The following is a 54,049-nucleotide window of genomic DNA, read 5'->3' as shown; positions in this document are numbered from 1 at the left end:
CCAGTGCGCCGATCACCTTGGACAGCACCCCGCCGCGCTTACGCCGCGGGCGGCGCACCGGAACGACCGGTCGGCGAGCATCCGAATACCGCTGATACTTGGGGCGTTTCGCCGGAGCAGGGAAGACACGGCGCCCGTAGCCGACCGGGTAGCGCTGCTGCGGAACCCCCGGACGGGACTGCACTTCCCGAGGACGCGACCCCGGACCCACCGTTCCCGGCTTCGATGGAGCCGAACGCGGCAGCACAAGCGCGCGTAGCCCGCGCGCGGCCGCCCCGACCTGCTGCGCGACCGAACTCGGCTGCGGTGCAACCGAACCCGGCCGTAGCGGATGATGGTCCGCCGGGTAGCCAGCCGGTACATCCCGCCGTGCCACTACGGGATATTCACGCGCGCCTTCTCGATACTGCGCTCCGGCCGGATATGACCGCGGCGGAAGATAACTCGCAGGCGACACCTCGAGCCGAGTCGCCACCCGAGTGGGCGTCGGCCCAGGTTCTGGCAAAACCTTCGTCGGCGCAAGCGGTTTCGCCGCACGAGGCGCGGCGACCGGCTGATCGCCCAGGATCGGCGTCGCGCCGGATCGCGGGACACCCCACGCAGACCCGACCGGCTGCGCAAAGCCCTCTCGACCGGCCGCTACGCGGGTGGCCGTTGGCCCCGATTGCGCCGAGCCCTGCCCGGCCCCGACCGGCTGCGCGGAACCCGTCCGGGCGGGGGCCTGCGGCACGCCCCACATAGGCCCTGGCCGCACGGGTTCCGCCCGACGGGTCTCGACGCGAGTGGGCGTGGGACCGGATTGCGGCAAAACCTTGGTAGACGCAGGCGATTTCGGCGGACGTACCAGCGAATCGGGCGGGCGGGTGCCGATCGCAGCGTGCGCGGCAGCGGCGAATTCGCCTGCGGTGGGATAGCGCTCGTCGGGCTTCTTCGCCATGCCGCGGGTGATGACGGCGTCCAACGCGGCAGGAACGGCGGCGTTGCGGGATGCGGCGCGCGGCGGATCGGTCATCAGGTGCGCGTGCATCTGCTGAGCAGGGTCGGTATCGCCGTAAGGCCTTGCGGCGGTAAGGCATTCGTAGAGGACACAGGCAAGCGAGTACACATCGGAGCGGGCATCGGCCGTACCGGTGAACCGTTCCGGCGCCATGTACGCCAACGTGCCGATCGCCAATCCGGTTGTGGTTACCGCAGTTTGGCCGATGCCGTGCGCGATGCCGAAGTCGATCAGATAGGCGAAGCCGCCGGAATGCACAACGATGTTGGACGGCTTGACATCTCGATGCACCAGCCCGGCCCGATGCGCCACATCCAGCGCAAGCGCCACCTGCCCGACGATCCCGACGGCTGTGGCAGGCGCCAACTTTCCGGCGGCGACCTTGCTCGCCAGATCCTGCCCCTCGACGAATTCCATGTCGATGAACAGCCGGCCGTCGATCTCGCCGAACCGATGGATCCGCGGAATGTGCGGATCGCACAGCCTGGCCACCACCTCGGCCTCGCGCTCGAATCGCTTGCGATACCCCGCATCCGCCGCGAGCTCGGTCGGTAGCAGCTTCAACGCCACCCAGCGCGCGCCCGCGTCGTCATACGCCAGCCAGACCTGCCCCATCCCACCCCGGCCGAGCAACCGCTCCAGCCGGTAACCCCCGAATCGCACCTCCCCCATCGCGAACCTCCAGTCACCGTCGACTTGTCCAGGCCCGGCCCGCCGGTCTCCGATCGACCACGGCGCCGCTGAAAAACACCAGCTCACGCCGCGAACACCAAAGAACCCAACCTCCTTCGGAGCCTAACCCCGCCCCGCCCGACCGGCCAGTGTGTCGTCAACAACACCCGCCCGCGCCGTGCGTGGCACCGCCGCTACTTGTCGTTGCCGTGCTTGCCGTGCCCATTGCCATTGCCGTTGTTTTCGCCGCCCGGCTTGTCGCGACCTGGCTTCGGAGTGTTCGCGGGCGGCTCGGCACCGGGCGCCGCGGGCATCCAGCTCGCGAGCCGACCGCCAAGGCCAACGCACTGCAGTGGGGTGCCGTCCCCGGCGAGGCCGCGCCCGTCGACGGCCGGATCGCACGGCTGCCATAGGACCGGATCAGTGGCGACCGGCAGGGTTTCCGGGACCGGAAGCGTCGCCGCGGAAACCGGAGCCTGCGCCGTCGGGATGGGCGCGGACGTCACCGAGGGCGGTGCCAGCCGAGGCTCGAAGGGGCCGGCGTGCGTGGTCGGCGGCCCGAATATCGAGTCAGCCGAGTCCTTCCCATGATCTCCGGGACGACCGAGCCACACCGCCATCCCTACCGCAACGAGCAGCGCGACCAGAGCCGCGACCGCGACTCGCGGTCTCGTCACCTGCCGCGAGCCACCACCGAACGAGTTCGGACGCGTCAGTTGTTGCGAAACCGCGCTGCCGACACCCGGCGGCGTGCTGCCGGTGCCACCGTGACCTGGGCCACCCGCCAGCGTCGAAGACGATCGAAACGGTTGGGGCAGCACGGCCGTCGTCGGCAATACCGCGGCGGCGGTCTCGACCGTAGGCACGTCGAGGCCGGTGATCGCGGCATAGGCGGCCGACGCGAATTCGCCCGCGCTGGCGCAGCGCTGCTCCGGAGCCTTGGCCATCCCGCGGGCGATGACGGCATCCAGCGCGGCGGGCACCGCGGGGTTGACGTACGCGGCGAGCGGCGGCTCGGTCATCAGGTGCGCGACCATCGACTGCGCCGCATCGGCATTACCGAAAGGCCTTCGCGCGGTAAGGCATTCATACAGCACACAGGCCAGCGAGTACTGGTCGGAGCGGGCGTCGCCCGAACTGGCGAAGCGTTCCGGCGCCATATACGCCAGGGTGCCGACCACATTGCTGCTCGTCGTGATCGCGGGCTGATCGACCCGATACGCGGTACCGAAGTCGATCAGCTGCACGTGTCCGCCCGGATCGACCATGATGTTGGCCGGCTTGACGTCGCGATGCACCAGGCCCGCCCGGTGCGCGGCGTCGAGCGCCGTCGCGACCTGCACCACCACCCGCACCGCCCGTGCCGGCGACATCGGGCCCTCCAGCCGGAGCACGGTGGCCAGATCGGTCCCCTCGATGTACTCCATCGCGAGGTAGAGCATGTCATCGAATTCGCCGAACGCGTGGATCGCCGCGAGGTGTGGCCCGCGCACCTGGGCCGCGAGCCGCGCCTCCCTGGTGAACCGCTGACGGTACTTCGGGTCGGCCGCCACCGTGGCGGACAACACCTTCAACGCGACGACACGATCGGCGATGCTGTCGTGCGCGAGCCACACCTGTCCGGTGCCACCGCTGCCGAGCAATCGATCGAGGCGATAGTGGCCGAACCACGTCTCACCCATGGTGTTGCACCTCCCGCTAGCCTTTTCCTCATGGAGGATCTACCCGATATCCGTATCGGCACCGCGGAGCGTGAAGCGGCGATGCAACGACTGTCCGATCATTTCGCAGCCGGGCGGCTCAGCGTCGCGGAATTCGACGAGCGCAGCGCGGTGATCGCGGCCGCCGTCACGCGCGGCGACATTACGCCGGTGTTCGCCGATCTGCCGGACCCGCTGGTCAAGGCCGCGGCGGTGCCCGCGAAGCCGGAGTCCGGTTTCCTCTCGGAGTGGCCGGAGCGGGTGATGGCGGTGATCCCGATCATCGCGGTCATCCTGTTCTTCACCACCGGCAGCTGGCTGTGGTTCCTGGCCATCCCGTTGATGGGCGCCCTGCTGTTCGGCAGCAGGCACAACCATGACGATCGCGGTCGCGATCTCCTCGGGGGCCGCGGCCGCGATCGCCGCCGGGACCGCAGGGACCGCGGCCGGGACGCCATCGACTGATCGGGAACAGCGCGCGGACCATCGACATCATCGCCGAGCCGCTCGTCGTCACCCGCGAGCGGCTCACCGATAGCACCACGCCGCGCGGTGTCGGCGCGGTACTTGCGGGACGGTCGCATCGGGTTCGGCGACAGCCGCTAGCCTCGGGGCATGCAGCAACAGACGTCGGCGCCGCGGCGGCAGCATCGCGCCGAGTGCGGCCACTGATGGAACCGATCGAGATCAACGCGGGGACTTGGTATCTGCGCGCACTCCGCGCCGATGACCGCATCGATGACCGCCCCGCGCTGGCCGAGGGCGGCATCACCGACCCCGGCTACGTCGCGTTACGCACCGCCGGATGGGCGGAGGAATCCCACTTCTCCTGGGCGGTATGCGAACCGACAACGGCCGAGCTGGTCGCCGAAGTAGGCGCGCGCCCCACCGGCGACGGCGCGGCCGAACTCACCGGCTGGGCCCGCGGCGGTTATGAACCTGCCCTCGAAGCAGGCCTGATCACCGTCCGGCGATTCGTCGAAGGCGCCCTGGGCCTGCGCGTGTAATTGCCTGCAATTCCGTCGGCAGCACGACAAAACACATGCGGCAGAACGCAGCCGAGCAGCTGATCAGTGGCACTAACGCGCGGTCTGCCGGACGACGTTCCGTCCGGCAGACCGCGCGAAGCTAACCACCCAAGCGGCCGCGGCCTTGCCTACTCGAAGCCTGCGAGCACCCGATCCAGCGCGTCGACCGCGGCATCCAGCTCGGCGGCGGACACGGTCAGCGGCGGCCGGAAGCGGATGCTCCGCTCGCCGGTGCCGAGGATCAGCACGTGCTCACGCTCGCGCAGCGCGGTAAGCACCTCGTCGCGCAGCTGTGCCGACGCCACGGTGACCGCGCACATCAGTCCGCGTCCGCGCGGTTCGGTGATGCTCGGATGCTGCGCCGCCAGCGTTTCCAGCCGATCGAGCAGGTGCGCGCCGAGTGCCCGGGACCGTTCGATCAGCGAATCCTGTTCCAGCACCTCGAGAATGCGCCGCACGCGCACCATGTCGGTGAGGTTGCCGCCCCAGGTCGAGTTGATCCGGGAGTTGACCACGAACACATTGTCGGGCACCTCGTCGACGCGCCCGCCGGCCATCACGCCGCACACCTGGGTCTTCTTGCCGAACGCGATGATGTCCGGCTGCACGCCGAGCTGCTGGTAGGCCCAGGTGGTTCCGGTCATGCCGACACCGGTTTGCACCTCGTCGAGTACGAACAGCGCGTCGTTCTCGTGGCACAGCCGCTGCATCGCCTGCAGGAATTCCGGCCGCAGATGCCGGTCGCCGCCCTCGCCCTGGATCGGCTCGGCGATGAAACACGCGATGTCGTGCGGGTTTTCGGCGAACGCGCGCCGCGCCTGGTCCAGCGCGCGGGCTTCGGCCGCATCGATGTCGTGGTCGTCGGTCAGGAACGGCGCGTCGATGCGCGGCCAGTCGAACTTGGGGAACCGGGCGGTCTTCACCGGGTCGGTGTTGGTCAGCGACATCGTGTAACCGGTGCGGCCGTGGAAGGCGCCGGTCAGATGCAGCACCTTGGTGCCGAGTTCCGGTGCGCGGCCGCGGCTCTCGTTGTGCCTGCTCTTCCAGTCGAACGCGATCTTCAGCGCGTTTTCCACGGCGAGCCCGCCGCCGTCGATGAAGAACAGGTGCGGCAGCTTGGGATCGCCAAGTACCCGCACGAACGTCTCGACGAAGCGCGCCATTTCTACGGTGTAGATATCGGAGTTGCTCGGCTTGTTCAATGCGGCGGTCACCAGCTCCTCGCGGAACTCGGCGTCGTCGGCCAGCGCGGGGTGGTTCATCCCCAGCGCGTTGGACGCGAAGAAGCCGAACATGTCCAGATAGGAGCTACCGTCGCGTTCGTCTACGAGCTTGCAGCCGCGGGACTGTTGTAAGTCCAGCACTAAATCGAAGCCATCAGCGAGGATGCTGGCCGACAGAATCTCGTGCACCCGGGCGGCGGGGGTGACCGCCGGGCGGGTGCGTTCCAGTTCGATGGTCACGCCATCGAGGATACGAAAATTTACGGTTTCTGTACAGGAAAGCGGATTAATTACACGTAACGGCTACCTGTCATAGAATGTCTGCAAGATGATGGTGCTTCGGGTCCTGACGTTGGCGGTCGCTCTGATCTCCTGCAGCAGCTGCTCGAGGTGCCGTGGCGAGGCCACCCGGACCAGCAGCATGTAGCTCTCGTCACCTGCTACCGAGTGGCACGCCTCGATCCCGGGGATGTGCTGCAACACCGCCGGGGCGTCATCGGGCTGCGAAGGGTCGAGAGGAGTGATCGCGACGAATGCCGACAACAGCTGGCCGAGTGCCTCCGGGTCGACGTGCGCCGTGTAGCCGCGGATCACCCCGCGCGCTTCCAGCCTGCGCACCCGCGATTGCACGGCGGACACCGACAGGCTCGCCTTCTCGGCCAGGTTCGACAACGTGGCGCGCCCATCGGCCATCAGTTCCCGGATCAGCAGGCGATCGATATCGTCGAGTGCAGGTCGTGCAGGTGTATCCGCCATCAGCGGAGACTAACCCAGGCAGCCCTCCTCGTGGCAGAAACATCACCCCGATCCTCCCAAGACATGGGACAGAGATGCCGCAATGCGGCCGAAAGGTACGGCGGAGCAACAGATGACGGATGTACTCGGCGACCAGACCACCCGGGAACTGGCAGACCGCGCGGCGGCGGTGCTGCGCGGACTCGGCGTTGAACCCCCCGAATCGGGCGATCTGCCCGCTCGCAGCCCAATCACCGGCACCCAGTTGATGACCCTGCGATCCAGCACAACGGCCGAGGTCGATGCCGCAATCGACCGCGCGGCCACCGCATTCGGCGCCTGGCGCACGGTGCCCGCGCCGATCCGCGCCGCGATGGTGCGCAGGCTGGCCGAGCTGCTCACCACGCACAAGAGTGAACTCGCCGAGCTGGTGACGCTCGAGGCGGGCAAGATCGGCGCCGAGGCCGCGGGCGAGGTGCAGGAGATGATCGACGTCTGCGAGTTCGCGATCGGCCTGTCGCGGCAGCTGTACGGGCAGACGATGCCGTCGGAGCGGCCGGGGCACCGGCTGATGGAGACCTGGCATCCGCTCGGTGTCGTCGGGGTCATCTCCGCGTTCAACTTCCCGGTGGCGGTGTGGGCGTGGAACACCGCGATCGCGCTCGTCTGTGGCGACACGGTGGTGTGGAAGCCGTCGGAGACCACGCCGCTGACCGCACTGGCCTGCCACACCCTGCTGCGCCGCGCGGCGACCGACGTCGGCGCGGATCCCGAAGTGCACCAACTGATTCAGGGCGCGGCCGAGGTCGGTGCGCGGCTGGTCGACGACGAGCGGGTCGCGCTGGTCAGCGCGACGGGTTCGGTACGGATGGGCCGGATCGTGGCACCTCGGGTTGCCGAAAGGTTCGGGCGCTGCCTGCTGGAGCTGGGCGGCAACAATGGCGCGATCGTCACGCCCTCAGCCGATCTGGAGCTCGCGGCGCGCGGCATCGTGTTCGCGGCGGCGGGCACGGCCGGGCAGCGGTGTACCACGCTGCGGCGGTTGATCGTGCACGCCGACGTGGTCGGCCCGCTCATCGAGCGGATCGAGAGCGCGTATCAGCAACTGCGCGTTGGCAATCCGCTGGAAGACGGGGTGCTGGTCGGTCCGCTGATCGACGGCAGGGCCTACGCGGGCATGCGCGCCGCGCTGGACAAGGCGCTCGCCGACGGCGGCGAATTGATTTGCGGCGGTGAACGAGTCGACGGTTTCGGCGACGACGCGTACTACGTGCGGCCCGCGATCGTGCGGATGCCCGCGCAGACCGCGGTGGTGCGCGAGGAGACCTTCGCACCGATCCTGTACGTGCTGACCTATCACGACTTCGACAGCGCGATCGCCATGCACAACGAAGTGCCGCAGGGCCTTTCGTCGGCGGTCTTCACCTCCGACCAGCGCGAGGCCGAACGCTTCCTGGCCGCCGACGGCTCCGACTGCGGCATCGCCAACGTCAACATCGGCACCTCCGGCGCCGAGATCGGCGGCGCGTTCGGCGGCGAGAAGCAGACCGGCGGCGGCCGCGAATCCGGTTCGGACTCGTGGAAGGCGTACATGCGCCGGGCCACCAACACCATCAACTACTCCGCCGAACTGCCATTGGCACAGGGCATCAAGTTCGGCTGAGCCGACACGATCCGGGCCCAGGTCACTCTCGACCTGGGCCCGGCTCGTTCAGTCGAGCACGGTCGGCAGCGTCTGCAGACCGCGCAGGAAGGTGCTCGGCCGCCACTGCACCTCGTCGGCCATCTTCATGTTCGGATAGCGGGCCAGGATCTTCTCGAACGCCACCTTCGCCTCCAACCGGGCCAGCGGCGCGCCGACGCAGTAGTGGATGCCGTGCCCGAAGGCCAGGTGCCCGCCCTTGCTCTTGCCGGTCTTGCCGATCTGGATGCCGTGCGGATTCTCGAACTGACCGGGGTCGTGATCGGCCGCGGCCAGCGACACCGATACCAACTCCTCGGCCGGAATGTCGATGCCCGCCAACGTCACCGGCTCGGCGGTGTATCGCAGGGTGGCCAGATGCACCGGACCCTCGTGCCGGAGGAACTCCTCGATGGCCGCCGGAATCTGCTCCGACGACCGGATGAGCTCCTCGTACAGCACCCGATCGCGCAACATCGCGTAGAGACCGTTGCCGATCAGGTTCACCGTCGTCTCGTGCCCGGCCACCAGGATCAGGAACAGCATCGCGATGAGCTCCCTGTCGCTGAGCTTGTCGCCCTCGTGGTTCGCCATGATCAGCTGGGACAGCAGATCCTCGCCGAGGTCCTTCGATCGCTCGGCGACCAGCCCGATCAGATAGGTGGCCAGCTCGATGCTGGCCGCACCACGCTCGGCAGCGGTGGCGTAGAACGGCGAATCCGCCGCCACCTGATCTTCGGCGTTCTCCGCGGACGCCGCCGTCATCGTGGTCGACAGCTCACGGAAGCGCGCCCGATCGGCCTCCGGCACCCCGAACAGTTCGCAGATCACCGTCATCGGAATCGGCAACGCGTAGTCGGCGATCAAGTCCACCTCGGTCTTGCCCGCCATCTCGTCGAGCAGCTCGTCGGCGAGCGCGTCGATCCGCGAATGCAACTGCTCCACCGTGCGCGCGGTGAACGCCTTGGTCACCAGCCTGCGCAGGCGGGTGTGGTCCGGCGGATCGGAACTGAGCATGTGCTCCCACAGGTCCGTGCTCACCGTCGTATACGAATCGCCCGGCCGCAGCCTGGTCGTGATCGGCGCCAGCGCGGCCGCGCCCTTCTTGATCCGGCCGTCCGCGAGCACCTCGCGCGCGAGCTGATAGTCGACCACCAGCCAGGAGGTGAGCCCGTTGGGCAGCAGCACGTGATGGATCGGGCCTTGCTTGCGCAGTTCGTCGTATACCGGATGCGGGTTGTAGACGAAGTCGGTGCCTAGTTTGATCAGTGGCTTGGTCATGAGAACTCCCTGGCTGTCTTGCTGTTACTGCCGCCGCCGCAGCTGACTTGGAGCGGCTTCAATCCCCAGGCCTCGGCGACGAGTCGCGCAAGGAAGCCCAGTTCTTCATCGGTGTGCGCCATTTCGGGCTTGATGCTCTCCAGGACCCACTGGACCTTCCCGTCGAACTCCGACAACCAGGTCGCCAGCGCGATCGGCTGCCGATCGGCCTGCTCGGTGTCGATGCCCTGGAACACCCCGCGCATCACGAACATGGTCGGCTGCGCGCCGTTGCGCATCACGGTCGGCACGAAGGGGTCGAGTACGCCCATGTTGGAGCACATGCCGACGGTGATCGGCGGGATGTCGGCGAGCCGTTCCACCATCGCTTCCGGGAGCACGTCGATCAGCTCGGGCGGCATGTTCCGCGGGCGCGAGATCCCGCCCGAGCCGACCCCGTGCACGGCGCCGAACCCGGCCTTGCTCGCCGCGCGCAGCGGCGCGAGATCGAACCGATCCAGCCACTCCCGCTGCACCACGATCGGTACGCGGGCAAAGGAATTCGAGTCGATCTGGTCCTGTTTCCGCAGGATCCGCACGGCGGTCATCAGCACCAACGGAGCAGTCTCGCCGACCGACCCGCAGTGCCGCAGGAGGTCGGCGACCAGCGCCAGATACAGCGTGTTGGTGGAACCGCCGCGCTGTGCCGCCAGCTCCTTCCATTGCGCCGCGTCGAAGGTGGCGATGATCGAACCTTCGCGCCAGCCGAGCGGCGCGGGCTCGTGCGCCGTGTCGTTGCGGCCCATCGCCTGACGAATCGCCTTGCGGTGCACTGGATCCCGATAGGCGCGACGCGCTTCCGAAACCACCTCGCGCGCCACGGCGATACCACGGCTCGCGCCGTCCTTCAGATCGTCGCGAAGGCGGCCGACGTCGTCGAGGCCCTCCGTTTTCGCCAGTTCCGGCTGGACCAGTCCGATGGCGGCCATCAGTCCCGCGTGGCCGTCCGCGATGGCGTGCGACGCTACGCAGGAGCAGACCATGCCGCCGGATCGGGTCGGCACCGCCGAGAGCCGCCATCCGCGCCCCTGTTCGGGATCGAGCGGGTACTGCGCTTGGTCGTTCGCCCAGGCCAGCGCGTCGGCGTCGTCGATCGCGGCGTGCTCCATGGTCAACGGCAATGCGGTGTCCGCGAGCACCCAGCGCCACCGGGCAAAGGGCACCCGAGGTCGCCGCACCCGCCGCATGAACGGGCCGGAGCGCAGCTGGGCGTACATCTCCCGCAGCTCATCCTCGGTCAGCGCGTTCGCCAGCACCGTCACCGTCTGGCTGATGACCGGTGCGCCGTGGCCGTGATGCAGCCGCAGGAACGCCTTGTCGGTGAGACCGACATACACCGGGGCCATCAGGAAGCCTCCCGATCCATCAGCTCCGGGGCGTCCGACAGGAAGGCGGGCTCGGCCAACCGCAGCATCCGCTCCTGCGCGACCATCGCCACCAAATCGCCGCTACGACTGAATATCCGGCCCTGGGTAAACGCCCGGCCGCCCGCCGCGGACGGCGATATCTCGTCGTAGAGCAGCCAATCGTCCACCCGGAACGGCCGCATGAACCAGATCGAATAGTCCAGCGCGGCAGTCTGGATGGCGATACCCGGGTGCGCCGCGACGGCGGCGCCCAGCAGCGTCATGTCGCTGGCGTAGGTGAGCGCACAGCTGTGGGTGACCGCGCAGTCCGGCAGCTCGCCGGTGTAGCGGAGCCAAACCTGTTGGCGCGCCGCGCAAATCGCGCCGTCCGGGACCCGGCGGATATCCCAGCCGTCCCATTCGTTGCCCGCGTCGCCCATCCCGATGGGTGCCAGCGCCTCGGGTTCGGGAGCTTCCGGACACGGATCGGCATGCCGCACGCCGTGCCCGCCGACATGGAACGACGCGACCATCAGGAAGGTCTCTCGACCGTGCTGCAAGGCCCGTATCCGGCGAACGCCGAACGAGCGGCCGAGCTTGACGGTGTCGACCAGGTAGTCGATCGGAATCTCCGGCGACGTCGGCCGGACGAAATACCCGTGTATCGAATGAACGGAGAACCCGGCGTGCATCCCCGCCGAGCCCGCCGCCAGCGCCCGCGCCGCCACTTCACCACCGAATGTCCGAACCAGCGCGGTGCGGTGCTGGAGCTTGCCACGAAAGAAATTCGTGTCGATTTGCTCCACCGCCATTGCGTCGAGTAGTTCCACCATGGGTCAACCTTCTTTGCGGTGTCTGATATCGGCGACGACGCTGTCGCGGCTACCTATCCCAGCGCCAGCACGGATTCATCCGCTTCCACTGACCCGTTGATAGGTTTTGAGACGCAACTCGATGACGTTTCGATCTCATCGCGATACACGTCGTATCAGATACAGTGAACCTCTAGCTAATAGAGTTCAAGGAGCTGTACTTCAGATCACACCGCCCCTACGGAATCTTTACACGAGCGGTTCTAAGACAATTCACCACATTCCGCCCATGTACTGCGATTCACGTCGCAAATCGGCGCAGAACCCACTCTCATCAGCAAATATGAGAGGAGCCAGATTTTTCCAAATTGCCCGATTCGACCCGCTTTTAAGGTTTGCGGTCGGCCACGGATACGGACATGCCCCATCCCCGGAAGCGTTCGGAACCTTGGCGCCCGACCTGCGGGCATAGTCTTCTACAAATATTTCTGAGCGAATAATTAGCTACAACGTAACGTGGCGCTAATATTCGGTTCCGCCTCCACGCAAATTGTCCGAATTACCCGCCAATCCGGACTACTCCGCGCAGTTTCTCAGACAGCCCCGCCCGCGCCGACATCGGAATCCTCGACCCCGCCGGATTCCCGCAACGGGATCTCCTTCCAGAACAACACCATGACCAATGCGACCACCGCGAGCACGGACGCGGCCACATACACCGTCGACATGGATTCCGCGAAGCCCGTCTGCAACGGCCCAGCGAGAGTCGGGTTCAACTGCTGAATCACCGAGCTGTCGTCGAGCACCTTCTGCACCGCGGCTTGGTCATGATGCACCAGCCCCTGCGCGAAGGCCACGTCGGCTGGATTGCCGCTGTGCAAACCCGCCACCACCGCCTGCTGATACGCCGGGCGGGTCGAGGCCGCCTCGATCGCGGCGGTCACCTTGGTCGGCAGCAGGCCGAACAGCGTCGATAGCATCGCCGCCACACCGAGCGTGCCGCCGACCTGGCGGAAGAAGGTCGCGGCCGCGCTCGATACGCCCATGTCCGCGGGCGCGGCGGCGTTCTGGATGGCCAAGGTGATGGGTTGCAACAGATTTCCCAGCCCGAATCCGGTGATCGCCATGAAGATCATGGTTCGCCACAGCGGCGTATCCGGCGTCAGATAGTGGAACAGAAACAAGCCGACGGCGACCGTGGCGGTGCCGATAATCGGGAAGGCTCGGTAGCGACCGGTCCGCGAGATGAGCCGGTTCGACACGATCGAACCCACCATCAGCCCACCGACCATCGGCAACAGCTGCAGACCCGCGGCTATCGGACTGGCACCCCGGACGACCTGCAGATACTGCGGAACCAGAATGATGCCGCCGAACAGCGCCGCACCGACGACCATCGCGATCGCGACGCCGAGCGCGAAGGTCCGATTCCGGAACAGCCGCAACGGAATCAGCGCCGCGTCGCCCATTTTCGCTTCGATACCGACGAACGCGACCAGCCCGACCACGCCGATCGAGTAACAGGCCAACGCGCCAACGCTGGTCCATCCCCAGCTACGCCCCTGCTCCGCCACAATCAGCAACGGCGCGATGCCTGCGGCGAAGGCCACGGTGCCGAGCCAGTCGACCGGGACCCGAGCCGAATTACTCCTCGGCATCCGCACCACGCGATACACCACGACCAGCGCGACCAGGCCGATCGGCACATTGATCAAGAACACCCAGCGCCAACCGGTGATCCCCAGAATGGCGTGCTGACTGGCGAAAAGCCCACCGAGCACCGGGCCGATCACGCTGGCCGTCGCCCAGGTGGCCAGGAAATGCCCCTGATACTTCGCCCGCTCGCGCGGACTCACGATGTCGCCGAGCACGGCCGACGCGAGCGACATCAGCCCGCCCGCCCCCACGCCCTGAATGGCACGGAACGCCGCGAGCTGATACATCGACTGCGCCACCGTGCACAGCAGCGATCCGCCGACGAATATCGCGATCGCGGCGAGCAGAAATGGCCTGCGGCCGTACATATCCGACAATTTGCCGTACAACGGCGTTGTCAATGTCGCGGTGATCAAATATGCCGTGGTGACCCACGCCTGTAAGGAGTAGCCGGACAGGTCATCGGCGATGGTTCGGACGGCGGTCGCAGTGATCGTCTGATCCAGCGCCGCCATGAACATGCCAAGGACCAGGCCACTCAGAATGATCAGCACCTGCCGATGCGTGAAACCGGCCGGACCCGCCTGCACCACGGGCACAGCCGCCCGCTCGGTCCGATGTCCGCGATGAGTCAGCGCCATCAGCAACTCCTGAAATCAGAATCAAGCATCAGTTGTCGAACTGCGGCCATTCCCATCCCCGGACCGCGGCGACCTCGCGCCCACAAGCTAAGCAGCAACCATAAACCTCGGTCACGATTCGGGAAACGAGGAGTGATGCCTATCTCGATCGCCCCATACAGTGATCCAGACCACACTCGCTGGTAGCTCATCGATGCCGGGTCTCCGAGTCGTCCAACCTCGCTTCGACACGCCCTACCAGGCGTTTTCGCATCTAGGCAGTCAGTGTGTAGGGTTGGGGAACACCCGACGCGGGGTGGAGCAGCTCGGTAGCTCGCTGGGCTCATAACCCAGAGGTCGCAGGTTCAAATCCTGTCCCCGCTACAGCAGGCCCAGGTCAGAGAGATTTTCAATCTCCCTGACCTGGGCCATTTTTCGGCCTTCTCGACCCTTACTCGACCTTTCGAACGGGATAGACCGCGTTCTGGATCGCAGCGGCCATCGCACCGTTGGGCCGGCGCCGCCTCGAGGCGTAGGTGTTGAGGGTCTGGGTCGGGTTGACGTGGCCCACCAGATCAGCGACGAGCGCCGCCGACAGCTGTGCATCGAGACCGACGTCGACGACGAACTTGCGGAAGGAATGCCCGCTCATACGGTCCGGTAGACCGAGCGCGGCGCGGACCCTGCGCATCTGGTCATTGAAGTTCGTCGGGTCACGCAGCGTCCCCGCTGCCGACTGAAACAGCGGTGTCGTCCCGTCCTTCATCGGCCGAAGTGTCGGAATGCGCAGATCCAGCATCGCCATCCCGTACGGCGCCAGCTGGATGGAGCGACGCAGGTTCTTGGGGTTGTCGGGATCGTCCTCGTTGGAGACCCGGATCAGCCCGACGCCTCGGACCCTGACCACGTGCCCGGTCACGTCGATGATGCCGGTCTCGGGGTCGTAGTCCTCGAGCAGGAACGCCAGCAGTTCCGAGATCCGCCCACCTGTAGTGGAGAACATGGTGAACGGGTCTGCGAGATCGCCTCGTTTGCAGAACGCGGCCACGGTCGGCACCCGGTACTTCGGATCCGGCGGGACAAGGACGCCGTTCTTCATCTTCGGCAGCGGCGGGCACAGCACTTCGCTGGTTCGCAGGTCCAGGAGCAATTGCCGAACCTGTTCGGGCTCAAGGGCTATCGCGCCCTTGCCCTTCTTGTTCTTGATCGGCTCGGTCTCGCGCATCGGATTGTGGGTCCATACGTCGTACCGTGTCGCCAGCCCGCACATTCCGGTGAGAACGATGCGCACGCCTTTCGCGTCGGTTCCCCCGCGCTGTTTGTATTCGGTGATGAAGCGCTCGAACCGTTGGGTGCTGCATTCGCGGAGCCGAACCCTGCGCAGCGCGTTGAGGATTGCGACGGAGACACGATCGTATCGGGCCAAGGTGTTGTCAGCGCGCTTCTTGACCTCGACCAGATATTTCCGATACACGTTCCACAGGGCTTCGATGGTCGTCTCGCCGTTGATTTCGTCGCTGCCGGAGTGGGTGCGGTCTCGAAGATGTTCGAGCAGACGGCGTTCGGCGACTGCTCCGGTGCGGTCCGCTGTTCCTTCCGGTGTCCAGCGGTAGGCGCGGCGGGTTACTCCGTCGTGGTCACGGACCTTGCAGTATGCGTACCAGTAATTGGGTTTGATCTGTTTGCGTGTGATCTTGCCCCAGGTGCCGATGGGTAGCGGTGGCCTCGCCATCAGCGCACCCCAACGATCGAGGCATGCGGATATTCCATTGTTACTCCCGTATGTGCAGTGCCCGGTGCTAGCCGGTGTTGAACACTTCAATTCTACGGGGGCAGAACGGATTTACGTATCGACGCTCAGCGGGAGTGCCGAATTCGGTTCGGCGGCTGTTATTTCGACGCTTCCAATGACGAAACGACGACGCCGGTTGTCTGAATCTTCAACGGGGGACGGGGATGTCGATTGTTGGCGGCCAGGGCGCGGATGAGATCGGAGACGAGTTTGCGTTGGTCGCGGTCCAGGATCGCGGCCTCCGGCGGCGGGAGGTAGGGCTCGTCGATTTCCAGCGCGATGCCGGACCAGTGCGCTACGTCGCGGGTGTCGAGCTTGAGCGCACCGGCGATGGCGCGGACGGTCTCCAACGATGCCGGATGCTCGGGGTTGTCGATAAGGCGAGTGACGGTCGTCGCGTGCACGCCCGCTTCATCAGCAAGCTGGTTGCGGGTCTTGATGCCGACCGCAGTCATCGCGGAGGCCCACGGTTCGGGAATCGGGCGAGTTCGTGCCATGTCCACAAGGGTAAGGCAATGTCCACACCAGTCGTATATATGGTAGCGAATTCCTCGGATATATGCAGACGTAGTGTGGCCTGTAGAACCTCTAGCAGCGGCGACTGTCTATACCGTAGTGAAGGCCAGTAGACATCAATACCTTCTGTTGTTAGTGTCTGTAGCAGGGGGAGGCAGGGCAGAGGGAGGGAGCTTGATGGTGAAGGGCGCGACGCTGAGGACCCCGACGACGTTGCGGGATGCGATGGCAGACCAGGGCTTGACGGTGCGCCAGCTGGCCTCACGAGCGGGCTGCGGCAAGAGCATCATCGGGCTGCTGCGTTCGGGAGCCCGACACTCTTGCAGCCCGGAGTTGGCAGCGAAAATCGCTGCGGCACTGGATATCCCGATCCAGAAGCTGTTCCCCGACGAGACGGACGGAGGTACGGACTGAGCGAAGGCTCAACAGAATCTACGGGAGAAGAAATAGTTGACCCGGCGGGCTAGCACTCCGCCGGGTCGGCGCACATCTACGGGAGTAGTTATGCGAGTTCAGTTTAACCCGTCAGCCACGAAGTCGGCAGACGGGCACACCATGTTTCCGCTGACCGGGCGGTCATGATGGCGATCGAGTTCAAGCCCGCGGTGCGGCGCAAGACCCCGGCGCGGCTGGCGTTGGCCGGCCCGTCTGGTGCGGGCAAGACCTACACCGCGCTGGCGATGGCCTGGGAATGGGCGCAGCGGGAGAAGTCGGTGATCGGGATGGTCGACACCGAGCACGGCCGCGCCAGCCTGTATCAGGGACTCAACGGCTGGCAGTGGGAAACCATCGAGCCGGACAAGTTCTCACCGCTGGGGTTGGTCGAGATACTCGGTGCTGCTGCCGGGCGCGGGTTCAACCCGTTCATCCTCGATTCGTGGTCGCACTACTGGTTCGGCCCTGACGGGATGCTCGAACAGGTCGATCGCCGCAAATCAGGGTCCAACAGCTTCTCGGGCTGGAAGGAAGTGACCCCTGACGAACGCAAGATGATCGAAGCGATGCTCACCTATCCAGGGCATCTGATCGTGACGCTGCGAACCAAGACCGAGTACCTCGTGGAGGAGGACAGCAAAAGGGGCGCGGTACCTCGCAAGGTCGGTACCAAACCGGTGCAGCGTGACGGGCTGGAATACGAGTTCGACATCGTCGGTGATCTGGATCTGCGCAACAACCTGCACATCTCCAAGACCCGGCTGCCGTTCCTGGCCAACCAGGTCATCCCCCAACCCGGCGCCGAACTCGCGACCCAGATCGCCGATTGGCTCGACGCCGGTCATGCCGTGCCGACGGTTTCGGAGTTCCGGCAGCGGATTCTCGATGTCGAGCAGATGACGCAGTTGCGGGAGATCTACCTCGAGATCGAGTCCTATCGGATGCTCGGCGCGCCCACCGTCGACCACGAGGGCACCCCCACCACGCTGCGAGAGCTGATCGTGGCCATCAAAGCGGCCATGGAGGCCGTCGAGCAGAAGCAGGCCGCACAACGCGCGGCGGCGGCCGAAGGCGGCAACGACTACACCGAGGGAAGGGGGTGAAACAGATGGCAACACCGAAATGTGAGGAACCGGCCTGCACACACGGGCTGATCGAGATCGCCGAGATCGCCGAACGGCTCCGCGTCACCGAGCAGCTGGTGCGGCAGTGGCGCGCCCAGACGAAACCGCACCTGCTGGCGGACAAAGGGTTTCGGCTCAACGGTGATTCCGGACCGCTACGCTGGTTCGATTGCGACTACTGGGCCTACTTGTCCGGGCTGGCCGAACCGAGGTCGGCGTGAGCGGCCGCGGGCGTCCTTCGCTCGACAGGGTGAAGATGTCGAAGGAGGACGCCCAGCGGATCTTCGTCACCGAGTACCGGTTCCTGCGTGAGGCGAACATGACCCACGAGGCGATAGCGCAGCGCCTCGGCCTGACCGTGGCCACGCTGCGTACTCGCATCTTGCGGTACGACTGCCTGGTCTTGTCCAAGGCCGAGCAGCGGATCGCCGATCGGCTCGATGAGTTCATCACTGCTGGTGAGTCGTTCACCCTCGAACAGCTTCACACCCTCGATGGCGGAATCGCGTTGATGCTGGTGCAAATGGCGCTCAAACGCGGCCGCATCCGCTCCTCGCAATCACGTGCACAGCGGCCCCGGCGCACGCCGGTCTACACCCCTGTCGGTGCCGAGTCGTGAGGGCCGCTGATCCGTTCGGTGACGACCAGGACTGGGCGGTCATCGACGAAATCATCGACCAGGACGGCTATCTCAGCCGCGTGCTGTGGCAGTGCCGCTACATCGTGGAAAGCGGCAGCGGAAGCGCGCAGGTCACCGAGCGCCGCTGGGATGACGGCCAACACGAGTCCCGTGAGGTCGAGCCACTGAACTGAACTCACGCACCCCTTCGTGCCCGTGGCACGCCGACCGGCTCCACGTCACACTCCTGTGGCGTCGAGCCAGTCTGGCGCGCAATGACTTTCGGAGTACCCGCATGCCCGTACAAGCCCGCGAGGTCACCAGAGACACCCGCGGATACATCAAACTCGCGCTGGACTTCCTCGAGAACCCCAAGACCGCACCGCTCTCGCCGGTCACCAAACTCAAGCTGCTCGAGCTGTGGATCTATTGCGCTCGCAACCGCACCGAAGGCAGGGTTACCGCCGCCCAGGCGCGACGGCTGGTGCCCGGCCGTATCCGCGAAGTCTTCACCGTTGCCCGCTGCTGGCATCAGCATGACTGCACGACCGCGACGCCGTGCCAGCACGGTGCGTGCACACCGTCCGTGCCGTGCGGTCGTGAGTTCTTCACGATGCACGACTACGAGCGCCACCAAACCGTCCCCGGCCCAGCCTCGGCCAGAGGTAAGGACACACGCGGCTACCTCAAACTCAGTGTCGACTTCCTGGAGAACCGCAAGACCGGACCCCTGACGCCGGTGACGAAGCTGAAGCTGATCGAGCTGTGGATCTACTGTGCCCGCAACCGCACCAACGGCGTCATCGCTGACGGTCAGGCACGCAAGATCGCGCCACCACGCATCCGTGATGCGCTCACCACGGCCGGATCATGGGAGCACCACGCATGCACCACAGCGGCACCGTGCCAGCACGGCGCATGCACACCGAACACACCATGCGGTCACGGTTTTTTCACCATGCACGACTACCGACGTCACCAAACCCACTACCTCGACCCCACCACACGGGCCGAACAGGCCAGGTCAGCCGGTAGAAAAGGAGGGCTGGCCAAAGCCGCGAACCGGCGAGACGGGCCTAGCGAAACCGCTAGCGTCGCGGCCAGAGCTCCGGCTAGCAACGCGGGCGCGTCTCACAATTCACAAGTCATAAATACTTCTACTCCAGTAGGTTTCCCCCCTTACGAACCTGACGCGTGGGAGGAAAAACCACTCCCACCACCACGGCCTGCACCGCGTCCTCGCCACGGCGGTGACGACGTCGCTGACCGGCTCAACGCCGCCGCGCCCGAAGTCCCGGCGACCCAGGCGCTGCGCCGCCGCGTGCTGGCTCGGCTGGCTCCCGATGCCGTCGAGGTCCTGGCCGACCCGGATGCCGGCGCGATCCGCCACGCCCAGGCCCAAGCCGAACTCGACCGCGCCGAAGCGGTGATCGACGCTCGCGCCGAATACCTCGCCAGCGGGGACGTGGTCGAAAACCCGGACATCGACCGGCTTTTCGACCCGCACGGCCAGAACGGCTACGCCCGCCGCACGGCGGCCGCGCACAACCCGTTGCCCACACCGGACCCGATCAGCGCGGGTGAGGTGCGGGCGATGGCCTACCGGCTGGCCCGCGACCACATCGACGCCATCACCCGCCAAGGCGGCAACCCACCCGGCCCCGCCCGTGAAGCCCTGCGCGCCGAACTGGAAACCATGCTCAGCCAAGGCACACACCAAGACCTGCTGCGCACCGAACTGCGTGCCATGCGCGAGACCGGCATGTGGGCCGCCTCCAAACTGCGTGAGCGCCTGGCGAAAGTCGCCGCATGACCGGCGGCGAGTGGGACCAGCCCGAGATGTGCGACATCGACGCCGAACAACACATCCTCGGTGCGGCGCTCTACACCGAGGACAACACCGACGTCGCGGCCATGGTTGCCGAGATCCCCACCGAAGCGTTCTACCGGCCCGCCCACCAACTGCTGCACGCCGTCATGGTCGAACTCGTGCGCACCGGGCAACCCGCGGACCCGGTCGTCGTGCTGGAAAAAGCAAGCAGCAGAGGCGAACTCGGGGCCGACACCGGACGCCTACGCCTGATCACCCTCGAGCTGCTCGGCAAAGGCGTCCCCGGATCGGTTCCCTTCTTCGCCGATCGCATCATCACGCTGTGGCACGCGCGCACCGCCGTCGGGGAAGCCACCCGAATGATCCAGAAACTGCACGTCCTGCACCGCAACGGCGACCTGTCGTTAACTGGTCAGGTTGTGGCCCGCGCGCGCGAGGGGCTCGAGCTGGATTTCACCGACCCCGCCGCGCCCGGCGAAGCAGCGCTACCCCCTTCGGTAGCCGAGTTGCTGGCCGGGAGCGATTCCTACGATTGGCTGATTCCGCAGCTGTTCGAGTACGGGGACCGGATGATCCTCACCGGCATCGAGGGGCTCGGGAAGTCGATGCTGCTGGCTCAGATCGCGTGTGCGGTGACCGCGGGCCTGCACCCGTTCCTGGCCGCCCCGATCCTGGGCGCCGGAGCGCCACACAGTACGTCGCATCGGGTGCTGGTGATCGATGCGGAAAACCTGCCCGGCCAGTTGCGCCGCCGCTACCGCGACCTGGTCACGCGCATCGACGCGGTGTGCGCGCAGCAGAACCACCCGCGCCCGGACTGGACCGACGAACTGCGCATCGAGGCCCGCCCGGACGGCGTGCGCCTTGAGGATCCGCGCGAGCTGCGTCGCATCGAAGCCGCCATCGCCGCGCACCGGCCCGTCCTCGTCGTCGCCGGCCCGCTGTACCGGCTCAACGGACTCGACACCGAGGCCGCCGAGGGCGCACGAGAATTGGTGCGCATTCTGGATCGGCTACGGGTGAAATACCGGTTCGCCCTCGTGCTCGAGGGACATATTCCGCATGCTGCCGACGGACGTTCACGCTCGGTGCGTCCCATCGGGTCCTCGCTGCTGCTGCGCTGGCCCGAGTTCGGCTACGGCCTGGTCCCGGCTCGCGGGCACGAGGACGACGAACATCCCAGTGTGGTGAACCTGCGCCAATGGCGTTACGCGCGCGACGAACGCCTGTTCCCGCACGAGCTCTACCACTCCACGTTCGGGCTGCCATGGACCCCGGGCGATAACTACTTCCGGATATGCCGAAGCAGAGGCATATTCGCATAGAGGATAGTTCGTGAATCTATTGTCCTGCAACCGAATTGAGGTATTGAGCCCGAATCAAATTTGAAATAGGATGGAGGGCAGGGGATTTCATGTGGCTAGCACCACCGATCCCCTGCATGTGAATTGAATATCGCATCTACGGGAGAAACGATGAAAATCGTCATGGCATTACGCTGCCCTACAGGGCACGATCATGTCTCAGAAGACGGCTTGCCGGTCAAGGCGCGAGTCATATCCACAGTGTCACAACTGCTTTCGAGAGACCGTTGCCCGGCCTGCGCAGGTCACACCCTGGAAACTGGGCTCACTGTCGTCGACGGCCAGGAGCGCGACACCGGGTTCTGCTCGTGCTGCGGTGCGACCTGGCTGCCGGGCACGCCGGTGCGCCTGCTGACCGCTGGGCGATTGTTCGGCGCCGAGTTCGATGTACGGCAAGAGATGCCGTCATGATCCGGCGCGCCACACCCGATATCCGGTTCGCTCGCCGAGTTCTCGACACCATCGCCGCCCTGCCCGATCAGCGTCGCCATCCCGGCCTGGAATGGAGTCAGGACGTGTATCGGGCCGTCGATATCGACGCCGTCGTCTACGCCGACACCGGCACACCGGTGTGCCGGACCGCACTGTGTTTCGCCGGATGGGTCGTGCAACTCGATCCCGATGTCGGCTGGGCCTATGACTCGATGACCTTGCGCACCGCCGGTCTCACCGATGACACGACCCGACCTCCGGTGCAACTGGAGGCCGATCTGACCACAGCGCGGAACATGGCCACCGGCAAGCTTCTGTCGGCCCGCGTGTACGCCAAACTACGCCTCGGGCTCACCGAACCCCAAGCAGCCCAGCTGTTTCTGGGCACCAACACCCTCGAGGACCTCACCGAGACCGTCGAGGCCATCGACAAGGGGCGGCTGTGAGCTCCACCATCACCGCGACCGCGCTGGTCTCCAAGGTCCGCGAACTCGTCATGACCACCCCGGACGCCATCACCCCCACCGCCCGCAATCATCCCCAGGGCAACCGCTACGTCGTGCGTGACGCCGACGGCGGTTGGCAAGGCTCCCGGCTGATCGGGCGCGCGTTGCTCGATCTGGGTGCTGACCCCGACGCCCTGGCCGAGCACGATGCCTTCGCCCTGAGCGCGGCGAGCACCGTCATGCACTTCGTACGATTCGACATCTGGGGTCAAGACCTGTTGTGGCTCAACATCGTTCAATCACAGGAGAGCAAGGTCCATCCCTGGCAGTGGGCCATGACCTTCGCGGACCTGCGCATCAAAGGTGTCATCGGGAGCAGCCGATGAGAGCACCGATCGAGCCAGGCACCTGCACAGTGATCGACATCGAATACTTCCCCGCGGACCGCGACGAACCCGAACGGTGGCGCGCCAGAGCCACCTGCCGCGACTTCGACGGCACAGTCCACCTCCTCGAAGCGCTGCGCCCCGACCCCGACGAAGCCGCGAAAGCGATCGAGACACGACTAGACGAACTCGGAATCCACTAATGCCGCACGATAATCCGACCCCCGACCGGATCCTTGTCGACGCTATCGACGCCCTGGTCGATGAACAACTAGCCCGCGAACCAGACAGCGGCACCGTCGAGTACTGCCCGCACTGCCCCCAGGAATGGCACTCCTTGCCCGTCCGCATCGAGCTGCTGATGCTGCGGCTACGGTATTGCGGCTGCGCGGACTGCGAGGCAGCCCTGAATGCCTACGACTACGCCGCCGACGACAGCCCCGTGTTCTGTCCCGGCTCCCAGTTCCACGGGCCCGTACAGCCGCTCCTCCAACGTGTTCTGGCGATGCGAGGAAGGATCTCGATTCCGATTCAGATCGACATCATCGAGCTGATCGAAACAGACACGACCGAGGTTGAGACCGAGCCACCACCAGACCCGGTGCCGCCGGACGGGTGCGCCTACCGCATCCCGTTCCACGGCAACGCCGAGCACTACCGCGCCCAGATCTGGACCTACCGGCTCTCGCGGCCGTGGCGGGAGACGAACTATGTGTTCGTCTCACACGTCAAGCGAACAATCGACGACGACGGGCCAGAGTTCGAGACCGCGATCTTCCGCTACCACCCGCCCGGAACCCCACAACCCGCCATCAGCGAACGGCTCTTGATTGATGGGCACTGGCACGGCGTCCTCGCCGAGGAGGACATCAGTCATTATCAAGCAGCGATCGACGAGCACGGTGTCATCGTCGAAGTCGGCCCGAACTTGCGAGCCCGCTACCACGCGGACGGGCGAGTCGACCCGGATCTGTTCGTCCAGCAGATCACTGGGCAAATGGTCATCGCGATAGCCGACTGAGGCGTTAGCCGACGACAGGAGCTTCGGCCCTGATATCGGTTAATCGGCTGATCTACGGCGGTTGAACCGCGAAGGCTCACCACTCTCAACCAGGGTGGTGGGCCTGTTCAGTGCCCAGTCATAGATCCTCCGTTGACCGGATGCTGACGGCTAGCTCAGCGCAACCACGTCGAATCTCATTGCGTGGTCTGCACTTCGGTCATGTGGCTGTCCCTGCACAACCGTCCAGTTTTGCGTTAGCGTGACTCTATGCATGGGGAATGGCTATTAATCGAGTGCATCCGTGACGAGCCGACAGTGATGGCGATCGGGCGCAAGCCCGTAGATCTCAAGCCGTACGACAAAGTCCTGCGTCGTGATGCGCTGCGCACGGCGCGCCGCGCAGTTGGCCACGTGCGTGATACCGGCCAACGATGGGAAGAGTTCTCCCGCACCCGTGACGAGCATGTCATCGCCGAGCCGATCATCAACGTACTCAACATGGTTCACGGCGTACGCCTGTGGATAGGCCGCCTGGAGCAGAATGTACCACCGCGGACCCGTTCGGGTGCCTGGGATTGGGACCTCGACAAGATGACCGCGTTGGCCACATCGGAGATGCACGACATCTACGCTGTCGCCCCGGAACGGCGGATGCCGGAGATCTCGCGGGTGTCCTCACTTCGCCATGTCTCCTCCGCCGACGACCAGGCCGAAGCCCTGGCCACGGCACTCGTCGCCGACGAGAACACCGTCTTTCACACCACCACTTGGCAGATCACGCGAGACGACGGAGTTCGCCGCGACATCAACTGGTGCGCACGCGGTGCCTTGGTCGACGGCCGCCGGTTCATCCACGGCATCACCCACGACATCACCGAAGGTGACAACGAGGACGCCCCACTGCCACCGCATACCTTCGCCCAAGCCTTGATCGACGCCGAACTCAACGCCGAACCCGGCGTTTACCATGCACTCGTTGACCTCAAGACCCTCACCGCTTACCGGTGGCTTACCCGCGAAATGCCCGGCGTTGCTTGGGAACTCACCGGCAACCCCGAGCGAGATCCAGCCCTGCACCCCGATGACGTAGCCCTGGCCCGTGAGATCGCCCGCGCTTTGCGTTTCGGCCCGGCCACCGGCTCCCTGCGGGTGCGTGACACTCACGGTGAATGGACCGTAGTCAATGTCGACGCCAAGCGCGTCCTGCTCACCCGCGAGTCAGAAGTCGCCGCCGCGCTGGTCCGAGTGTCCCACGCCACACCGGATTCGCCGGAAGATGCTCCTGCGTAATAGATCCCAGGTTTATAATCCAGTGTTTGGGGTATGGCCCCGCGTAGCGCGCATCTGGCCCCGCCCCCCGCGGCATTCGTTTGGAAATCCCGAATAGTGCTCGCGGTGCCGAACTCGGGGGGCGCCGACGGGTCAACTGACCACGGCCGACCGACTCGGCCAGTTGGAGGTTCACGATGTCCTCAGCCCGGAGGTGCCGGTGCCTGCCCTGCTGAATTTGCCCCTGGCAGCACTGGTCCTGCACACCCTGCGCGCCAAACCCCACCTGCACGACCACACCGTCTGGGCCGACGAACGCCCGGAAGGTATAGCGCACAGCGTCGCCGGATGGACCGTCACTCTGGTGGGTGCCGTATGGGTACCCGTCTGTGGCTTCGTCTCCTGGCGAGGCAAACTGCGTTCAGTACCAGTCCTCGCCCGCGAACTACTGGGCCTCAGCCCATCCGAGGCGCACATGCTCATCTACCACTGCAACGAAGAGCAAGCGGTCAATCTCCTCGGCCATTGGGTCGATGCCGCTTGTGTCCAGCAGTACCGGAGACTGGCCGCCATGGAAGCCGAACTCGAAAAAGCAAGCTGACCAACCTAATTGCCACTTCCGAAACGCTGCCCACTCGGTCGAGCCAACCGCGAAGGATCAACGATGATCACTCGCGGTTCGCGACGCCATACGTCCACTGGCGGCCGAAGTGCAACACTCGATATCTACCGAAGCGCGATACAGTAGAGAAATGTCGAGTCAATCCCGCACTGCCGCCCGGTTCTGGCCGACCACAGGCGCTGAGAGACAGGCCGTCGTTACCAATGAGTTCGAGGACGCGATCCACGCCCTCATCGGACACCGGCTGCGTAGCCACACCGACGCCGACGGCGAAATCCGAAGCGGCTACAGCGAATCGGTGTACAACGAGATCCGCGCCGAGCTGGCTGCTCGCCAAGGCGACGGCGGAACCCTGCGGCCACGCAGCCTGCCCCCTGCCTGGGTCGAAGGACTCGACTGGCTCACCGACATCGACACCACCGTCGCCTCGTGGTGTCCCGACTCCGGCCACGACAACGGTCAATCCGAGACCGTGCGCCGCCTCAACCAGCTTGCCGCGACCGAGTGGGCACCTGAGGACCTCGAGCTCGTCCACGCGTGGATCTCTCTGCTGATGCACTGGGCCGAAACCGGGAAGGCACTACTCGAGCCGGTACACCGGTGGGAGCTGGTCGTAGCGTGCCCGGCATGCGCAGTCCGCACCGTCCACCGCCCCGACGCCTCCGGCGAACTCGTACGCCAAGCCGCCCTACAGGTCACCGCAGCAGGCTGCATCTGCCAAGCCTGCCGCGCCAGTTGGGCACCCACCCACTACAGGCTCCTCGCCGCCGCACTCGGATGTCAGCTTCCTTCGGGCGTTCTCGAATAACCCGGATGCCTCGGGGTGCTGTGGTCCGTACCGGCAGGGCGATCCGGTCGAATACGGCTGAGCTGGATTCTTTGCCGTCGTCGAGCAACGTGCTCTCGAACACCAGGTCTTGCGGAACACCGGCTGGCGACGACCCACGATCCTGTTCGACAGACGGTCGTTTACGAACATTCGCACCCGCGACAATGGGATGCTTTGTCTCGCTGTTGATTCGGTAGAGGGGGTTGGTGCCGTCATGGGGGTTCGCGCTGGACGTCCTCTTGTTGTTGAAGCTGTCGGACGGCCGAAAAGCTCGATGGCCCAGGTCGTGACCGCAGTAGCAGCGGTTCTCGTACTGGTGGTGATCGCCGGGGCGGCGCTGCTCGCAGTAGATGCCGCGCAGCGAACCGACAAAGCCCAACCGGTCTCCACCGCCCAACGGGTCACCGTCGCGACAGTCCAGGCATACTGCCTGGACTACACCAGATACGTCCTAGACCAGTACCGCGCCGGTCTGACCGTGGACCAGATCGATGCGACTCTGAGCCTGGCCGCGCAGGCCGGCGAGCCGATACACGCGCTGGGGCTGCGACTCGATGACCCTACGGCGTGCGGCAGCGTCAGTACGGTCCTTATTGCCGCCGGACTCAAATAGCCCGGCTGCGAGGCGTACCCGGTTCAGCTGCGCGGCGACGAGGTCCAGTCAGCGGGTTCGTGATCGTGGCCCCCGTCGTCGACGATCTCGAACTCTCCTGGCCCGCGAGGGACGGACATGTGGACGATCTGGTCGCGCCATTTCGGCGGCCAAAGCGTATCGGTGGACCAGCGCAGTCCGTCAAGGTCTGGGGTCTGGATGTCTGTCTCGCGCAGATCTGCTCCGCGAACATCACTGAGTACTTCGTAGACTCGCTCCAGGGTGAACTGGAGATGGGTGCACCACATGTTCAGCGCGGCAGCGAGCTTCCGCAGGTCCTCGGGCCGGGTGTCGGAACGGACACTGGCGGCGATGAAGCTGCTGATGTGGTCGCGGCCCTGGGCCTGGGTTAGGCCGAGGTCCTCGAATGCACTCTGCAGATTGTCTGGCGCCATGTCGAAGAAGCCCGACTGGTACAGGTCCTCGATCGCGGCGAGCACCTGACCGGCCTGATCGGCGAGCAGATGCGCGTGCTCGCGTCGGGTCTGCCACGCGTCGAACCACTCCCACAGTCCACTCGGCGACGGGTGCTTCTGGGGTGTCACTGTCTCGTATAGCTGCCTCGCCAGCGCGGTCAGATGGTCGGATGACTCCTGGACCTGGTCTAGCCAGCCGCGAAGCATGCTTCGAAGCGGCAGCCGCTGGTGTAAAGGGATCCGAGAGCTGAGATTCGCGGTCGGATCGTGCCGAGACGGCGCAGCGCCGTCACACTCGCCAGCTCCGGCGGGGCCGAGTTCTGCTGGCCGTTCGGGAAGGCGGTAGCGAGTAAGTGATGCCCAAAACCGTTGCAGGAACGTGTAACCGTCTCGTCCCCGTGGCGTCCCCGAAGGCACGGGGACTAGCCGGGCGTATGCAGCCCGGTACAGGTGCGCGGCCTTCGTGCTTGTCATTGCGGTTTCTTTTGCTCGGTCAGCTCCGTCAATTCTCCCACTGACCGGGCTGCGCCGAGCTGCCCGAGCAACGTCGGTGCCGAGGCGCCGACCGCAACAGCGGCCAACGCGGTGCTGACCTGACCGTGGAACAAGCCACCCGCGACAGCCCCGAGCAGCAGACGAACAGTGGCAGCAGCAGCGTCGGGCACCGGGTCGAAGTACCGATTCCAGGACGGCAGCACCTTCCGTCGCGCCACCCGTGCTTTCCTACGCGCCTGCCGGTACTCGTTGAGGTTCGACGAGAAAGCGACCGCCTCAACGACCAACCCACCGGCAGCGCCAGCCAACACAGTCGTAAGCCAGGTCACCAGCGCTCTCCTCGATCTCCATGAGACGGTGGGATAACGTGCCCCCGCACCATCGCAATTATGCTCTCGCAGTACCGCTCTGGGGCGGTTCGAGTCAGAGCAGCGGGCCCTGCGGTGACATGCGCGCGCCGGATCGGCGGGTACGCCCTTGCCTCACAACAGCCCACCCGCAAACGCTCCGAGCGCCGCGACCACGAACCCCTGCATCTCGTCCACCCCGCTACCGAGCTGTCCCCTCAATACCGCTGTGGCACATAATGCCTCACGCCACACACAGTCGGAGACCAAACCGGATTCGAAGGTCAGCGTCGGTGCGGCGCACCCCGACGCGGTGGGAAGGATCTTCACCATGGCCTGGGTATTCCGAAGGACGCACAGTGCTCGACCCAATAGCCGAAGGTCCAAGCCTGGCACGAAGCGAGCTGTCTGGATGGCCGTGCGCCATCTCCCATTTATCGGCCTTCTGGACGGTTCGATCGGGAGCGGTAGTCGTCTTGTTGGGTGATGCTGAAATTGCGGTAGTACTCGTCTTCGTCGTCGTAGTTGACGACATCTGCCGATCGCTGTCGCACAGATGGGGACGCCGCCGCACTTGGCGGAGAGTAGGCGGCCGTCGGCGGGCGCATCGGGGCTGACGATAACGGTGGGTGGACGATACGGTTCTCGGCTGAAATGCCAGCGGATTCTGGGCTCGTCCCCGTTGCGTGGGGTCTCCCTGCGAGATCTACTCCCTCGTCCGCCACAACCGGCGAGAGCGCCGCGCTGTCGTCACCGAATCCCGCGACGACGTCCTTGACGGCATGCTGGGCTTTGGCTGTTGCGGTGGCGTGAAGCTGCTTGATCGTCTCGGTGAGTTGTTCGGCGGGGAGCTGTCGGCCGGCGTCGGAGAGTCGGATCGAATGGATTGCACCGTCGGCAGTCACTTCGATAGTGACCGAGCAGGTCGGATCCGAGGCGATGCTCCGTCGCTCGCTGAGTGCGAAGGTAAGCATCTCGACCGTGTTCATGTTTGCAGTCATCGACATCCTCCCCTGTTCGGATGACCAGAATATGGCAGAATCGCCAGGATGCGGCGTATGCCGTTCGGACAGGATATCCCCAGCGTTCCTGTTGGGGCAGGGGCAGCGAGGGGGGTGCCGTTCATGGGGGTCAACGACAAACTCGATCTCGACCCGGGCCGGGTACGCGCGTTGGCAAATGAGCTGGCCGATGCGGCCAGTGACGTCGGTGCTATCCAGGTTCAGGGCACGCATCAGCAGGTGAAAGCCGATATGGCCGGATCAGTCGCAGCGGCAATGTGCGAGCCCGCCGCAGACGTCGCACACCACGCCGCCCACCTGGTCTCGCAGGCTTTGTCCGAGATGGCGGTCAACACCACTGCGGCGCTGAGCGCCTACACCGGTACCGACGAACGCTTCGCCGATCAGGTGGAGGCAGTCGCGGAAGGTGTCCGGTGAGTCCAGACCTGGCGCCGTTGACGGCTCTCACGGTTTCTCAGGTCAAGAACTGGAAACCCAATGCGTTCGACCAGCAGGCTCTCGAATGGCAACTGGCCGCCCAAGCCCTGCGCGCCCGCATGACCACCTCGGTATCGGCGGTGGATGGATCACACGACTATTGGATCGGCGACGGTGGTGATGCCATGCGTGCCCGGTTCACACAGGTCAACAACGACGCGACCAAGGTCATCGACGCCTTAGCCAACGGTGCGGGCGCGGCCCGCGGCGCCGCTGGCAACATCTCCTCACACCGGTTCGTGGTGGTCAACAAGGCCAGCGACGCCGAAGCGAACAAGTACACCGTCGCCGATGACGGCACCGTCAGCGTCTCCACGCAGCAGTGGACCACCCTGGTCGCCAGCGTCGGTGTGGTCAAAGCCAATCAGATGCTGTCGCTGCTGAAGAACGACGCCAAACTTCGCACCGACGAACTCAAGAAGGCTCTTGCCGATCTCCGAACCGCGGACGTCCGCGCGGAATCCGCGATCCAGGAAGCGTTCAAAGACCTACCGACGCCTCCTGACTTCGGTCCACCGCGTTGGGTCAAGCCGACACCGAAGCCACCCGCCAAGGACGCCTCCGTCGATGAGAACCGGCACTGGTGGAACTCGTTGACCGCTGAGCAGCAACGCGACTTCATCACCAACCACCCTGCCGAGATCGGTAACCGCGACGGCATCCCGGCCTCGGCCCGTGACCAAGCCAACCGCAACCAGATCCCCCAAATCCGTGCCACGCTCGAGCAGGCCATCACGACCGCTCAGGCCGCGGGTGCGGATCCCAAGGACTACCAAGACATCAGCAACCGGCTCAACGATCTCAACGCCGTCGACAAGGCCGTGGACGGCAAGCCTGATCGCAAGCTGTTGCTTCTGGACATGTACTCCGGTCGGCAGGGCCGGGCAGCCATCGCTGTCGGTGACCCGGACAAGGCCGACCACATTTCCGTCACCGCCCCCGGATTGAACACCACCGTCCGAGACTCGATCGGCGGTATGTCCAACGAAGCGACCAACCTGCGCGACGAAGCGCAGAAGCAGCTCGATGACAAAGGGCGGAAGAACGAAACGGTGTCCACTATTGCGTGGATCGGATATGACCCGCCCCAAATACCCGGCTGGCCCGATCCCAACAGTCTCGTCGGCGGCAACGAAGTCGCACGCGATGACGTAGCGCGCGCCGGTGCTGTCGATCTGTCCCGGTTCTACAACGGCCTCGAGGCTGCCAACTCTGGTGACAAGCCACCCCACATCACCGCTGTTGGACACTCATACGGCTCGCTGACCACGGGCCTGGCGTTGCAGCAGCCCGGCGGTCATCCGGTCATCGACATGGTCGTCTACGGCTCGCCCGGCATCGAAGCCAACAGCCCAGCCGACCTCGGCCTGCAGACGGGACACGGCTATGTGATGCGCGCCGAAGACGACCCGATCAGATGGACCCAAGACGGCCCCGCGATCGCCAAAGTGCCCCTGCCGGGTGCGTTCCCTATCGCCATCCCCGGCGCCGCGTACGCGGGCGAGGCCGCGGGATACGGAGACTTCGGTCCAGACCCGGCCAAGAACACCAACTTCACCCAGCTCGACACCCACGCTGGCTTCACCGCCGATGGCCGATGGCTCGATGGAGCCTCCGGACATAGCGAATACCCCCAACAAAGCAATAACCAGCCCCGCATCACCGGCTATAACGTCGCTGCCATCGTCGCAGGCCTGCCCGAGAACGTGGTGCCGGCGCGATGACCACACGCAAGCAGTGGCGTCGCGCGTCCATGATCGCGCTGATTGCGCTCACTGCCGGGTGCGGCCTGACCGACAAGCCGTATGGCGAACCAACCCCACCCGATGACACCACGAAAGCAGCGGAGACTCTCAAAACGCTTCCGTCACTGGAGGATACCGAAGCGCGGCTGAAGCAAGCAGTGGAACAGATCGCGACCGCTGCTAGCGCGATCAACCCGGCATTGCAGTGGGCGTGGAATCGTGATCGAGCAACGCTGGGGTGCGACAAGCCCTACGACCAGACTTACGGCCAACGCGCGATTCTCCAGCACTACGTTTCCGACACGCCGATCTCCGAACAAGACTGGCCCCGCATCGAGGACGCCACCCGGACTGTCGCAGCCTCGTTCGAAGCCACACACGTCCAGGTGCTTCAAAACAAGGCCGGGCACCATGACGTCCGGTTCTTCAGTGACGACGGAACTACGTTCGGGATCAGCACACAGGCAGCAGCTGTGATCACTGCCAGGACCGGATGTCGGCTGCCGAAGGCCGGGGCAGAGGCGGCAACATCATCGACCTCGGCGCGGCCGACCCAGTGAGTTCCGATAGGAAGCGAGCCGATGTGGTAGACGTTGCAAGCCAGGCCATTTCACCGACACGGCCCCGTCGTCTCGCTGCGATCGGAGCATCAGCAGTGTGCACGTCTGCCCTGATCCTAACGGGCTGCACGAACACCGGCGGAGACAGAGCTACGGTCTCGTCCTCATCGGCATCCTCCTCGCGAGTCGAGTCTGCGAAGTTCGATCCCTGCACCGACATCCCGCAGAGCGTGCTCAGTGCGGAGGGACTAGAGAACCGTGGCCCGGAGAACAGCAAGAATTCATCAACTACTTGGACTGGGTGCGGATACCAAGTCAGCGATGGTTACGACGCGCGGATCGTGACGACGAACCTGACTCTCGACCAGATCAAGGCAAAGTATCCGGATACCTACCGTGAACGGGTCTTCGGTAGCAGACGGGCGGCGTTCTACACCCTGTTCCCGTCACTGGGCTCGACCAGCTGTGTGCTCAACGTCGAGTTGGCTTCAGGCACACTTGAATTCGATCTTTCGAATCAGAAGTCTGCCAAGAAGACCGGGCAGCTCGATACGTGTGGTTTGCTGACGAACCTCGCGGAACAAGTCGTCGCAGCGATCCCCCCGAGGGCGTGAGCGGATCAATGCCCAGATGACATGATGTATGGAACCGACCTGCTGACTAGTGCGTCAAATCCCGTAGCGGTGTGCACGGCGGCGAAGGGGACGAAATGACCGACGACAGCGGAGGCCCGGTGTTCGGGCCGTTGATAGAGCAGGCCAAGAGCGGCAGCCTGGCGTTAACGGCCGATCCGGCGGCGTTCATCACCCTCGATAAGGCGTGCGAGGAACGCAAGACCCAGATCCGCGACATCCAGCGCGTCATCCGCAAAATCTATGAGGCCGAGTTATGGGGTGTGGGTGAACGATCCGATCTCCTGACGTCCGCTCAGACCTTGGTGCGCCGATTCAGGGAAAAGGCCATGACCGGCCCGAACAACGCGTTCGACACGTTAGAGGGGCACTACGAGGCCGCCAGCGATCTGCAAGCTCTGTTCCAGTCGATCCGTGAGCGATATGAACAGACAGACACTGAGTTCGCGGCCCGCTTTAAGGAATTGAAGTTAGCGCAGAGACCTGAGCACGGAGGCGGACGGTGACCGACTACGACCCGCCGGGAATCACCAACCCCGAGAACGTCGACGCGCTGACTCACCAGCAGATCAAAGACGCCTTCGACGTGATCGAGAACGCGACCCACGACATGGTGACGAACTGGGGTCAAGCGCGCGCAATGTGGCGCGATTCCACCACAGCCCTGGTCCACGCCGTGCGCTCCGCGGTCGACGGCAAGTGGACCGGAGCGGCGGCCGACAATGCGGCCACGGCCGTGAACCAGTACGGCAGCGAGGCGGAAGAGCTCGTCGCCCTGTTCGAACAAACCGCGTCGGTCGTCGTGAACACCGCCACCACAGCGGTAATGACAAAGTCGTTTCTTCCCCCGGTGGTCCAGGTGACCGCCGACCAGAAGACCGACCCGGTCGAATACGACCGCCAGACACGGCAAGCCGATACCGCGCAGGCCGAAGCCCGGCGAATCATGCAGGAGCGCTACGTCGTTGGGTTCATGCACCAGGACACCAAGCTGCCCACCTATCCACCCGCGGTCTCACCCATCAACGACGGCCCAGCCCCGGTCCCAGTAACCGGCCCCACTACGTCCGCAGCTCCGGCCGGACCGAACGAGACCAACCAGGACAGCGCAACTGTCGCCACGCAACCAAGCGCCGCAGCGGTACCGAGTGCCGATGTCCCAGTACAGAATTCACCTGACCACACGCAGGCTGCGGCGACGGATGGGCAGCCGCCGACCGCCACGACCCAGCCGGCCTCGGACAGCAGTCGCTCGGTGTCACCACGCACACCCTCGAATGTTCCGGCAGCCCCAGCCCAAACGCCCAGTCCCGCAATCACTCCGGGTATCACCCCCGGTGTCACGCCGCTGGGCGGTCCCGCGTACCCCGGTGGTCGGCCCAATCTCGGTTCCGGTGTCGGATCCAACAGTCGTGTCCCGTCGAGCACCGGGACTCCAGCGGGGCCTGGGGTGTCGCGTCCTGCGGTGCCGAGCGCACCGCCTGGACTCGCACCTGCCGCTGCCGGGTCGGGTACCCCGGCAAGTGGTGCCTCGACCAGATCTGGTGGTGCGCCGGGCATGACGGCGCCCGGCGCTGGGCGCGGAAAGGACGAGGAGCGGGAGAAGAAAGACAAGAAGATCGATCTGACCCACGAGTCCAATACCGTCGAGCTGCTCGGTAAAAACAAGTACGTGCCGCCGACCCTCGGTTCATGATGGCCACCTGGTCCTTCGATGACGAGGAATTCGCTGCCCTATGGTTCGGCCCTGCCAATGATCGGATGCTGTACCCGCTGGACTATTTGAGCCGGTTCACCCACGTCAACGAACGCGACGAGCATTGGACTCAGGTGCGCCGCAACTGGTCCGAGCAGGGGCGTCTGGACTGGAAAGAAGCCGATCTGCTCAGGCGGGCGTTCGCGGTGTTGACCGATCCGGAGGCGTGGGTGGAAGTTCACGGGTTCTACGACGAGGTCGGTCCGGTCCGGGTGGCGGCTGCCCGCCACCAGCGGCATGCCGCACTGGCGGTCCAGTTCACCAAACGCGCCCGGATCGAGGTGTCAGTGACCTCGGCCGAGAAACTGCCCGCCGTGCTGGCCAAGCTGCTGCCCAAACACCAGCCGGGGCAACGGCCAGCGGAAACGTTCCAGGCCGCCGATTTGAAGCCGGACGCCCAGCCGATTGTCCGCTACACCAACGAGTCGACCCCTCGCGAGAGATATCAGCGGTTGCTCGGCGGCGATGCCGTTGGTGCGGGGCTGATCACGGTGTTTCGTGGTCCCCGGCACAACGGCCCGGCACCGGCACGCAAGGTCGGCACGGTCCGGTGGTACGACCTCGAGGAGGGCCGCTACATGGAGACCGGCGCTCGAACGCTGACGGTTCGTCCAGCCGATAACGCAGCGCTGCGCGGCGTCATCGCGAGACTGCTCGACCATGCCATCACCGAATACCGTGGGTACATCGAGGAACTCGGTGAATACGCGCATTGAACCAATCGCCGCCGTTCCGGATGGTCTAGCTACCTGAACGGCGGTAACCAATGGTCGATGTTCGCGCCGCTCAACACCACGCACACTTTCTCGCCGGGCTCCGGTGTGTAGGCGCCGGTCAACAGTCCCGCGAGCGCGGTCGCGCCAGCGGGCTCCACCATCAAGCGCCGGTGCTCCCACAGTGCGTCCCGCGCAGCGGCAATGTCGTTGTCGCCGACCAAGATCGAGCGCACGTCGAAGCGCTGGACGGCATCCAGCGCCATCGCCGAGACCCGGTGCGCACCGGGCGTGTCCGCAGCGATCGAGTCGATGCCGATCTCAAGAACCCGTCTCGACTCGAGCGCAGCGTGTAGCCCACGACAATCCTGATGTTCCACAGCCACGACGCGCACACCGAAATTGTTTGCTGCCGTGGCGATCCCGGCGAATAGTCCGCCGCTGACGGCGGCGACGACGACCGTGTCGAGATCCGGTATCCGCTGGTGGATCTCAACCATCAGAGTTCCCATGCCCGCGGTGAACAACGGATCCTGCGAGGCGTCGACCAGTAATGCACCGGACGAGGCGGCGTATTCGCGGCAAGCGGCCTCAGCCTCGGTCTGGAGCACACCGGCACGGCGCACATCGGCGGCGAGGGCCTGGAGCGTGTCGATTCGTCGCGGCGGTGTCGTGGCGGGTACGAAGATGGCCGCGCGTGTGCCAGTTGCCTTGGCTGCCCATGCACACGCGAGCCCAGCGTTACCAGCGCAGGCGATCGTCAACCCCGCCGCGGGCAGCGTGGCGTCCGCACGGTGGGTCGAGACGAGATTCTGTGCGCCACGCAGCTTTACCGAGCCGGAGAACTGCATGAATTCCAGTGCCAGCCACACCTGGCATTGCCCGACGCCGCCGCTGGCGATGGCACCGGGGTCGACCGGTGCCAGTGTGACCGGGCGGACTGCTCCAGCAATGGATTCTGCGGCTAGCCGGATATCGTTGTAGCTCAACGCTTGTGGTGTGCCGTCCATCAACGTGGTCCTGCGATCATGTTGTCGGATTTGTCATTCGCGGCGTCGCGGTAGTCGTATCCGATACGAGCGGTCACGATTTGGCCTTCGAAGCCATACTGAGCTGTATCTGATCCCGATGGCTTAGTGATGATCATGACGCGCAGCCCAGTCTGGGTTGGCCGTCGTCGATGATGTGCCATCCGCTCCACATGCACGGGCGGTGGTCCCAGGTTTGGTGCTCCTGGATCTGGTTGTTGTGCACCGATATTGGCCCGCACAAGACTGCCGGGCAGACGACGCGCACCAGTCGGCCGTGGTCATCGAAACATGGCTGCCCGCAATGGGAGTACAGCCGTAGGGTGCGGCGGTCAAATTCTGTGTTCTCGAACATGACAGGGTTGTGGCAGCTTGCCCGGATGTAGGGGGCTCCGCTCGATCGGTGAGCTATGCGTAGAGCGAGCCGATCACGCCAGTTCACCAGCGCACCCCCTCGTGCATCCATTCGAGGAAGCTGTCGTAGTCGACCGTGTCCGGCACCGAGACTGGTCGTCCGGCAGGGTCGCGGAACAGCCGCGCGTCCTGTTCGATCCGCACGGTCTCGTTCTTGAACGTGATGAATGGCATATCCAGTGCTGCAGCGAAAGTCAGCGGGTCGTGCATCCGGCTACTCGGTCGACGGGTGAACCACGCGTCGAAGTTCGCCGCCACCAACCGGGCCCATGCCGGCGCGCCCGGCGCTCGCAGGTGCCGGATAAATGCCCAGTCGGCAGTGACCTCGATTTGGGAGACGTTGGTGAAATCCGACAGCACTAGCCGCGGCTGGTACGCGACCCGCAGGGCCAGTCCGGCAGCGACAGGGTCGGTGTGAAAGTTGTGAGATGCGCGCGTCTTGTCGCGGTAGCGATCCAACCATCCGCCCATCTGCGTGAGGACGATGCGCTCAGTCAATTCCGGCGCACTGCTGAGCAGGCGCGCGATGTTGCTCATCGGCCCCATCCCCACCCATCGGATCGGCCCATCGGTTGCCGAGCAGATCTCCGCGAGGACGGTGAGGTCGTCGGATTGCGGTGCGGTGCCCTCGAGATGGTCGTCCAATAGGAAACGATGTTCACCGCCGAGGTCTACACCGGCAAAGACCGGCACCTCGGGCCGATCCATCAAATCCAGTATCCGGCGCACCATGCGCGCGCGGCGGCCGCGGGTTTCGTCGGAGGTGATGACGACAAGGTTCGGCTGCGTGCGTGCGATAGCAAGCGTCACCGTGTCATCGGGGTCGTAGAAGGTGTCGGTGTCCAGCACGACCAACCCCGTGCTAGCGCCACAGCCCCTTCGCGGCGGTGCGCCGCCGGGTACAGCAACGGATTCGTCGGGGGAATCGAACATCGATATTCACTCCTATTCATGGATGTTTTTCGGATGCGGGATATGTTGTGCAGCAGCGCCGTTCACCACGGAACGGTGATTTCTGGCATGCGGCGGGTGCCTTGGGCGAGCTCGTCGGCCAGGTCCTGGTAGGCGTTGCCGAGGTCAGCCAGTCGCGTGGATGCGTCGTAGAACAGGCGGTCGGGCGCGGCAGTCAGGGCGATGTAGGTGTGGATGGTCGCCTGCGCCAGCTGGTCGATGACCTGGCCCATCGTGTGGGTATGCGCTCGTGCCTCCGGGAGCGGTGCGGGTGTCATCGACGTCGCCCAGTCGTCGATCTCGCACATCAAACGAGAGCGATGCCAGTCGATCTCCTCGAGCTCGCACAGCGGTGTGTGCTCGCGAGTTTGATGCAGCGCGGTGAGCTCGCCGGCCGCGTCCAACAGCACGACGTCCTCGATCGGTGGAAAGCCCCTGCAGGCGGCCAGAACCGCGTCCTTGCCCGGCAGTCCCGTTCGACTATCCATCGACCGATGGGTGTTGCGACCACCCGTAAACACCGAAGTGCTCACCGCGTAAGAACAGGTCCACTGCGGCGCGAGTGCTCAGCAGGATCGCTCCAGGGATGTCGTCGAAGTCGAACCATTGAAGTGCTGAACAGCGCTCGGGCTCACGGTTATACGGTTCGCCACTCCAGGTATCGGCGTGGAAGGTGAACACGATCCGGGTACCAGCGAGCGGAGACCGGATGTGCACCGCCGACACCATGTCGACGTTTTCCCGACAAAGCTGCACGCCGACCTCTTCGTCGGACTCTCGGATGACCCCTGTAAGGACGTCCTCGTCGTGCTTGATTCTGCCGCCAGGTGCCTGCCAGTCACCGTCGGCGAATCCCGTATCGCGGCGGCGCGTCAGGAGTAGTTGTCCGTCTCTGACCATCACCAACTGCACCGCGAGGTTACAGGTCGGCGAGTCCGTCGCCGTGATCGGAATTGCGTTATCCATCGACTGTCGACTCCTTCGTACACCGGCGCCGGGCGCTCTGATCAATAGGGTTGTGCCGCAACGATTTTCGCAACGAGCTCGGACCAGCAATTAGCCGCCTTACTGAGCCTGACCTGTGCCTCGTGCACGCTGTCGTGGCCGACCGATTCCCAGTGCCTCAGTCGCTGGTCGGCGTCGACCTGTGCGGCGGCCATCTCGTCAGCGGCAACTCCCAGCGATCTATTGGGGCCGCGCCAGCCTGGTCGGCCCGGCAGATGGATAGCGACCCAGTTGTCGATGAGAATGACCAGCTCGGTCCTGCGACGGTCCACCTCGCCGCAACGGTGGGGTTGAATACGGCTCGTACGGTGAAGTTGAGCCAGGGCCGACCCGAGCTGAAGAATCATGTGGCAGCCGGGTTTGTCGCTACCAGCCTCTCGGAATGCCTCGGACATCTGGTGGTAGTCGGGCAAAAACTGGCGAACCGTGGCTCTGTTCGGCAACAGCGAGGAGAGGTCGTTTTCACGTGGCAACGCCGCCCTCGAAGGCATGCCGATCATCCCCGGCATAACGATCTCGGCGGCAGTGGTCGAATGCGGTGCGGTGTCTCATCGTGGCTGCTCCTCCGGCTGGTGCTGATCGGAATGTCCTGCTCCAGAATGGAATCCGGTAACCGGTCGGGCTATGTCGCATTTGGTAGGGCCTGTATGCGTCGGACGTATAAACGGGCTGCGGTGCGGGCAGTACGCTCGGTCCGCTTCACCCAAATTCGTCTAGATAGGTCGATGGCAACGCGTCGCAGACGCCATGGAAGGGAGCTGAGTTGAATATCGCGCTCGAACACAGTCAGGCCGCAAGGCCGCAACGTCATACGGTCACCGGAGATGTGCATCTCATACTTCGCCGGGACGGCAAGATGCTGTTCGGTCAGCGGCAGAACACCGGATTCGAGGACGGAGCATGGCACCTGCCTTCCGGGCACCTCGAGGCCGGTGAATCGGTGGTCGAGGCGTTGATTCGAGAAGCGCGCGAGGAGATCGGCGTGCGGATCGCACCGCAGAATGTGCACTTCAGCCACGTCATGCACAACGCCTCCTCAGGAGGGCGTATAGCGTTCTTCTTCGTCGTCGACACCTGGAACGACGAGCCGGTCAATCGTGAGCCCGAAAAATGTGCCGCGATCGAATGGTTCCACCTCGGCGAGCTGCCCGACCGAATGATCCCCTACTGCCGGGCCGCGTTGGACGGTGTGGCTGCGGGCGAGAAATTTTCGGTGTTCGGCTGGTAGATGCCGCTCAGTCACTATCGACGCCGCCGTCGATGACGTTTCGTCGCAGATGCTTACGACCTGTGCGGCAGTCCACGGGACTGCCGCACAGGCTGGCTAGAACAGTTCCCACTGGGTGAGCCGCTCGATCGCCTCCTGCAGGCGGACCGGGGTCATCTGCTTACGCTGCGACTCCTCGGGTGATTCTTGGGCGGCGCCGAATTGCCACCATGCCTGGCCGGTTTTGCGGTCAGTCACCAGGAAGCGGTCCTTGACCGCGGGGCCGCGCACGACCAATGAGACTGTGAACGGCTCGGCCACGACGGCATGCACCATCGAGTGATGCAGGGCGTAAGTCGTATCGATCGGTTCCTCCCGCACGTGCAGCACCGGCAGCTTCGCTGGGTCGATCTGGTCGTCCAGTTCAGCGTTGCCGAACAGGTAGTGGCGGTAGTGACCGCGAAGGATTCGACTGGCGTAGGACCAGCGATGGTTGTGCGGCCGATCGAAATATCCCGGCAAGAAGACGTGTAACCGCACCCGTATCCCTGTGTCAGAGTCGTTGAACAGCACGATCTTGTCCAAGATGTCGTAGTGCTCGCACAACCCCAACAGCTCGGGCCGGTTCGGAAGTGCTTCGAGTCGGGCGCGCACGATTCCCGGCTCGGCTGCCAGCCGGGCGAAGAAGCCGCGGCAGATGGTCTCGACATCGTTGATGTCGTTCCAGTCGATCCACGCCAGTTGCTCTGCGGCGCTTTCTATCTCGTTCATCTGTTCTCACTCCTCAGGCTTGGCGCTGGACTTCCACAGCCGACACACCGGCACGATGTCTTCGTACGCACTGCACGAGGACGCACCCATGACGACCTGCTCGGCCGGGCAGCCGCCCAGGCAGGCGCTGGCTTTACAACCGTCGCAACTGCTTTTGGTCAGCGCACTGGTGAACAGGTCGAACTCGTTGCCCTTGGCGCCGCGGTTGAGTTCGACGCGACCGTCGACCATCTGCGCGAAGTGCAGGTCGGTGTCGAACAGATAGCTGCATACGTAGGCGCGCCCGTCAGGAAAGACCGAGATCCGATCCAGGGTGCGTCCGATGCACCCCTGATACCCCTCGCGCTGATAACGCTCCATCTGGTCCCGGCGCGCGTAGGTCGGCTGATACCAGACCCGCGTCTTGTATTGGGGCGCAGCGCTGTTCAGGTTGTCACAGAAGGTGACCCATTCGGGCGGGGTCATCGCCATCTCGGGGTTGCCGTGCCCGGTACCGATCGTGCTGAACACGTGGAACTTCACCAGACTCACCCCGAGGGCGTCGGCGATGTCGAGAAGCCGCAGGACGTCGGGCTCATTGGCCTTGTTGACGGTGCAGATGATCCGGGTGTCGAAACCGCGCGTGGTCAGCTCGGCGGTCGTTTCCATCGCTACGTCGAAGGTTCCGTTGCCGCGGACCTTGTCGTGAGTCTCGGCGCTGCCGCCGTCCAGGCTGACCTGAACGTAGGCGAAGTCGGCCGGCGCGAGCTGGCGGAACTTCTTTGCCGCCGAGAGCTGGGCGTTGGTGGTGGTGATGACGTGCTCGTAGCCGATCTTCTTCGCCACACGCACCGCGTCACCGAAATACGGGTGCAGAGTGGGCTCCCCACCGAGGAGGGTAACTTTGCTGCTTCCGAGGCGACGCCATGTCGTGAGCGTCTCAACGATCTTGGGCAGCGGCATCTTCAGCGCACGGTCCAGGCGCTCACCCATGTAGCAGTGCTCGCACCGAAGCTGGCACGCTTCGGTGATGTAGATGTAGGCATTGCGGAATCGGCCGTAGGCGACACGATCAACCCGCTGCGGTTCGGCCATGTCGATGTTGCGGGGCATCCGGGCGTGGCCGTACCCGTCGGTGCGGACAGTGGGTATGGGCAGAGAGACTGAGGTCATGACGCGGCGCTCCGTGAAACGAGTAGCGGGGCAAGCAAATTCACAGCTTGTGAGATCGTCGTGGTCGTATCAAAACGGGTCAGCGGGATCCGCGCGGCGGCGAATGCCGCGCGGATCCCAGGGGCGGACTCGTGGTAGCGCTGCAACCTGGCTTTCAACAATCGGGGCGAGTCACCGCGACGTGGATGCAGCAGCCCACCGCACTTCGAGCAAATCCAGGGGTCATCGCGAGTAGCGATCGCCGGTAGGCGGGGATCGGAGATCGGGTCGTGTTCACAGCTGTGGCACACCTTGCGGCTCAGCGCTCGCTGCTTGAGCGTTTTGGCGTCGGTGACCACCTCGATCGCTTCGACCCGGCACAGCGGCGCCAGCGGTCGCAACGTGGCCAGCAACTGATCGACCTGGCGCGCTGAGCCGGGGAAGTTGTCCAACAGAACCGTGTGCGTATCGGCTTCCACGGTCGCGAAATAGCTTCCTACCGCTTCGGCCACGGTCAGGTCATCAATCCAACCCAGACGTCGACTATTGACCGCGGTTGCCGTCAACACGTCTTTCGGAATGTGTTCGCGCAGGCGGAAGATCTGCCTGCCGGGTGCGTTTCCGAGCAACGTCGCCAACGTCGTCTTGCCCGCAGCAGGCGGTCCGATGAGGGGAACAACTAGCGCCAGTCCCACAGCTTGCTCCTTCCCTGGGAACTTCTGGACGCCCCAAGGGTCTGACGGACCAAGTGCGGATACCATGACGGCCGCGTATGAGCGATATACATCGAACGCATACAGACAAACCCCTGGCAGTGGTAGCTTTCAGCGATCAGGGAAATGTGCGGGGGTCGGTACCCAGAATCCAGGCCAGGGGTGGCCAGATGACACTCAAGGCAGAAACGGGGCGGTACTGCGCTCGCTGCGGTGCCCGGCTGAGCCAATACAACACCGAAAATCTGTGCGGTGCTTGCGAATCAAACTATCGCGTCCGGCCTCCGGAGCTACCGCTGGCGTTCTGGCGGACCGATCAGATGCAGGACGCATTGGCGACCTGGCATTTCGGCCGCGTCATCTACGCGTACCGGACGCACCCTTTTCACGGCCGAGCCCTCCCGCAGGAGACGGTGGCAGGGTGGCTGGGGCTGACGCAGGCACAGCTGAGCAGAATCGAGAAAGGGCCTGCTCCCGAGCAGCTGAGCAAGCTGGTTCGCTGGGCCGAAGCCCTCCAGATCCCTGACCATCAGCTGTGGTTCAAACTGCCTAAGCGAAACGCCGATAGTCTCGATGATGTGAAGCGCCAGAGCTTTGTGCGAGGTGCCAACACACTCGGTATCTACGCGTGGGAAGTCAACAGTGACGTGAGACGACGGGAGTTCGGCAAGCTAGCCGCTGCAACGGGTGCCACTATGTTTGCGGAACCGTGGGGTGACCGAGGTGACCGAGTCGGCATGGCCGACGTCAATTGGCTGATCAGCCAGGTCGATGCGTTCGAGCGCGCGGACCAACGTGTCGGAGGCGCACCGCTGGTACTGCAGGCGGTTGAACAGCTGACGGAGGCAAAGAACCTGCTAGAAACCTGCTCATTCGCCGCGAATGCGGCGGACGAATTCACAACCGCTGTCGGAGAGCTTGCAGTGCTCACGGGATGGTTAGCGGTTGACGCTGACATGCACCCCCTTGCGCGCCAATGCTATTGGGATGCTCTGTCTCTAGCGAACCAAGCGAACGATCCGGATCTCACCGCGCATGCATGCCTCTACATTGCGAACCAATCGATTGCCCTTAGTCGGGTGGGTCGAGCGAGCCCTCATCACGCGATGAAGATGATTGATCGGGCACGTGACCTCATGCGAGGAAGACCTCCGGGGCGAATCCATGCCTTGATCGCTATCAGGCAGGCACAAGCTGAAAGCTTGCTAGGAGATCAGAAAGCATTTGGACGTGCGATCTCAACAGCGTGGCGCGAAGTCGACCATGCTGTCGAATACCAGCGGTTGGAGGAATGTCCAACGTGGTTGCAGTCCGTGAACCACGCCGAGGTACGTGGTCACGAGGCGCGTGGTTACGGCACCGTCGGGAAGTTCGAAAAGGCGGTAGAGCTTTTGGAACTCGCGGCCAGTGAGCAGCCAATGGTGCGTAACGCTCTGTACACGCGAGCCTGCCTGGCATCGGCGCGACTAGCGGCCGGAGATGTCCGCGGCGCGTTGACCGAGGCTGAGCCGATCTTGACCGAACTGGACAACACGGTGTCCTCGCCGCGGACACTAAAGGTTCTTGCACCCGTTCGGCGAGCGGTCGAAAGCGCGCCCTCGACTGCTGAATTCCGTTGCCAGTTCGACCGATTGGCGCGGTGATCACCGTATGAACAGTGAGCCGAGATATAGGTTTCAGCGCCTCGATTCTGCGCAGGCACGGCAGGCGCGTACGACTGTCGAGGACGTCTATCGACGCTCCTACATCGACGCAATCGCATCGGGTGACCCATTCGACTCGCCTGAGCAGTTCATGCATCGGTTCGACAACTACACCAGTGCCGCGCGCGACACGGGGTTTTCAATGATCATCGCCTGGGTGAATGGAGAGCCAGCGGGGCAAACCTGGGGATGGGTATTAGAGCCCAACGCGGCGTGGTGGCGAAATTTTCAGCCGGATGACGCGACGCTCAATGTCGGCGCATTTACGCACGAGGACGGGACAAGAACATTTGCGCTGTCAGAGATTATGGTGTGCTCTGAGCAAACAGGTCGCGGTTTGGCACGTGCCCTACACGACCGACTGCTCAGCAGCAGGACCGAACGACGTGCAACTCTGCTAGTCGAACCGGACAACCTACGCGCATATCGCGCGTACGAGAACTGGGGATGGGTACGTGTTGGAGTCACGAAGCCGAACTGGCCGAATGCGCCTGTGCTCGACGTTCTGCTTCGTGAGCTGACCTAGTCGGTCTGGCGGTCTACTGGTACGTCAATACTGGCGGCGGGTCGACGCCTGGTAGCGACAAGGATGTCCACCCATCACGGCGACGGCGCTGGGCTGGCGGCCGTCACGTTGTATCGAATGCCGTCACGGTTGCGAAAGGTGACCCTTGCGGAGCGCGATTGTGGACAGCTAGCGTCGATTTCGCGCCAGTAGTGTGCTAACCCCCTTCCACCACTGGCGTTTTCACAACAGAACCCCCGAGAGCCTTGATCGACCCCTGACAGGTCTCGGGGGTTCTGTTCGTTCCTACATCCCGCTACTCCTCATTCGGAGGTTGTTCATGAGTTACGGTCCTCACCTGGTCATCTGGCTTCAGATCCTCGATTTCATCGGCCGCGTCTTCGGCTCTATCTCCGCGGCCCCGCCGGGCTGACCCGCACCCGCAGACACACACGCACGGTGTCCGGCAGGGGACCAGCAGCCCCCGCCGCGTCCAGACCGAGCCCGAGCACTCGTCATGCCGATTGAGCGCACACATCACGCTCAACCCCTCGGGCCTGGCCTCCCGCACGAAATCCAATGCAATACCACCGATCTCGACGCCTCGATCCAGGAAATACGAGACCTGCGAGCCGCCATGGATCAGCTGCTTGATTCCCAACAGCGTGTAAGTCGCCCAGATCGGTTCACGCCCGCGTTCCAAATAGGCGCCGATATCACCATCTTCGGGGTACTCCAACGGTGTCGAGCTGACTCCGAGGCCAGCGACCAGCTTCAGCTCACGCTGGCGGCAGATCTCCTCCAGGCCGAGGTCTGGCCACATCGGAATCCCTTGTCCTGTAGGCGGATACCAGCTCATTCCGCGGATCGCGGCCATGAGTTTGGTGCGGAAGGCGTCGGGTTCGCTGTAGCGGCGGTACTCGGTCACCCAGTACCGCCAGCCGCCGGTGATCCGGTCGCGCCGCCACACCCCCGCGGGTAGCGCACGGCCGCTCATGCTCGCCCCCACACAGTGGCGACGTGACCGGTGTCCGGTGCTCCGGGGCGGGTGTCCCACCAGTGGATGTCCCCGCCCGCCGAGTCGATGAAGTACGCCCATCCGATCAGAGGATGGGCGCGAGCATCGGCGAGTGTGAAACGGTGCACCAAAGGCCCGACGGTGTAGGAGAACCCGTATCCGGGGATCACCTTTCCGGTGATCAGCGGCAGGTGCAGGTTGGTTTCGGCGTCGCCTGCGTCGAGTTCGGGCCACAGGTAAGCCCAGCCGTAGTGTCGTCCGGCGAGGGTTCTCAGGACCTTTTCGGTTCCGTCGCGGGCCAGCAGCTGCCGCAGGCGGGGCAGGATCGCTTGTGGGGTGCCGTCGACGTGGATATAGACACCGGTGGCCTTCTCGCCGCCGAGTCCGCCCACGATGCACGGGTCACTCATCGTTGTCTCCCGTAGATATTTGGTGAACCGGAAACCGAGGCCCGGCCAGGTGCTAGCTGGCCGGGACCCGGCCCGCACACCCGCGGAGTGTGCGGAACCTGCTGCGGTGCAGCAGGAGTCGAAATCGCCACCCCAGCTCGGGTGGCAAGTCATGTCCGGAGCTCAACTCCGGTGAATCCGTCGCCTGGCGTTCGCGCGAGCAGGCGAGCTCACTACCTCGAGGAGGCGTGGATGGCTGCTCCAGCTGGGCTCGACTGGGCGTGGGCGCAGAACACGTGCGGGAAACTGACTACCGCGCAACGCATTGCGCTGATGTGGGTGATGCTTGGCATGATGCCGGACCTCGTTGTTGATGTCGTCCGAGCCCGCACCGGCCACCACGGACCCGCCCAGCTCGAACTCGCCCACGCCCGGCTCCCTGACACCGCGCTCGCACAGGCCGCCGAGCGCGAGGCACGTACCGTGCTGTCACCGGCGATGCTCGAGCACTCCTATCGCAGTTACTGGTTCGCACGCGTGCTCGCGGCCGTCGACGGCGCCGACTACGACGACGAACTCGCCTACGTGTCGTGTCTGCTGCACAACCTCACCCTCGAACACCCCAGTGCAGGATGCTGTTTCGCGGTCACCAGTGCTCGCCGCGCTGTCGAGATCGCGTTGGCCGTTGGTGAGACGCCCGAGCGGGCACAAGACCTCGCGGCGGCGATCGCCGGGCACATGAGCTTCGGAGTCAGCGCCGATCTGTCGGATCCGACCGGTTTCGTCGCCGCCGGGACACTGCTCGACACCTTCGGTATCCGCCTGTCGGAGTTCGACCCCGTTTGGGTGCGCGAATTGCTGTTGCTGCATCCGCGGATGGGGTTCGAGCGCACGGTGGTGGCGGCGCTGCGGGCCGAATCGGCGGCAGTGCCGGCGGGGCGGACGGCGTGGTTGATGTCGTGGGGCTTCGCGCTGCTCGTCGGCGCGAGCGGGTTCCCGGAGTAGAGGGGCGAGACGACGAGAGCGCCGACCCGTGCTAGCAGGGTCGGCGCTCTCGTAATCACTTCACGAACGATGGATCAGCCCGCGGTGCGCACCCAGCTCGCTGGGCTCGCTGACACCAGCTTGGTCAGCTCGGCGGCGGTGGCGGGCGTGAACACCCCGCCCCCGACCGCCTGATGACCGGTCTTCCCGGCGACCCAGCCACCCGCCGGTCGTTCCCAGATCGCGATCACGTCGTGCTTGTTCAAACGCGGGTACCCGTGCTTGGTGACCGGCGTACCGATCAGCACGACTCGCGGGTCTCCCCTGAGAACACCCGGTAGGATCCGAACCTCCCAGGACGCGATCATCAGCGCCGAGAGCAGATCCCCGAAACCGAGGCGGTTATCCGCCATCAGCTCGGTGACAATGGACAGGTGACCGTCGGGGTGGCTGTGCCCGTTGCAGGACACGACCTCCCCACACCCGGCGCATCGCAGCTCGATGCTTTCCCGGCACGAAGTGGATTGCTCACTCATTGCGTACTCCATATCTTGGACACCTGCGATCGTCGATCGCAGGCAGATGTGCGACGGCCGGATCACCGGCCGTCGACAAGGTTCGATCGCTATCCGGACACTTCGGTGGATCGCCATGCGCTAGGAGCCAGCCCGCCAGCACTGAGCCACTGATCCAATTCAGTTACGCCTTGGACGAACTCGGCGATCACGTCATGGGATTTGTCCGCGACGTATATCTCGTCGAGTGGGTTTTCGCTGGTGCATTGCCTGATCAGCTCGCGCAAACACGCCAGGTGGTAATCGGGGTTCTTCATCACACTGCTTTCCTTCGATAGGGACACCTCCGGCCACCACCCTTGGGGGTAGTGGCCGGAGCTGCGTGGTCGCGAGCTGACAGCTCGCTTGTCGTCACCACTCGGTGGTGCGCCGACCCGTGCTAGCGAGGTCGGCGCACCAGCAGGTGGTCAACATGATCAGTGATCGGTGTGAGCCCACTTCGCCGGGGCGTTGGTCACCATCGCGACCAGATCGGCGGGGGTGGCTTGCATGAACAGCCCGCCGCCGATCGCCTGTGAGCCGGTGCTGTATGCGCCGACTTCCCAAGCGCCGGAGCGGTATTCCCACACCGCGCTGATCTCCCGCTTGTCCAACCGTGGTCGCCCGTACTCGTTGACCGGCAGGCCACGTAGGTTGACCCGCGGGTTGTCGTCCACCACGAGCTGGCAGATGGTGAACTCCCACCCGTATATCGACATCACTGTCATCAGCTCGGTGAACCGCAAATCTTTGTTGACGACCAGCTCTCTGATGACCCATTCGGGGCAGTGGTCCCCGCTCGCGTGCGCATCGCTGGTGCCAGGCGTGCATTCCTCATTCAACTTCGAGTACTCCATCTGTGTTGCCGATCGCCTGCAATGTTGTATCGCAAGCGTTTTCACCGAACCGACCTCCTCCGTGGCGGAGCAGGTCGGCCGGGATACGGCAGGACAACTTGTCCTGCCGCATCCCGGTTGGTGTGAATAGCTCCGGCCACAACTCAGGTGGTGGCCGAAGCTGGCCGTTCACGAGCCGATGGCTCGCCTGCCTCCACCGACGCGGGTGTGCCCGACATCGGCGGCATTGGCGCTACGGATACCCGCATCGAATCCATCGCCACTATTACGATGTGCAAGAGCCGTTTTCGTCGTCTTCGGCCACTTCTTGACGAACGCGGCGTTGGTGCGTTCCTCGTCTTCTCGGATCGCCACCGCCGCCGCCTCACCAGCCTCGCCAATGGCGTTGGCTTCGGCCTCGGCCAGACGTTGGTAAACCATGGCCGCGAACCCGTTCATGAACGCTTGGCGTTCACGCACGACAGCAGCATGGTCGAACGGGTCCTCTGGCACGTACTTGCTTGTCGCGGAAAGCATTTGCGGCATCAGCAAGCTGTAGAGAAACCGTGCCCGTTCCACGTTCCGGCGAACCCCGATGATCCGCTGCACCCCGCCACCGCAGTCGACACCACGGTTATGTAGCGGGTGAGATACCGAGGCCAGCAACATCATTCGCTGCTCTCGGTAACGGATCGGTAGGTCGAAACGCACGATGATGATCTGATTGTCCCGTGCCGATCTGCCCTGCTGACCTGAGCCACGTACTCGCATTTCGTCGAGGTTGTGCTTGGCCAGAAGCTCGTAGGCTTTGGACCGGAATGCTTCGGCCTCGGCGGGGTTGTCGGTACCTTCCGCCTTGGCGAAAAGCCCCCGCACACGCCGCATGATCTTCTCGGTGGATATCGAATCCTGCTCGGATTCCATGGTGTTCCTCTCCCGGAGCTGATTGGATGAGTGAGGCCCAGTTCGAGGCAGCTATCATCTGTCTCGAACCGGGCCTTCGACCGGCGTGGCCGGATTTCAGGCGGCCGTGCCTTCGTCGATCACTTCTTCCTCCACACCCGCGGCAGCGTCCTCCGTCGGGAGGTCACTGTCGCCGGGATCGGTGTCCTCCGATTCTGTGTCCGGTTCCTGATCTGTGTCAGGTACCGGATCGTCCTGCGGTGGTGTCGAACCTGCGGGCAGCCCTTTGGATTCCGGGTCGATGGTGGGCTCCGGGGCGGCCGTGTCTGGCTTGTCCTCGGTGCCATCCGTCGGCGTCAGCTTGGCCTGCGCTTTCGCGCGGGTCTTGCCGCCACTGCGGGTTCCCGCAGCCTTGGGTTTGGGTGGTTGCTCTTCCTCGATGGGGGTGAGGACCCAATCAGCGGTGTTGCGACCGACGTACTCCTTCAACTGCTCGGCGGTACGGTTCTGAAATCCGGTACCGTCCGCGCGGCTGTAGCCACACATCGCACCCATCTGAACCCATCCGTCACCGGCGAAGTGATGCCACGTCGCGGTCACGATCTTGCGGTTCTTGAGCGCGTTGCCGTCGGCGTCGACGGGTGTCCCGACGACGATAACGGCCGGTCGGCCAGCAATCACCTTCTGCACGATCGAGTACTGCCAGCCACACAGGAACAGCGCACCCGTCAGGTTCGCGTAATCCGGATTGTCGTAGAGCAGAGCCGATCCGAAAAACGGGTCGTTCTCCTCCGGCGCGATCCGGGACCCACACAAGTTGCAAAACGGCTGCTGCTCGTTCTTGGCCGGTTCCGGTGCCGGGTCCGCCTTGGTCGGCTCAGCCTTGGTGGGCTGAGCTTTGCTCGGTGCGGCCTTGCGCTGGCCGGTGGTGCGCGTGCGGGTGCTCTTGCGAGTGGACATGAATTCTCCCAGTTGAACATCTGCGACCGAGTGAATGGCCGCAGAAATGGAAAGACAGAAATCCTGTCTTGCATGAGTTCACACTGTGGAGTTGTCAAACGGCATGCGGAGGTCACGCAAGTGGGTAAAGCTGCGTGCGACTTCCCCCGTAATGTGGCATAGCTCCGCTGTCACCGGAATGCCGAATTCACCCAGAAAACTATATGAGTGAGCCGTACCAATAGGCTGATTGTTGGGGCGACCCGACCGTTAGTCCAAGGCAGGTACCCAGTGGTGAATTGGAGTCTGTGAAAGCACTTCCAGAACCAAGTAATCCATACTCATTGCAATAATGCAACCCCTGAATTCAAATGTCCTGGCAATGGCCTATCAATGACTTGGGGGCTCTGGGATCACTTGGTTGACTCACCACTGCCCTAGGGGGATTCTGGCCCTGAGAATGGCTCTCAGGGCTCAGGATGGGGCAGTGGGGAAACTGTTTGGGTGCCCTCTAGCCTGCCTCTGAGCCCTACCTGTAGGGCCTGCACAGTGAAAGGTTGCACAGTGAGGGTTAACCCATGAATTCAGCACCACTGAGCCCAGATGCCGGCCGCAGACCTGGCCAATCCGCAACGGGGAGGTGCCGATGATCAGTCTGCCCGGATACCCCACCTCCACCCAGCTGCTCGACGGGCTGGCCGAGGCCGGGAAACCGGTGATCCTGAACTTCTCCCGCGGCAAGGATTCGGTCGCGGTGTGGCTCGAGCTCGCCGCACGTGGGATCGAGGTGATTCCGATCCACAAGTCCATCGTCCCCGGCCTGAAGTTCATCCGCACTGACCTCGACCGTTACGAGAACTTCTTCGGCACCCGCATCATCGACCTCCCGGCGGACGCGTTCTGGCGAATGTTGTCCAACCTGGTGTTTCAGCCCCCGGAGCGGTGCGCGATCATCGAAGCCGCCGACCTGTGGGTGCCTACCCGTGAGGAATGGGACGAGCTCATGCGCGAGGCATTCGCATCCTCCGACACCTGGATCCTCGATGGCGTGCGCGCCGCCGACTCGGCCACCCGGATGCTGGCGATCAAACGGTGGGGAGCGGTCAAGCACCGCACCCGGCGCCAGTCCCCGCTCTGGGATTGGGAGACCCGCGAGGTGTGGGCGCGGATCAAGACAGCGGGGCTCGAACCCAGCCCGGACTACCGGATGTTCAAACGCTCCATCGACGGTATCCGCTACGACTACCTCGGCCCGCTGCGCACACATTATCCCGACGACTATCAGACGATTCTGAAATGGTTCCCACTCGCCGATCTAGAAATCTTCCGTGCGGAGGTCATGCATGCCGCTCCCTGACGAAGTCCTCGCCATCCTCAAATCCGGAAAATCCAAGGTAAAAGCCTCCCGGGAAGACATCGCCGCAGCATTACGCCGCCAGCCGCATCCCGACCCGCTCGCCGAGGTCCGTGACTCCTCTACCGGCGACCTAGAAGCCGACGTAAAAGCCGAACTCAACGCGCTCGGCAAAGGCTTGTCCGGGGCAAGTAAGCAGTGGGCCGAGAAGTTCGCGGCCATGAACGACTCGGAATTCTGGATAGCGATCTGCTTCCGCTCCCGCGAACAGAAAGACGAATTCCTCCGCAAAGCCGAATTGATCGAGCTCGGCGACAAATACCTCGACGGCGAGAAAGTCGCCCGAATCCTCGGTATCGAACTCGACAAGCAATAAGACCGATCTGGACCCGTGAGCCCCGGCAGAGCTTCTGCCGGGGCTTTCGCATACCCGTACCCAATATGCGATGAAAGGAGGACAAACGATGAATCGCTTCGCAGCAGCTGGCCGCCGCATGGGCACCGTCATCCGCGCGGCCGGCGCCCGCGCCCGCAGCCGCATCGCCGGGTCGCGCGCCGCAGCCTCTACGTCCGGCTCCTAACCCCTGCCCGGTGGCCCCACTGACCGGGGCCACCGGCACTACACCTATCGAGGAGGCGGAGACGCCCATGACCGCCCCGGACTACCCGGTCGTCCCCCTGCGCCGAGCGACCCAGCCGGTGTCGGTGTCGGCGTGGAAAACCAATCCACCGTCGTGGCTGACCGAGCAGGCCCGGCTGCTGTGGGAACAACTCGCACCCCACACCGAGCTCAACCCTGCCAATGTCGGCGAATTCGCCTGCTATGTCGAGGCATTGGCCGAGTTCCAGGAGGCCACCGTCATCCTCGGCGAAACCGGCCTGCTGGTCATCGACGCTGCCTCCGGAACGCCGGTACCGAATCCGATGAGCGCGGTCCGGGATCGCGCCGATCGCAAGATCGCCGCGTGGGCGGCCCGGTTCCGGCTCTGATGGCTCGACCGAAGAAGACCACCCCACCCCGCCCGCGGACCACGGCACGGGCTGGCGGATCACGGCCCGGCAAGATCACCGCCGACGATCAGCAACGGATCGTCGAGCTACATGCGAAAGGTAAGGGCCGCAACGAGATCGCCGAGCATCTCGGTGTCACTCGCGCCACGATCACCTATTGGGCTCGCAAACTCGAGTTGCGCTTCGATGAATCCCAAACCGCGGAAGCGACCGCAGCGCGCCTAGAACAGCTCAAACGCCGCCGCCTCGATCTCGCCGAGATGATCGAAGCCCAAATCCCCGCGTTGCACCAGCGGTTGTGGAGCCCGGTCACCACCTACGAACGCGGCCTGGACTCAATGATCCCGATCACCGTCCCGTTGCCGCCGCTACGTGATGTCCGCGACGGCTACACCGCGCTCTCCCTTGCCCTGCGCAGCTTCTCGGAGTTGCTGACCAGCCAAAGCAACGACACCGTCGCCGGTGACCGGTCGATGCTTTCGGATCTGTTCGGCAAACTCAAAGCCGCCGTCGACGCCGACACCGCCGATGCGGTTCACGATGAAGCTGCGGCTGGCGAACCGGTCGACGAGCCAAGCGCGGACGACGAGCTGGAGCCACCGCTGTGAGCGTGCTCGATGAACTACCGATCTCCCGCAAACAAGCGGTGTCGATCGTGCAAGCGGTGGCCCGCTGCAACATCTGGGAAGGCGCGATCCGCTCCGGCAAGACCATCGCGTCCATCCTGTGCTGGCTGATCTTCCTGTCCAACCCACCGGCCGGTGGCCAGTTCGTCATGGTCGGACGCACCCGAGAATCCCTAGCTCGCAACGTCATCGAACCCATGCGCGACCCGGCGCTGTTCGGCCAGCTGGCGGGACGAGTGTCTTACACCCTCGGGGCGCCGACCGCGACGATCCTGGGGCGCCGGGTCTACATGCTCGGCGCGTCCGATGCCAAGGCCGAGATGTCATTGCGGGGCCTGACGGTGGCCGGGGCTTACGTCGATGAGATCACCGTCATCCGGCCTGACTTCTTCCGCCAGCTGCTCGGGCGCATGAGCCTCGACGACGCGCGGCTGTTCGGCTCCACCAACCCCGACAACCCCGTGCACTGGCTCAAACGCGAATTCCTCGACCGCATCGGCAAACTCGACCCCGACGGTGAGCCGCTACTACCGGACTGGCGCACATGGCATTTCGAGCTCGACGACAACCCCGCCCTGTCGGAGAAACGCAAACTCCAATACAAGCGCGAGTACTCCGGATTGTGGTACCGCCGCTTCATCCTGGGGCACTGGGTCGCCGCCGACGGCAGCGTGTTCGACTCCTGGGCCGAGCACCTGATGGTCGACTGGGCCGCACTGCCGTTGATGCGGCAG

General features: G+C 64.5%; 64 protein-coding genes and 1 tRNA gene (2 of these 65 running past the window's edge). 36 read left to right on the top strand and 29 right to left on the bottom strand.

What is annotated here, in order from left to right:
- Both ACIA8C_RS27250 and ACIA8C_RS27245 read right to left on the bottom strand, forming a co-directional pair.
- On the bottom strand, positions 1-1,669 hold the 5' portion of the coding sequence (locus ACIA8C_RS27250) for a protein kinase (RefSeq protein ID WP_397139441.1). 548 nt of this gene lie to the left of the window's left edge; only the first 1,669 of its 2,217 coding nucleotides appear in the window; it begins with the start codon at positions 1,667-1,669; the stop codon falls past the left edge of the window.
- Between the two features lie 194 nt (positions 1,670-1,863).
- Positions 1,864-3,351: a serine/threonine-protein kinase gene (locus ACIA8C_RS27245; protein ID WP_397139439.1), complete on the bottom strand. Its 1,488-nt coding sequence runs from the start codon at positions 3,349-3,351 to the stop codon at positions 1,864-1,866.
- A gap of 30 nt (positions 3,352-3,381) precedes the next feature.
- Here ACIA8C_RS27245 and ACIA8C_RS27240 point away from each other — a divergent pair, with 30 nt between their 5' ends.
- On the top strand, positions 3,382-3,834 hold the full coding sequence (locus tag ACIA8C_RS27240) for a DUF1707 domain-containing protein (protein WP_397139437.1): 453 nt from the start codon (positions 3,382-3,384) through the stop codon (positions 3,832-3,834).
- Between the two features lie 206 nt (positions 3,835-4,040).
- Entirely contained in the window at positions 4,041-4,376 is a 336-nt protein-coding gene (locus tag ACIA8C_RS27235) for a hypothetical protein (RefSeq protein WP_397139632.1), read from the top strand.
- Between the two features lie 149 nt (positions 4,377-4,525).
- Here the strand turns inward: ACIA8C_RS27235 and lat are convergent, their stop codons facing one another.
- Together lat and ACIA8C_RS27225 are read right to left on the bottom strand one after the other, a co-directional pair.
- Positions 4,526-5,860, bottom strand: a complete 1,335-nt coding sequence (lat, locus tag ACIA8C_RS27230) for an L-lysine 6-transaminase (protein WP_397139435.1) — start codon at positions 5,858-5,860, stop codon at positions 4,526-4,528.
- Positions 5,861-5,923: 63 nt separating this feature from the next.
- Entirely contained in the window at positions 5,924-6,376 is a 453-nt protein-coding gene (locus ACIA8C_RS27225; protein WP_150404358.1) for an Lrp/AsnC family transcriptional regulator, read from the bottom strand.
- A 112-nt stretch (positions 6,377-6,488) separates the two neighbouring features.
- On the opposite strand from ACIA8C_RS27225, the gene ACIA8C_RS27220 reads away from it, so the two are divergent.
- Complete coding sequence (locus ACIA8C_RS27220) at positions 6,489-8,018, top strand: aldehyde dehydrogenase family protein (protein ID WP_397139433.1); 1,530 nt, start codon at positions 6,489-6,491, stop codon at positions 8,016-8,018.
- A gap of 48 nt (positions 8,019-8,066) precedes the next feature.
- Here the strand turns inward: ACIA8C_RS27220 and ACIA8C_RS27215 are convergent, their stop codons facing one another.
- The 4 genes from ACIA8C_RS27215 to ACIA8C_RS27200 all read right to left on the bottom strand — a co-directional run bounded on the left by ACIA8C_RS27215 (position 8,067) and on the right by ACIA8C_RS27200 (position 13,811).
- On the bottom strand, positions 8,067-9,317 hold the full coding sequence (locus tag ACIA8C_RS27215) for a cytochrome P450 (protein WP_397139431.1): 1,251 nt from the start codon (positions 9,315-9,317) through the stop codon (positions 8,067-8,069).
- Positions 9,314-10,702, bottom strand: a complete 1,389-nt coding sequence (locus tag ACIA8C_RS27210) for a hypothetical protein (RefSeq protein WP_397139429.1) — start codon at positions 10,700-10,702, stop codon at positions 9,314-9,316. Before ACIA8C_RS27210 ends, ACIA8C_RS27215 begins: the two co-directional genes overlap by 4 nt.
- On the bottom strand, positions 10,702-11,535 hold the full coding sequence (locus tag ACIA8C_RS27205) for an acyl-CoA thioesterase (protein WP_397139427.1): 834 nt from the start codon (positions 11,533-11,535) through the stop codon (positions 10,702-10,704). The genes ACIA8C_RS27210 and ACIA8C_RS27205 overlap by 1 nt, the downstream gene beginning before the upstream one ends.
- 572 nt (positions 11,536-12,107) lie before the next feature.
- Positions 12,108-13,811 (bottom strand): MDR family MFS transporter, encoded by a 1,704-nt coding sequence (locus ACIA8C_RS27200; protein WP_397139425.1) that lies wholly within the window; start codon positions 13,809-13,811, stop codon positions 12,108-12,110.
- Positions 13,812-14,100: 289 nt separating this feature from the next.
- Here ACIA8C_RS27200 and ACIA8C_RS27195 point away from each other — a divergent pair.
- Positions 14,101-14,174, top strand: a tRNA-Met gene (locus ACIA8C_RS27195).
- A 67-nt stretch (positions 14,175-14,241) separates the two neighbouring features.
- Here the strand turns inward: ACIA8C_RS27195 and xerC are convergent.
- Complete coding sequence (gene xerC / locus ACIA8C_RS27190) at positions 14,242-15,522, bottom strand: tyrosine recombinase XerC (protein WP_397139423.1); 1,281 nt, start codon at positions 15,520-15,522, stop codon at positions 14,242-14,244.
- A gap of 158 nt (positions 15,523-15,680) precedes the next feature.
- The gene (locus ACIA8C_RS27185) at positions 15,681-16,079 is read right to left on the bottom strand and encodes a helix-turn-helix domain-containing protein (protein ID WP_397139422.1); all 399 of its coding nucleotides are present in this window, start codon (positions 16,077-16,079) and stop codon (positions 15,681-15,683) included.
- A gap of 196 nt (positions 16,080-16,275) precedes the next feature.
- Between ACIA8C_RS27185 and ACIA8C_RS27180 the strand changes: the two genes are divergently transcribed.
- From ACIA8C_RS27180 to ACIA8C_RS27105, 16 genes are all read left to right on the top strand, one after another.
- Positions 16,276-16,512, top strand: coding sequence for a helix-turn-helix transcriptional regulator (locus tag ACIA8C_RS27180; protein WP_397139420.1), 237 nt, complete (start codon positions 16,276-16,278; stop codon positions 16,510-16,512).
- Between the two features lie 164 nt (positions 16,513-16,676).
- The gene (locus ACIA8C_RS27175; protein WP_397139418.1) at positions 16,677-17,636 is read left to right on the top strand and encodes an AAA family ATPase; all 960 of its coding nucleotides are present in this window, start codon (positions 16,677-16,679) and stop codon (positions 17,634-17,636) included.
- Between the two features lie 5 nt (positions 17,637-17,641).
- The gene (locus ACIA8C_RS27170; protein ID WP_397139416.1) at positions 17,642-17,878 is read left to right on the top strand and encodes a hypothetical protein; all 237 of its coding nucleotides are present in this window, start codon (positions 17,642-17,644) and stop codon (positions 17,876-17,878) included.
- A 29-nt stretch (positions 17,879-17,907) separates the two neighbouring features.
- Complete coding sequence (locus ACIA8C_RS27165; RefSeq protein ID WP_397139414.1) at positions 17,908-18,276, top strand: hypothetical protein; 369 nt, start codon at positions 17,908-17,910, stop codon at positions 18,274-18,276.
- The gene (locus ACIA8C_RS27160; protein WP_397139412.1) at positions 18,273-18,470 is read left to right on the top strand and encodes a hypothetical protein; all 198 of its coding nucleotides are present in this window, start codon (positions 18,273-18,275) and stop codon (positions 18,468-18,470) included. The genes ACIA8C_RS27165 and ACIA8C_RS27160 overlap by 4 nt, the downstream gene beginning before the upstream one ends.
- A 101-nt stretch (positions 18,471-18,571) precedes the next feature.
- Positions 18,572-20,089, top strand: a complete 1,518-nt coding sequence (locus ACIA8C_RS27155) for a hypothetical protein (RefSeq protein WP_397139410.1) — start codon at positions 18,572-18,574, stop codon at positions 20,087-20,089.
- Positions 20,086-21,432: an AAA family ATPase gene (locus ACIA8C_RS27150; RefSeq protein WP_397139408.1), complete on the top strand. Its 1,347-nt coding sequence runs from the start codon at positions 20,086-20,088 to the stop codon at positions 21,430-21,432. Before ACIA8C_RS27155 ends, ACIA8C_RS27150 begins: the two co-directional genes overlap by 4 nt.
- 150 nt (positions 21,433-21,582) lie before the next feature.
- Positions 21,583-21,882 (top strand): hypothetical protein, encoded by a 300-nt coding sequence (locus ACIA8C_RS27145; protein ID WP_397139406.1) that lies wholly within the window; start codon positions 21,583-21,585, stop codon positions 21,880-21,882.
- Positions 21,879-22,349, top strand: a complete 471-nt coding sequence (locus tag ACIA8C_RS27140) for a hypothetical protein (RefSeq protein ID WP_397139404.1) — start codon at positions 21,879-21,881, stop codon at positions 22,347-22,349. Before ACIA8C_RS27145 ends, ACIA8C_RS27140 begins: the two co-directional genes overlap by 4 nt.
- The gene (locus ACIA8C_RS27135) at positions 22,346-22,735 is read left to right on the top strand and encodes a hypothetical protein (protein ID WP_397139402.1); all 390 of its coding nucleotides are present in this window, start codon (positions 22,346-22,348) and stop codon (positions 22,733-22,735) included. The genes ACIA8C_RS27140 and ACIA8C_RS27135 overlap by 4 nt, the downstream gene beginning before the upstream one ends.
- A complete protein-coding gene (locus ACIA8C_RS27130) occupies positions 22,732-22,938 on the top strand; it encodes a hypothetical protein (RefSeq protein WP_397139400.1) in 207 nt (68 codons plus the stop codon). Before ACIA8C_RS27135 ends, ACIA8C_RS27130 begins: the two co-directional genes overlap by 4 nt.
- Positions 22,938-23,756: a hypothetical protein gene (locus ACIA8C_RS27125; RefSeq protein WP_397139398.1), complete on the top strand. Its 819-nt coding sequence runs from the start codon at positions 22,938-22,940 to the stop codon at positions 23,754-23,756. The genes ACIA8C_RS27130 and ACIA8C_RS27125 overlap by 1 nt, the downstream gene beginning before the upstream one ends.
- A gap of 249 nt (positions 23,757-24,005) precedes the next feature.
- Complete coding sequence (locus tag ACIA8C_RS27120; RefSeq protein WP_397139396.1) at positions 24,006-25,028, top strand: GAF domain-containing protein; 1,023 nt, start codon at positions 24,006-24,008, stop codon at positions 25,026-25,028.
- Between the two features lie 199 nt (positions 25,029-25,227).
- Positions 25,228-25,608, top strand: a complete 381-nt coding sequence (locus tag ACIA8C_RS27115) for a hypothetical protein (RefSeq protein WP_397139394.1) — start codon at positions 25,228-25,230, stop codon at positions 25,606-25,608.
- Between the two features lie 151 nt (positions 25,609-25,759).
- On the top strand, positions 25,760-26,437 hold the full coding sequence (locus tag ACIA8C_RS27110; RefSeq protein WP_397139392.1) for a hypothetical protein: 678 nt from the start codon (positions 25,760-25,762) through the stop codon (positions 26,435-26,437).
- 307 nt (positions 26,438-26,744) lie between these two features.
- Positions 26,745-27,071 carry a hypothetical protein gene (locus ACIA8C_RS27105; RefSeq protein ID WP_397139390.1) on the top strand — a complete coding sequence of 109 codons (327 nt, stop codon included), beginning with the start codon at positions 26,745-26,747 and terminating at the stop codon, positions 27,069-27,071.
- Between the two features lie 23 nt (positions 27,072-27,094).
- Here ACIA8C_RS27105 and ACIA8C_RS27100 read toward each other — a convergent pair whose 3' ends face one another.
- From ACIA8C_RS27100 to ACIA8C_RS27085, 4 genes are all read right to left on the bottom strand, one after another.
- Positions 27,095-27,655, bottom strand: coding sequence for a hypothetical protein (locus ACIA8C_RS27100; protein WP_397139388.1), 561 nt, complete (start codon positions 27,653-27,655; stop codon positions 27,095-27,097).
- Between the two features lie 341 nt (positions 27,656-27,996).
- A complete protein-coding gene (locus tag ACIA8C_RS27095) occupies positions 27,997-28,239 on the bottom strand; it encodes a hypothetical protein (protein WP_397139386.1) in 243 nt (80 codons plus the stop codon).
- Positions 28,240-28,503: 264 nt separating this feature from the next.
- Positions 28,504-28,698 (bottom strand): hypothetical protein, encoded by a 195-nt coding sequence (locus tag ACIA8C_RS27090; protein WP_397139384.1) that lies wholly within the window; start codon positions 28,696-28,698, stop codon positions 28,504-28,506.
- 104 nt (positions 28,699-28,802) lie between these two features.
- Positions 28,803-29,369 (bottom strand): hypothetical protein, encoded by a 567-nt coding sequence (locus ACIA8C_RS27085; RefSeq protein WP_397139382.1) that lies wholly within the window; start codon positions 29,367-29,369, stop codon positions 28,803-28,805.
- Positions 29,370-29,492: 123 nt separating this feature from the next.
- On the opposite strand from ACIA8C_RS27085, the gene ACIA8C_RS27080 reads away from it, so the two are divergent.
- The 7 genes from ACIA8C_RS27080 (at position 29,493) to ACIA8C_RS27050 (ending at position 35,276) form a co-directional block, all read left to right on the top strand.
- A complete protein-coding gene (locus tag ACIA8C_RS27080; RefSeq protein ID WP_397139380.1) occupies positions 29,493-29,807 on the top strand; it encodes a hypothetical protein in 315 nt (104 codons plus the stop codon).
- Positions 29,804-31,591: an alpha/beta hydrolase gene (locus ACIA8C_RS27075; RefSeq protein ID WP_397139378.1), complete on the top strand. Its 1,788-nt coding sequence runs from the start codon at positions 29,804-29,806 to the stop codon at positions 31,589-31,591. Before ACIA8C_RS27080 ends, ACIA8C_RS27075 begins: the two co-directional genes overlap by 4 nt.
- Positions 31,588-32,172 (top strand): LppA family lipoprotein, encoded by a 585-nt coding sequence (locus ACIA8C_RS27070; protein ID WP_397139376.1) that lies wholly within the window; start codon positions 31,588-31,590, stop codon positions 32,170-32,172. Before ACIA8C_RS27075 ends, ACIA8C_RS27070 begins: the two co-directional genes overlap by 4 nt.
- On the top strand, positions 32,106-32,786 hold the full coding sequence (locus ACIA8C_RS27065) for a DUF3558 domain-containing protein (protein ID WP_397139374.1): 681 nt from the start codon (positions 32,106-32,108) through the stop codon (positions 32,784-32,786). Before ACIA8C_RS27070 ends, ACIA8C_RS27065 begins: the two co-directional genes overlap by 67 nt.
- Positions 32,787-32,881: 95 nt before the next feature.
- Positions 32,882-33,310 carry a hypothetical protein gene (locus tag ACIA8C_RS27060; RefSeq protein ID WP_397139372.1) on the top strand — a complete coding sequence of 143 codons (429 nt, stop codon included), beginning with the start codon at positions 32,882-32,884 and terminating at the stop codon, positions 33,308-33,310.
- Entirely contained in the window at positions 33,307-34,500 is a 1,194-nt protein-coding gene (locus ACIA8C_RS27055) for a hypothetical protein (RefSeq protein ID WP_397139371.1), read from the top strand. The genes ACIA8C_RS27060 and ACIA8C_RS27055 overlap by 4 nt, the downstream gene beginning before the upstream one ends.
- Entirely contained in the window at positions 34,497-35,276 is a 780-nt protein-coding gene (locus ACIA8C_RS27050; RefSeq protein WP_397139369.1) for an ESX secretion-associated protein EspG, read from the top strand. Before ACIA8C_RS27055 ends, ACIA8C_RS27050 begins: the two co-directional genes overlap by 4 nt.
- 29 nt (positions 35,277-35,305) lie before the next feature.
- Here ACIA8C_RS27050 and ACIA8C_RS27045 read toward each other — a convergent pair whose 3' ends face one another.
- The 5 genes from ACIA8C_RS27045 to ACIA8C_RS27025 all read right to left on the bottom strand — a co-directional run bounded on the left by ACIA8C_RS27045 (position 35,306) and on the right by ACIA8C_RS27025 (position 39,180).
- Positions 35,306-36,145, bottom strand: a complete 840-nt coding sequence (locus tag ACIA8C_RS27045) for a pyridoxal-phosphate dependent enzyme (RefSeq protein WP_397139367.1) — start codon at positions 36,143-36,145, stop codon at positions 35,306-35,308.
- Positions 36,146-36,739: 594 nt separating this feature from the next.
- A complete protein-coding gene (locus ACIA8C_RS27040; protein WP_397139365.1) occupies positions 36,740-37,648 on the bottom strand; it encodes a nucleoside hydrolase in 909 nt (302 codons plus the stop codon).
- A 62-nt stretch (positions 37,649-37,710) separates the two neighbouring features.
- A complete protein-coding gene (locus ACIA8C_RS27035; RefSeq protein WP_397139363.1) occupies positions 37,711-38,154 on the bottom strand; it encodes a DUF4254 domain-containing protein in 444 nt (147 codons plus the stop codon).
- Positions 38,147-38,632, bottom strand: coding sequence for an NUDIX domain-containing protein (locus tag ACIA8C_RS27030; protein ID WP_397139361.1), 486 nt, complete (start codon positions 38,630-38,632; stop codon positions 38,147-38,149). The genes ACIA8C_RS27035 and ACIA8C_RS27030 overlap by 8 nt, the downstream gene beginning before the upstream one ends.
- 41 nt (positions 38,633-38,673) lie before the next feature.
- On the bottom strand, positions 38,674-39,180 hold the full coding sequence (locus ACIA8C_RS27025; protein WP_397139359.1) for a hypothetical protein: 507 nt from the start codon (positions 39,178-39,180) through the stop codon (positions 38,674-38,676).
- 317 nt (positions 39,181-39,497) lie between these two features.
- On the opposite strand from ACIA8C_RS27025, the gene ACIA8C_RS27020 reads away from it, so the two are divergent.
- A complete protein-coding gene (locus ACIA8C_RS27020) occupies positions 39,498-39,899 on the top strand; it encodes an NUDIX domain-containing protein (protein ID WP_397139357.1) in 402 nt (133 codons plus the stop codon).
- Between the two features lie 96 nt (positions 39,900-39,995).
- On the opposite strand, the gene ACIA8C_RS27015 is transcribed toward ACIA8C_RS27020, so the two are convergent.
- The 3 genes from ACIA8C_RS27015 to ACIA8C_RS27005 form a co-directional block, all read right to left on the bottom strand.
- Positions 39,996-40,649 (bottom strand): hypothetical protein, encoded by a 654-nt coding sequence (locus tag ACIA8C_RS27015; RefSeq protein ID WP_397139355.1) that lies wholly within the window; start codon positions 40,647-40,649, stop codon positions 39,996-39,998.
- A 6-nt stretch (positions 40,650-40,655) separates the two neighbouring features.
- Positions 40,656-41,723 carry a radical SAM protein gene (locus tag ACIA8C_RS27010; RefSeq protein WP_397139353.1) on the bottom strand — a complete coding sequence of 356 codons (1,068 nt, stop codon included), beginning with the start codon at positions 41,721-41,723 and terminating at the stop codon, positions 40,656-40,658.
- A 74-nt stretch (positions 41,724-41,797) separates the two neighbouring features.
- Entirely contained in the window at positions 41,798-42,541 is a 744-nt protein-coding gene (locus ACIA8C_RS27005; RefSeq protein ID WP_397139351.1) for a hypothetical protein, read from the bottom strand.
- A 122-nt stretch (positions 42,542-42,663) separates the two neighbouring features.
- Between ACIA8C_RS27005 and ACIA8C_RS27000 the strand changes: the two genes are divergently transcribed.
- The gene (locus tag ACIA8C_RS27000) at positions 42,664-44,136 is read left to right on the top strand and encodes a helix-turn-helix domain-containing protein (RefSeq protein WP_397139349.1); all 1,473 of its coding nucleotides are present in this window, start codon (positions 42,664-42,666) and stop codon (positions 44,134-44,136) included.
- 7 nt (positions 44,137-44,143) lie between these two features.
- Positions 44,144-44,722, top strand: coding sequence for a GNAT family N-acetyltransferase (locus ACIA8C_RS26995; RefSeq protein WP_397139347.1), 579 nt, complete (start codon positions 44,144-44,146; stop codon positions 44,720-44,722).
- A 295-nt stretch (positions 44,723-45,017) separates the two neighbouring features.
- Here the strand turns inward: ACIA8C_RS26995 and ACIA8C_RS26990 are convergent, their stop codons facing one another.
- Together ACIA8C_RS26990 and ACIA8C_RS26985 are read right to left on the bottom strand one after the other, a co-directional pair.
- Positions 45,018-45,698: a hypothetical protein gene (locus ACIA8C_RS26990; protein WP_397139346.1), complete on the bottom strand. Its 681-nt coding sequence runs from the start codon at positions 45,696-45,698 to the stop codon at positions 45,018-45,020.
- On the bottom strand, positions 45,695-46,129 hold the full coding sequence (locus ACIA8C_RS26985) for a hypothetical protein (RefSeq protein WP_397139344.1): 435 nt from the start codon (positions 46,127-46,129) through the stop codon (positions 45,695-45,697). Before ACIA8C_RS26985 ends, ACIA8C_RS26990 begins: the two co-directional genes overlap by 4 nt.
- Positions 46,130-46,360: 231 nt before the next feature.
- On the opposite strand from ACIA8C_RS26985, the gene ACIA8C_RS26980 reads away from it, so the two are divergent.
- Positions 46,361-47,113 carry a phosphohydrolase gene (locus ACIA8C_RS26980; protein WP_397139342.1) on the top strand — a complete coding sequence of 251 codons (753 nt, stop codon included), beginning with the start codon at positions 46,361-46,363 and terminating at the stop codon, positions 47,111-47,113.
- 74 nt (positions 47,114-47,187) lie between these two features.
- On the opposite strand, the gene ACIA8C_RS26975 is transcribed toward ACIA8C_RS26980, so the two are convergent.
- The 5 genes from ACIA8C_RS26975 to ACIA8C_RS26955 form a co-directional block, all read right to left on the bottom strand.
- Positions 47,188-47,628, bottom strand: a complete 441-nt coding sequence (locus tag ACIA8C_RS26975; protein WP_397139340.1) for a hypothetical protein — start codon at positions 47,626-47,628, stop codon at positions 47,188-47,190.
- 89 nt (positions 47,629-47,717) lie between these two features.
- Positions 47,718-47,924, bottom strand: coding sequence for a hypothetical protein (locus tag ACIA8C_RS26970; RefSeq protein ID WP_397139338.1), 207 nt, complete (start codon positions 47,922-47,924; stop codon positions 47,718-47,720).
- Positions 47,925-48,083: 159 nt separating this feature from the next.
- A complete protein-coding gene (locus ACIA8C_RS26965) occupies positions 48,084-48,488 on the bottom strand; it encodes a hypothetical protein (protein WP_397139336.1) in 405 nt (134 codons plus the stop codon).
- Positions 48,489-48,671: 183 nt separating this feature from the next.
- Entirely contained in the window at positions 48,672-49,406 is a 735-nt protein-coding gene (locus tag ACIA8C_RS26960) for a DUF2786 domain-containing protein (RefSeq protein WP_397139334.1), read from the bottom strand.
- Between the two features lie 96 nt (positions 49,407-49,502).
- Complete coding sequence (locus tag ACIA8C_RS26955; RefSeq protein WP_397139332.1) at positions 49,503-50,345, bottom strand: hypothetical protein; 843 nt, start codon at positions 50,343-50,345, stop codon at positions 49,503-49,505.
- A gap of 625 nt (positions 50,346-50,970) precedes the next feature.
- On the opposite strand from ACIA8C_RS26955, the gene ACIA8C_RS26950 reads away from it, so the two are divergent.
- The 5 genes from ACIA8C_RS26950 to ACIA8C_RS26930 all read left to right on the top strand — a co-directional run.
- Positions 50,971-51,681 (top strand): hypothetical protein, encoded by a 711-nt coding sequence (locus tag ACIA8C_RS26950; RefSeq protein ID WP_397139330.1) that lies wholly within the window; start codon positions 50,971-50,973, stop codon positions 51,679-51,681.
- Positions 51,668-52,054, top strand: coding sequence for a hypothetical protein (locus ACIA8C_RS26945; RefSeq protein WP_397139328.1), 387 nt, complete (start codon positions 51,668-51,670; stop codon positions 52,052-52,054). Before ACIA8C_RS26950 ends, ACIA8C_RS26945 begins: the two co-directional genes overlap by 14 nt.
- A gap of 272 nt (positions 52,055-52,326) precedes the next feature.
- On the top strand, positions 52,327-52,668 hold the full coding sequence (locus tag ACIA8C_RS26940; RefSeq protein WP_397139326.1) for a P27 family phage terminase small subunit: 342 nt from the start codon (positions 52,327-52,329) through the stop codon (positions 52,666-52,668).
- Positions 52,668-53,297 (top strand): helix-turn-helix domain-containing protein, encoded by a 630-nt coding sequence (locus ACIA8C_RS26935; protein ID WP_397139324.1) that lies wholly within the window; start codon positions 52,668-52,670, stop codon positions 53,295-53,297. Before ACIA8C_RS26940 ends, ACIA8C_RS26935 begins: the two co-directional genes overlap by 1 nt.
- Positions 53,294-54,049, top strand: partial view of a PBSX family phage terminase large subunit gene (locus ACIA8C_RS26930; RefSeq protein WP_397139322.1) — the 5' portion only. It continues 552 nt past the right edge of the window; the window shows 756 of its 1,308 coding nt (coding positions 1-756); it begins with the start codon at positions 53,294-53,296; its stop codon lies off the right edge, out of view. Before ACIA8C_RS26935 ends, ACIA8C_RS26930 begins: the two co-directional genes overlap by 4 nt.

The organism is Nocardia sp. NPDC051321, assembly GCF_044455225.1.
Classification (GTDB): Bacteria; Actinomycetota; Actinomycetes; order Mycobacteriales; family Mycobacteriaceae; genus Nocardia.
Note: the sequence above shows the minus strand (reverse complement) of the source record. Positions and strands in the feature narration are given on the sequence as shown.

Bases quoted from the DNA above. Each gene is read 5' to 3' on its own strand.
- ACIA8C_RS27040 (WP_397139365.1), bottom strand. From the start codon at position 37,648: ATGTTCGATTCCCCCGACGAATCCGTTGCTGTACCCGGCGGCGCACCG.
- ACIA8C_RS27050 (WP_397139369.1), top strand. From the start codon at position 34,497: ATGATGGCCACCTGGTCCTTCGATGACGAGGAATTCGCTGCCCTATGG.
- ACIA8C_RS27210 (WP_397139429.1), bottom strand. From the start codon at position 10,702: ATGGCCCCGGTGTATGTCGGTCTCACCGACAAGGCGTTCCTGCGGCTG.
- ACIA8C_RS26985 (WP_397139344.1), bottom strand. From the start codon at position 46,129: ATGAGTGACCCGTGCATCGTGGGCGGACTCGGCGGCGAGAAGGCCACC.
- ACIA8C_RS26990 (WP_397139346.1), bottom strand. From the start codon at position 45,698: ATGAGCGGCCGTGCGCTACCCGCGGGGGTGTGGCGGCGCGACCGGATC.
- ACIA8C_RS27145 (WP_397139406.1), top strand. From the start codon at position 21,583: ATGAAAATCGTCATGGCATTACGCTGCCCTACAGGGCACGATCATGTC.
- ACIA8C_RS27080 (WP_397139380.1), top strand. From the start codon at position 29,493: ATGGGGGTCAACGACAAACTCGATCTCGACCCGGGCCGGGTACGCGCG.
- ACIA8C_RS27155 (WP_397139410.1), top strand. From the start codon at position 18,572: ATGCCCGTACAAGCCCGCGAGGTCACCAGAGACACCCGCGGATACATC.
- ACIA8C_RS27085 (WP_397139382.1), bottom strand. From the start codon at position 29,369: ATGACTGCAAACATGAACACGGTCGAGATGCTTACCTTCGCACTCAGC.
- ACIA8C_RS27175 (WP_397139418.1), top strand. From the start codon at position 16,677: ATGATGGCGATCGAGTTCAAGCCCGCGGTGCGGCGCAAGACCCCGGCG.
- ACIA8C_RS27110 (WP_397139392.1), top strand. From the start codon at position 25,760: ATGTCGAGTCAATCCCGCACTGCCGCCCGGTTCTGGCCGACCACAGGC.
- ACIA8C_RS27125 (WP_397139398.1), top strand. From the start codon at position 22,938: ATGCCGCACGATAATCCGACCCCCGACCGGATCCTTGTCGACGCTATC.
- ACIA8C_RS27240 (WP_397139437.1), top strand. From the start codon at position 3,382: ATGGAGGATCTACCCGATATCCGTATCGGCACCGCGGAGCGTGAAGCG.
- ACIA8C_RS26955 (WP_397139332.1), bottom strand. From the start codon at position 50,345: ATGTCCACTCGCAAGAGCACCCGCACGCGCACCACCGGCCAGCGCAAG.
- ACIA8C_RS27180 (WP_397139420.1), top strand. From the start codon at position 16,276: ATGGTGAAGGGCGCGACGCTGAGGACCCCGACGACGTTGCGGGATGCG.
- ACIA8C_RS27225 (WP_150404358.1), bottom strand. From the start codon at position 6,376: ATGGCGGATACACCTGCACGACCTGCACTCGACGATATCGATCGCCTG.
- ACIA8C_RS27120 (WP_397139396.1), top strand. From the start codon at position 24,006: ATGCATGGGGAATGGCTATTAATCGAGTGCATCCGTGACGAGCCGACA.
- ACIA8C_RS27000 (WP_397139349.1), top strand. From the start codon at position 42,664: ATGACACTCAAGGCAGAAACGGGGCGGTACTGCGCTCGCTGCGGTGCC.
- ACIA8C_RS27005 (WP_397139351.1), bottom strand. From the start codon at position 42,541: ATGGTATCCGCACTTGGTCCGTCAGACCCTTGGGGCGTCCAGAAGTTC.
- ACIA8C_RS26950 (WP_397139330.1), top strand. From the start codon at position 50,971: ATGATCAGTCTGCCCGGATACCCCACCTCCACCCAGCTGCTCGACGGG.
- ACIA8C_RS27025 (WP_397139359.1), bottom strand. From the start codon at position 39,180: ATGCCGGGGATGATCGGCATGCCTTCGAGGGCGGCGTTGCCACGTGAA.
- ACIA8C_RS27150 (WP_397139408.1), top strand. From the start codon at position 20,086: ATGACCGGCGGCGAGTGGGACCAGCCCGAGATGTGCGACATCGACGCC.
- ACIA8C_RS27200 (WP_397139425.1), bottom strand. From the start codon at position 13,811: ATGGCGCTGACTCATCGCGGACATCGGACCGAGCGGGCGGCTGTGCCC.
- ACIA8C_RS26995 (WP_397139347.1), top strand. From the start codon at position 44,144: ATGAACAGTGAGCCGAGATATAGGTTTCAGCGCCTCGATTCTGCGCAG.
- ACIA8C_RS26960 (WP_397139334.1), bottom strand. From the start codon at position 49,406: ATGGAATCCGAGCAGGATTCGATATCCACCGAGAAGATCATGCGGCGT.
- ACIA8C_RS27010 (WP_397139353.1), bottom strand. From the start codon at position 41,723: ATGGCCGAACCGCAGCGGGTTGATCGTGTCGCCTACGGCCGATTCCGC.
- ACIA8C_RS26940 (WP_397139326.1), top strand. From the start codon at position 52,327: ATGACCGCCCCGGACTACCCGGTCGTCCCCCTGCGCCGAGCGACCCAG.
- ACIA8C_RS27245 (WP_397139439.1), bottom strand. From the start codon at position 3,351: ATGGGTGAGACGTGGTTCGGCCACTATCGCCTCGATCGATTGCTCGGC.
- ACIA8C_RS27220 (WP_397139433.1), top strand. From the start codon at position 6,489: ATGACGGATGTACTCGGCGACCAGACCACCCGGGAACTGGCAGACCGC.
- ACIA8C_RS27035 (WP_397139363.1), bottom strand. From the start codon at position 38,154: ATGGATAGTCGAACGGGACTGCCGGGCAAGGACGCGGTTCTGGCCGCC.
- ACIA8C_RS27060 (WP_397139372.1), top strand. From the start codon at position 32,882: ATGACCGACGACAGCGGAGGCCCGGTGTTCGGGCCGTTGATAGAGCAG.
- ACIA8C_RS26935 (WP_397139324.1), top strand. From the start codon at position 52,668: ATGGCTCGACCGAAGAAGACCACCCCACCCCGCCCGCGGACCACGGCA.
- ACIA8C_RS27030 (WP_397139361.1), bottom strand. From the start codon at position 38,632: ATGGATAACGCAATTCCGATCACGGCGACGGACTCGCCGACCTGTAAC.
- ACIA8C_RS27140 (WP_397139404.1), top strand. From the start codon at position 21,879: ATGATCCGGCGCGCCACACCCGATATCCGGTTCGCTCGCCGAGTTCTC.
- ACIA8C_RS27015 (WP_397139355.1), bottom strand. From the start codon at position 40,649: ATGAACGAGATAGAAAGCGCCGCAGAGCAACTGGCGTGGATCGACTGG.
- ACIA8C_RS27205 (WP_397139427.1), bottom strand. From the start codon at position 11,535: ATGGTGGAACTACTCGACGCAATGGCGGTGGAGCAAATCGACACGAAT.
- ACIA8C_RS27215 (WP_397139431.1), bottom strand. From the start codon at position 9,317: ATGACCAAGCCACTGATCAAACTAGGCACCGACTTCGTCTACAACCCG.
- ACIA8C_RS27170 (WP_397139416.1), top strand. From the start codon at position 17,642: ATGGCAACACCGAAATGTGAGGAACCGGCCTGCACACACGGGCTGATC.
- ACIA8C_RS27070 (WP_397139376.1), top strand. From the start codon at position 31,588: ATGACCACACGCAAGCAGTGGCGTCGCGCGTCCATGATCGCGCTGATT.
- ACIA8C_RS26945 (WP_397139328.1), top strand. From the start codon at position 51,668: ATGCCGCTCCCTGACGAAGTCCTCGCCATCCTCAAATCCGGAAAATCC.
- ACIA8C_RS26980 (WP_397139342.1), top strand. From the start codon at position 46,361: ATGGCTGCTCCAGCTGGGCTCGACTGGGCGTGGGCGCAGAACACGTGC.
- ACIA8C_RS27235 (WP_397139632.1), top strand. From the start codon at position 4,041: ATGGAACCGATCGAGATCAACGCGGGGACTTGGTATCTGCGCGCACTC.
- ACIA8C_RS27185 (WP_397139422.1), bottom strand. From the start codon at position 16,079: ATGGCACGAACTCGCCCGATTCCCGAACCGTGGGCCTCCGCGATGACT.
- ACIA8C_RS27130 (WP_397139400.1), top strand. From the start codon at position 22,732: ATGAGAGCACCGATCGAGCCAGGCACCTGCACAGTGATCGACATCGAA.
- ACIA8C_RS26975 (WP_397139340.1), bottom strand. From the start codon at position 47,628: ATGAGTGAGCAATCCACTTCGTGCCGGGAAAGCATCGAGCTGCGATGC.
- ACIA8C_RS26970 (WP_397139338.1), bottom strand. From the start codon at position 47,924: ATGAAGAACCCCGATTACCACCTGGCGTGTTTGCGCGAGCTGATCAGG.
- xerC (WP_397139423.1), bottom strand. From the start codon at position 15,522: ATGGCGAGGCCACCGCTACCCATCGGCACCTGGGGCAAGATCACACGC.
- ACIA8C_RS27065 (WP_397139374.1), top strand. From the start codon at position 32,106: ATGTCGGCTGCCGAAGGCCGGGGCAGAGGCGGCAACATCATCGACCTC.